The sequence below is a fragment of the Cyanobium sp. Alchichica 3B3-8F6 genome (genome assembly GCF_024346435.1).
Classification (GTDB): domain Bacteria; phylum Cyanobacteriota; class Cyanobacteriia; order PCC-6307; family Cyanobiaceae; genus Cyanobium_A.
In genome coordinates, this window is the sequence record NZ_JAGQCZ010000005.1 from 55,076 (window position 1) to 108,860 (window position 53,785).

A 53,785-nucleotide genomic window follows, 5' to 3' on the forward strand; every position below is an offset into this window, starting at 1 on the left:
GCTGGGCAGTAATTGGCTCAGCACCGCATCGGCATCGGCGGGATCGCGGCCGATGAAGGTGCCCACGCCGATGCTGTAGCCCCCCTGGCGGGGGAAGGACCAGCAGAAGCCATGGCGCACCAAACCGAATTCAAAGCGGGCGGTGCTGGGCTCGCTCACGGCACATTCCACCTCCACCGACACCGTGTCGGCAAAGCGCGGCCGGGCTGGCCCCAGGCCATGGCGGGCCGCCAACTGCGATCCCGAGCCGTCGGCGATCACCACCGCCCGCGCCTGGAGCGATAGGGCTGCGCCGGTTGGCCCGATCGCCTGCAGCTGCCAGTGATCCCCTGATCGCTGCAGGCTCTGCACCGCCACGCCCGGCTGGAAGTCCACCCCAGCTGCCGTGGCCTGCTCCACCAGGTAGGAATCGAGCACGGAACGCCGCACGATCCAGAAGGGGGCATCGCCGGGCAACACGGCCGTCACGGGGTCGCCCAGGCACCAGGTGAAACGCACCTGGTCGATCACCGCATCCACGGCCGGGCCCAGGTCAAAGGGGAACAGCGCCTGCATCGAGGCCGCCATGCCGCCCCCACAGGGCTTGGGGCGTGGGAAGGCGGCGCGATCCAAGAGGACCACCTTCTGACCCTGCTGCGCCAGGTGGAAGGCCGCTGCGCCACCAGCAGCGCCGGCCCCCACCACCACCACGTCAGCTGGCGTGGCGTTCACACCTTGAGGATGTCGGCTTCCTTCTCGGCCAGGTGCTTCTCGAGCTCGGCGATGAACTTATCGGTGAGCTTCTGCACCTTGTCCTGATCATCGCGGCTCTGATCTTCTGAGAGCTCGCCGTCCTTCTCCTGCTTTTTCACCTTGTCGATGGCATCGCGGCGCACGTTGCGCAGGGCCACCTTGCCCTCTTCGGCATACTTCGCGGCCAGCTTGCAGAGCTCCTTGCGGCGATCTTCGGTGAGGGGCGGGATGTTGATCCGGATTACCTTGCCGTCGTTGTTGCAGGTCAGGCCCAGATCACTCATGGAGATGGCCTTCTCAATCAGTCCCATCGAGCCGGTATCGAACGGCTGGATCTGAATCGTTTGGGAATCGGGGGTGGACAGGGTGGCCAGAGACTTCAGCGGCGTCTCAGCGCCGTAGTACTCCACACTGATTTTGTCGAGCAGGGAGGGGTTGGCCCGGCCCGTGCGGATGGTGTTGAAGGTGCGCTGGGTCGCTTCGAGCGACTTGCGCATGCTGGCTTCCAAATCCATGGCGGGGGTCAGGGGTGAATGCGGGTGCCGATCGGCTCGCCGGCCACGGCGCGGCCGATGTTGCCGGCGCCGAACAGATCAAACACCACAATGGGAATGGCGTTGTCCTTGCAGAGGGAAATGGCCGTGCCGTCCATCACCTCGAGCTCGGAGCTGAGCACCTCCAGGAACGAGAGGCTCTCGTAGCGCACAGCATCGGTGTGCTTGTTGGGGTCTTTGTTGTAGACGCCATCCACCTTGGTGGCCTTGAACACCACATCGGCGCCGATCTCAGCGGCCCGCAGGGCTGCGGTGGTATCGGTGGTGAAGAAGGGGTTGCCGGTGCCGGCGGCAAAGATCACCACCCTGCCCTTTTCCATGTGGCGGATCGCCTTGCGGCGGATGTAGGGCTCGGCTACCTCCTGCATCGAGATGGCGCTCTGCACCCGGGTGGGCACGCCAGCCCGCTCGAGGCCGTCCTGCAGGGTGATGGCGTTCATCACGGTGGCGAGCATGCCGACGTAGTCGGCGGTGGCCCGGTCCATACCGGCGGCCGATCCTTTCAGGCCGCGGAAGATGTTGCCACCACCCACCACGATCGCCAGTTGGGTGCCACCGGCCACGCAGGCGGCCACATCGGAGGCAATGGACTGCACGATCGCCGGATCGATGCCATAGCCCTGCTCCCCCATCAGCGCTTCGCCGCTGAGTTTGAGCAGCACGCGCTTGTAACCCATCGACCCCACTGATTTGCCGCACCGTAGCAACGCCCTTGCGTCCTGCCCGCCCAACCGCTTCAGTGCCACAAAGCGTGAGCGCCATGGGCCACCTTCCCCTCGGCCAGCCCCAGCCTTACCGCCAGCCGCGATCCTGTGGCGTGATGGCGCGCCTCACCCTTTCGGCCCTGGATCGGGCCAGCGCCGACCCGGCGATCTGGCGCGAACCCGATGTGCACCGGGCCGTGTTGATCAGCGGCCTCACCGTGCTGGTGAGTGCCCTGGCCCAGCTCCAGGACGACCTGGGCTGAGCCGTGCCTAAAACTCAATCCCTCGCTGAGCTTTCACGCCCTGCTCCCGGAAGGGATGGCGCAGCAATTTCATTTCCGTCACCAGATCGGCCCGCTCCACCAGGGCCGGGGGGGCACCGCGGCCGGTGAGGGCCACGTGGGTGAGCTCGGGGCGCAGGGTCAGGCCCTCCAGCACCTGTTCCACCGCCAGGTAGCCCAGCTTGAGGGCGACATTCACCTCATCGAGCACCACCAGCTTGCGGTTGGCGTCGGCGAGGTAGCTGAGCGATCTCTCCCAGGCGGCCTGGACCAACACACGATCCCGCTCCCGGTCCTGGGTTTCCCAGGTGAAGCCCTCGCCCAGGGCGTGCCAGGCCAGCGCGTCGCCAAACAACTCCAGGGCCTTGGCTTCGCCGGGCTGCCAGCCGCCCTTGATGAACTGCACCACCGCCACCGCGTCGCCGTGGCCCAGGGTGCGCAGCACCAGCCCTAGGGCTGCGGTGGTCTTGCCTTTGCCATCGCCGGTGAACACCAGCACCAGCCCCTTCTCCAGGTTGCGCTCACCCACTCGCTGCTGCTGCACCTCCTTGCGCCGTGCCATGCGGCGGCGGTAGCCATCGGCATCCGCTTCTGGCGCCAGAGCGCCGCCGGGGCCTAGTTCCGCTGCCACCGCATCGAGGGCCGACCCTGGCGCAGTGGCGTCGGGCTGGAATGCGGTGGGATCGGGTTGGCTCACGGCAGGGCAACGGCAAGGCAGCCACTCTGGCGGGCTTAGGCCACCGACTGCCGGCGCGCCAGGGCCGCATCCACCGCCTGCTGCTGGTCGCGGCGGGTGATCCAGTGGTGATAGGTGCGGGTGTGAATGGCCACGGAGTGACCCATCATCCGGGCTGCCACGGTGTCGGGCAGGCCGATGTGGATGGTGCGCACCGCCCAGGCATGGCGCAGGTCGTAGGGGGTGATCGGCAGGTCGTAGCGGCGAAATTGTTCCGCCACCCGCCGGCCCACCTGCTGCAGGGTGGTGCGGCGTAGGTCGGTGGCCACTGGGGGCAAAGGTGGGGCGGTGCTCCCCAGTTGCTCCAGGCCGAAGTGTTCCACCCACTCCGGCTGGAACGGCCACACCTGGTGCTCCCCGGTTTTGGAGGTGGGCAGCACCCGGATCACCCGGTCGCCGCCGGGGGCCAGGGCCGAGAGGTCGCAGAAAAAAATCTCGTGGTTGCGTAGGCCATAGGTGGCCATCAACGCGTAGGCCAGCCGCCAGCTGGGGTTGGGGATCTGTTCGGCCAGGGCGAGGATCTGCGGATCGCCGGGCAGCCTGCGGAACTGGGCCGCATGCAGGCCGTAGCCCGCCGCCCGTTCGGCCCAGTCCTCGGGCAAGGGCTGGCCCAGGTGGCGGGCCAGGGCCGCCAGGGCGGTGCCGCACTGCTGGCGACTGCGGCTGGTTGGGGCATAGCTCTCCAGAACCGTCTCCAGCAACGGCAGGCCCAGGGGCCAGTTCCGTTCCGCCGCCACCGCCGCCAGGCGCCGCAGGTAGGGACGGTAGGCGCTGGTCCAGGTGGTGCGGCAGCCGGCGGGGTTGCGGCGGCGGCGGGGGTCGGCGAAGAAGGCCGCCTCGAAGCTCTCCAGCCCGAGGGGATCGCCGCAGCCCTTCACCACCGGCCTCGTCACCCGCTCGGTCACAGGGCTTCCTGGGGTCGGTTCCGGCAGCGCCCGGGCCCACACCGACCAGTCGAAACGCCCCTGCTGGAGCTGACGCAGCGCCTCCTTGAGGCGCTCCCTGGCCTGATCCAACCCCGCTGCGTCGGCGGGCAGCCCCAGGCTGATGCGCTGCACGGGGTGCCGACCCGTCCCATGGCGGCAGGGCAGCGGCCCCCGCAGCCCCAGCCGTTGGCCGCGCAGCTCCAGACGTAGCGAAAGCCCCGCCCGCGCCAGGGCGCTGTTCTCCTGCGCCAGCTGGGCCTGCAGGCTCGCCAGATCGGGCACCGCAGCTCCGCTTGCCATGGCCCTTGCACAGGTCTCGACGTTATCGATCCGACGCCGAAGCCGCTAGGGGTGTAGCGGCAGCGTTACGCTCGGCCTTCCTGAGCCGCACGGAACGAGGGCATGGCCAAGGTTGGCGTGCTGCTGCTGAACCTCGGCGGGCCCGAGCGTATTCAGGACGTCGGTCCGTTTCTCTACAACCTGTTTTCCGATCCGGAGATCATCCGGCTGCCGAATCCTGCTCTCCAGAAGCCACTGGCCTGGTTGATCAGCAGTCTGCGGGCCGGCAAATCCCAGGAGGCCTACCGCTCGATCGGCGGTGGCTCGCCCCTGCGGCGCATCACCGAACATCAGGCCCGGGAGCTCCAGAGTGAATTGCGCTCCAGGGGCATCGAGGCCACCAGCTACGTGGCCATGCGCTATTGGCATCCCTTCACCGAATCGGCGGTGGGCGACATCAAGGCCGACGGAGTGGATGAGGTGGTGGTGCTGCCCCTCTATCCCCACTTTTCGATCAGCACCAGCGGCTCGAGTTTCCGGGAGCTGCAGCGGCTGCGTCAGGCCGATACAGGCTTTTCGCGCCTGCCGATCCGCTGCATCCGCAGTTACTACGACGACCCCGGCTACATCGGAGCTATGGCCGGCCTGATTGCCCGCGAGATCCAGGCCTGCCCCGAGCCGGCCCAGGCCCATGTGTTCTTCAGTGCCCATGGGGTGCCCAAGAGCTACGTGGAGGAGGCTGGCGACCCCTACCAGCAAGAGATCGAAGCCTGCGCGCGCCTGATCATGGAGCGGCTCGAGCGCGATCTGGGCCACGCCAATCCGTTCACCCTGGCCTACCAGAGCCGGGTGGGTCCGGTGGAGTGGCTCAAGCCCTACACCGACGACGCCCTGCAGGAGCTGGGGGCCGCCGGTGTGACCGATCTGGTGGTGGTGCCGATCAGTTTCGTCAGTGAGCACATCGAAACGCTCGAAGAAATCGACATCGAATACCGGGAAATCGCCACCGAGGCGGGCATCATCAATTTCAGGCGCGTCCCGGCCTTGGACACGACCCCAGCTTTCATTCACGGCCTGGCCGATCTCGTGCAGCACGCCCTGGAGGGCCCCGAGGTCAACCTGGATCAGGCCGCCGAGTTGCCCACCAAGGTGAAGCTCTATCCCCAGGACAAGTGGGCCTGGGGCTGGAACAACAGCTCCGAAGTGTGGAACGGTCGCTTGGCGATGGTGGGCTTTTCCGCTTTCCTGCTGGAACTGATCAGCGGACGGGGCCCCCTGCATGCGCTCGGCCTGCTTTAAACACCGCCCCCTGACGAAACGTTTCAAAGGCCCTTTCAGACGTTGTTTGACACGCTGCTCAACAGGGTTTTGCAGGGGTGAAAGAACCGCTGCCTGGCCCGGTCTGATCTGTGCGGCTGTGGCTGTCACGGTTCAGCTGGCTTGCGGTACGGCCCTCGCGCAAGCCCATTGGCAGATGGGGGTGTTTCCGGTAGCCAACTTCCTGGCCTACACCAGCCACTTCGGCACCCGCACGGGGCCCTGGGGCCGGGTGGAGCCCCACTACGGCCTCGATATCGCCGCCCCGATGGGCTCGCCGATCCGCAACTGGTGGGCCGGGGTGGTGCAGGACGTGATCCACGACGGAGCCTGTGGCATCGGTCTGGTGATCCGCTCGGGGGACTACGAGCACATTTATTGCCATCTCGCCGGCCACGTGGCCGGCGGCACCTATCGCAGCGGCCCCGTCGCCCTGTGCCAGGGGCAACGGCTGCGCACCGGTCAGTTGATCGGCCATGTGGGCATGAGTGGTCGCACCACCGGCCCCCATCTGCACTGGGGCATGCGTCACGGCGGGCGCTGGCTCGATCCCGCCCAGATTCTGCGGGCCATGGCGGCAGGCCGCGTCAAAAGCCGCGCCGGCACCTAGGGTTGCCGTAGTTCGAGAACCAGCCTCAGTGGTTGGCCTGCTGCAGCCGTGACGCTGACGCCCCTCACTCCTGCGGCCCAGTCCGCCCCTGCTGTTTCCAATGGCGACAGCTCCACCGTTACGGCCAACCCTCCGCAACGCGTTAGTGGCGGCTACGCCCTGATGGATGCGCTGCATCGCCATGGGGTGGAGCACATCTTCGGCTACCCCGGCGGCGCGATCCTGCCGATTTACGACGAGCTGCACAAGGCCGAGGCCCGCGGCTGGCTCAAGCACATCCTGGTGCGCCATGAGCAGGGCGGCACCCATGCCGCCGACGCCTATGCCCGCGCCACCGGCAAGGTGGGTGTGTGCTTCGGCACCTCTGGGCCCGGCGCCACCAACCTGGTTACCGGCATCGCCACCGCCCAGATGGACTCGGTGCCGATGGTGGTGATCACCGGGCAGGTGCCCCGGGCATCCATCGGCACGGATGCCTTCCAGGAAACTGACATCTTCGGCATCACCCTGCCGATCGTGAAGCACTCCTGGGTGGTGCGCGACCCGGCTGATATCGGCCGAATCGTGGCCGAGGCCTTCCTGATCGCCGCCAGCGGCCGCCCCGGCCCGGTGCTGATCGATGTGCCTAAGGACGTGGGCCTTGAGGAATTCGACTACACCCCGGTGGCCCCTGGTACGGCCATCCCCGCCGGTTTCAAGCTGCCCCCCAGCCCCGATCCGGCGGCGATCGCCGCGGCCCTGACGCTGATTCGTCAGGCTCGCCGTCCCCTGCTGTATGTGGGAGGTGGCGCTGTCAGCAGCGGTGCCCATGGTGCCGTCAAGCAACTGGCTGAGCGCTTCCGGTTGCCCGTCACCACCACCTTGATGGGCAAGGGGGCCTTCGATGAGAAGCATCCCCTGGCGGTGGGCATGCTGGGCATGCATGGCACCGCCTACGCCAATTTCGCGGTCACCGAGTGCGATCTTTTGATCGCCACCGGCGCTCGCTTCGACGATCGGGTCACCGGCCGGCTCGATGGCTTCGCGCCCCGGGCCCAGGTGATTCACATCGACATCGATGCGGCTGAAATGGGCAAGACCCGCCTGCCGGATGTGGCGCTGGTTGCCGATGTGCAGGCCGCGCTGGAGGCTCTACTGGCGGCGTCTGCCGGGGAGAGCAGCGAAGGCCGCACCGAAGCTTGGTTGCAGCGGATCGACAGCTGGAAGCAGCACTACCCCCTGGTGGTGCCCGCTCCCGAGGGCGACATCGCCCCCCAGGAGGTGGTGGTGGCCCTGCGCGAGCTGGCGCCCGATGCCTTCTACACCACGGATGTGGGTCAGCATCAAATGTGGGCGGCCCAGTTTCTCCACAACGGTCCCCGCCGCTGGATCAGCTCGGCGGGCCTAGGCACCATGGGCTTCGGCATGCCTGCCGCCATGGGTGTGCAAACGGCCTTCCCCCACGAGCAGGTGATCTGCGTGGCTGGCGACGCCAGCATCCTGATGAACATCCAGGAGTTGGGCACCCTCAGCCAGTACAACCTGCCGGTGAAGGTGGTGGTGCTCAACAACGGCTGGCAGGGCATGGTGCGTCAGTGGCAGGAAAGCTTCTACGGCGAGCGCTATTCCGCCTCCGAGATGACCGGTGGCATGCCCAACTTCGCGGCCCTGGCGGAATCCTTCGGGGTGCGGGGCGTGCTGATCGACGATCGGGCCAGCCTGCGCCAGCAGCTCCAGGCGGCCCTCGACCATCCGGGCCCGGTGTTCATTGACGTCAAGGTGCGCCGCAACGAAAACTGCTACCCGATGGTGCCCCCCGGCGCCAGCAACGCCCAGATGGTGGGCTTGCCCAGCCATCCCGAGCTGGCCATCGACACCACCCGCCACTGCCATGCCTGTGGCAGCACCACCGAAAGCGCCCATCTGTTCTGCCCCAACTGCGGCGCCAAGCTTTGAGGTGGCTTGCGGCACTGATCGCGGCCCTCGTCCTGTTGTTCTGGCCTGGTGCGGCGCTGGCGGCTGAGATGCTGCAGGTACGGGGCGCCACCCTGTTGCAACTGGGTGATCAGAACCGCAGCTACACCGTCCAGTTGGCTTGCATCGTGGTGCCCGAGGCCCAGCAGAGCGAGGCGGTGGATTGGCTGCGTCAGGCCGCCCCCCGCCGCACTCGGGTCAATCTGCGGCCCATGGGCCAGAACCAGGGGGTTCTGCTGGCCCGGGTGCAGACCCTCTCGGCTCCCCAATACCGATCAGGCAGCGCTTCCGGCAGCACGGATCTGGCCAGCGGTTTGGTTGCCGCCGGCCTGGCTCAGGTTGCCGCTGACGCCGATCCCAGTGGGGATTGTGCCAATCTCGGCGCCTGATCCTGTTGCTTGGGCTGATTCCGTGAGTTTGAACCGCACTGCGAAAGGCATTGTGCTGGTGCCTTCCCTGCTGCTGGGCGGAGCCTTCCTGGCGGCCGGCGTATGGAGCGACGGACCCGCAGCCAGCAACAAGATGTTGGCCCTGAGCCTCGGGGGGGTGTTGATGGCCGCCGGCTTGCTGGCCCAATTGTTGCCCGACAGCCAGCCGGAAGAGTCAGATCCCGATTGAAGAGGCCCCCCACCGGTTAGCCCCCCAGCCGCGGCCTTCCTACTTCTTTTGCTGCTGCTTGGCCTGGGCCGAGAACTGGGCGATCACGTCATCGACGAATTTCTTGTCGGCGGTGGTGATCTTCGGGTAGCAGCCTTGCTTCACGCGGCCCACGATCTGCACGATGGTGCCGTTGATGATCTGGGAGGCCTCCAGCTTGCCTGCACCGGCGATCTGGCCGCCGTGGGTGGCGGTGACCACGTAGGTGATCGCCTTGGCGTTGGAGATCACGGCGTTCTGCACGGGCACCTTCTGCTCGACTGCCAGTTCGCAGACGTTGACGGCGGCGGCCAGAGCCATGTCGTTCATCGTCTCCAGGCTGGCGGGCTTGGCGGCCGCCGCGGCAGGGGCTGACGACTGGGCCAGGCCGGGCGCTCCGAGCAACGCCGTTGCTCCCGCTACAGCCGTGACGCCAGCGAAAGCCGTGGCGCTAAGGGCGGAAGCAGTGAACCGGGCCAGGGAAAAACGAGACACAGAAACCGTCGGACGGGTAAACAGCATCCTTCCACTGTGGCATCCGTGTCGGGCCCGTGATAGGGGAGCTGCGCTTGGGTGGCCGCCTTCACAGTTGGCCCCAGGCCCGTCCAGTGGCGCCAGAGTTGGTTTGGCTGCCCTTGTCGGATGCGCACCGTCAATCCCCTGCCTGCCGAAACCCTGGCTGCTCCCCTGGTGGTGCCATTCGCGGCGGTGGGTCTTGGGGCGATTGCCCAGGTGGGGGGCAAAAACGCCTCCCTGGGCGAGATGATCCGCGAGCTCGCCGGCGCGGGGGTGCGGGTGCCGGGAGGCTTCGCTACCACCGCCGCTGCCTATCGCCACCTGTTGCGCAGCAATGGCCTCATGGCACCGCTGGCGGAGCTGCTCACGGGGCTGGATGCTGACGACCTCGGCGCCTTGCAGAGCGCTGGCAAGGCCGCCCGTAGCCTGCTGCTGGATGCCGAGCTGCCCGCCGATTTGGCCGAGGCGATCCTGGCGGCCTATCGGGAGCTGGCAACACCAGATGGCGGTTTCCCAGCCGTTGCGGTGCGCTCCAGTGCCACCGCCGAAGACCTTCCCAACGCCAGCTTTGCCGGGCAGCAGGAGACCTACTTGAACATCGAGGGTGAGGCGGCCCTGCTCGATGCCTGCCGGCGTTGCTACGCGTCGCTGTTCACCGATCGGGCGATCTCCTACCGCCAGCTCAACGGCTTCGATCACCTCGAGGTGGCCCTCTCGATCGGGGTGCAGCGGATGGTGCGCTCCGACCGCGCCTGTGCCGGGGTGATGTTCAGCATCGACACCGAAACCGGCTTCCGCGATGCGGTGCTGCTCACGGCCGCCTACGGCCTGGGCGAAAACGTGGTGCAGGGGGCTGTCAACCCCGACGAGGTGCTGATCTTCAAGCCCACGCTGGAGCAGGGTTTCGCGCCGATCCTGAGCAAGCGGCTGGGCAGCAAGGCGATCCGGATGGTGGTTGGCCAGGCGGGGAGTGGCGAGGGTGGCGCGCCCGTGCACAACGAGCCGGTGCCCCAGGCCGAGCGCGATCGCTTCGCCCTCAGCGACAACGAGTGCCTCACCCTGGCCCGCTGGGCCTGCCGGATTGAGCGCCATTACAGCGCCCAGAGCGGGTCCCCCACCCCGATGGACATCGAGTGGGCCAAAGACGGCCTGACGGGGGAGCTATTCATCCTCCAGGCCCGCCCCGAAACCGTGCAGTCGCAGCAGCAACAGGCGGTGCTCCGCAGCTGGCACCTGGAGCCTCACCAGGCCGAAACCCTGGTGAGCGGCCGTGCCATCGGCGCCTCCGTCAGCAGCGGCGTGGCACGGGTGATCCGCCACCCCTCCGAGATTGAGCGCTTCGAGAGCGGCGATCTGCTGATCACCGAGCGCACCGATCCCGACTGGGAGCCGATCCTCAAGCGGGCTAGCGGGGTGGTGACCGACCAGGGCGGCCGCACCTGCCATGCGGCGATCATTGCCCGGGAGATGGGCATCACCGCCATCGTTGGCACCGGGGACGCCACCCGCCGCATCCACGACGGTGACCCCATCACGATCAGCTGCTGCGAAGGCGATGTGGGCCGGGTGTACCGCGGCACCCTGCCGTTCTCGGTGACGGAGCAGCCCATCGGCGATCTGCCCGCCACCCGCACCCAGATCCTGATGAACGTGGGCAACCCGGAGGAGGCCCTCAACCTGGCGGCCATCCCCTGCGATGGGGTGGGGCTGGCCCGGCTTGAGTTCATCATTGCCAATCACATCAAGGTGCACCCGATGGCCCTACTCCAGCCGGACCGGGTTGCCGATCCAGCGGAACGCATGGCGATCGCCCAGCTGACGGCCGGCTACGCCAGCCCGGCCGAGTACTACGTGGATCTGCTGGCCCAGGGCATGGCCCGCATCGCGGCGGCCTTCTATCCCCGGCCAGTGATCCTGCGCTTGTCCGATTTCAAAAGCAACGAGTACGCCAAGTTGCTGGGGGGCGCCGCTTTCGAGCCCAGCGAGGAGAACCCGATGCTCGGCTGGCGGGGCGCCTCCCGTTATTACGCTCCCGCCTTCCGTGACGCCTTTGCCCTGGAATGCCAGGCCCTCAAGCGGGTGCGCGAGGGCATGGGCCTGACCAACGTGATCCCGATGGTGCCCTTCTGCCGCACCCCCGAGGAGGGCGACAAGGTGCTGGCTGAGATGGCCCGCTCCGGCCTGGTGCGGGGCGAGAACGGGCTGGAGGTGTATGTGATGTGCGAGCTACCCAGCAATGTGATCGGGGCCGAAGCGTTTGCGGAGCGTTTTGACGGCTTTTCGATCGGCTCCAACGACCTCACCCAGCTCACCCTGGGCCTGGATCGCGATTCGGCGCTGGTGGCGGAGCTGTTTGATGAGCGCCACGCCACCGTGAAGGCCATGATCCGGCTTGCGATCCAAACGGCCCGGCGCTGCGGCCGCAAGATCGGCATCTGCGGCCAGGCCCCCAGCGATTACCCCGATTTTGCCCGCTTCCTGGTGGAGGAGGGCATCAATTCGATCAGCCTCAACCCCGACGCCCTGATCGCCACCCGGCTGGAGGTGGCCCGTATCGAGGCGAGCCTGGGCTGAGCGCCCGACCAGATTCGCCTCTCCAATCCGTTTAGCCGATCCGCCGCAGTACCGGCCCCTGGCTGGGGCGGATCTGGGCCGGCAGCTGCTGGCTGGCGATCGGCTGCAGGGTGCGCATGTTGTAGGTGGTGTAAACGGTGCGGCCCGTCGTGCTGCCCTCTCCGGTGCCCTCGCCCCGGGGCCAGAAGGCATCGATCAAGGTGAGCGTCTGCACCGGTGGCGAGGGATCCTGCAGCCGACGGCGCGGCCCACTGCCCAGGGCGCCGAGGTTGAGCAGATCCAGCTGGCCCACCCTGCCGGGGAAGTAGGCGTGGTGGTGGCCACTGATGTAGGCGTGGGCACCGGTGCGCTCCAGCAGTTGGCGCAGGGCGTCGCTCTGTTGCAGCACGTTGCCGGGGGTGTCCCTGCCCTGCCCCACCGCATAGAGGGGCAGATGGCCCAGCACCAGGCGCAGCCGGGCCGACTGCGCCGCCGGGCTGCTCAGCTGGCGCTCGGCCCAGGCCACCTGCTCGGCCGGCACGGTGGCGGAGGAGGCATCCCACACCAACAGGAACAGGTCGTGCTGGCGCACGCTGTAGGCGAAGGGGAACCGGCTGGCATCCACGAAGGACAGCCCCAGCCCGTCTTCCTGCCCGCGCCAGTAGCGCTCCGCCTCCTGCCGGTCGAGCTCAAACGCGTAGCGCCCGCCGGAGCGGGCGGAGGAGGCATCGTGATTGCCCATGGTGATCGCCACCGGCAGCCCCGCCCGCCGCAGCGGCGCCAGCAGCTGGCGGTGGAAGGAGGCCCACATGGCACTCAGGTGCACGCGGCTGAGCCCCTGCTTCTGGCCGGCCACCATGTCGCCGCCGCAGAGCACCAGGTCGGGTTTCCAGCTGGGAATCAGCTCGACAGCCCGCAGCACCTCCGGCAGGTAGCTCGTGGAGCCATAGCTGCTGTTGAGGTCGCTGATGGCCACCAGCCGCAGGTCGCCCCGCGGTGGCAGTGCGGATGCCCCGACCCTGTTGGAGCTGGCTGCAGCAGGCCTTGAGGGCAGGCTGGTAGTCGCCCAGGCCCCCAAGGCCAGCCCCGCCAGACCCAAAACATCCCGCCGCCGCAGGGAGGAGCCTGGCCACTGGTGCATGGGGCGCTCATCCATGGGATGGTCTGCAGGCAAAGGACTGCCCCCTGCTTAGCGCCCGGGGCAAGGGAAGGGGGATCAATTAAGCCGCTAGGCGCCACAACAGGGTGCCGTGGGCCATGGCTCGCACCACGCACAGCACCGCAAGGGCCATGCAGAGGGGGCAGTGGGTGATCCCCATGGGGCTGGCACCGTATGGGTTCTCACCCTGGCAGGCCGAGGCGTTGTCCTGACGGCGGACCTCGAAACTGCTGAAATAACGCCATACATCGGCCGCCATCTCCGGTTGGGCCCCCCAGGAGACGGTTGTGCTGCGCCTGAGTGAGCTGAAACTTCCCCTCGACCACAGCGACGCCGAGCTGGAGGCGGCGGCGTGCCGGCGGTTGCGGATTGCTCCCGATCAGCTGCGAGCGGTGCGGTTGGTGAAGCGCAGCGTCGATGCCCGCAAGCCCCAGGCCATCGCCCTGGTGTACAGCCTCGATCTGGACTTGGCCCTCGATCCGCGGGCGGAGGCCCGCCTGCTGCAGCGCTTCGCGGGGGATCCCCATCTGCGGCCCAGCCCCGATACGACGTACCACCCGGTGGCCCAGGCCCCCGGCGCTGGGACCAATCCAGGGGTGGCCGTACCGCGTCCGGTGGTGGTGGGGGCTGGCCCCTGTGGCTACTTCGCGGCCCTGCTGCTCGCCCAGATGGGCTTCCGCCCCCTGCTGCTGGAGCGCGGCAAAGCCGTCAAGGAGCGCACGGCCGACACCTTTGGCTTCTGGAAAGGCAACCGCCCCTTCAACCCCGACTCCAATGCTCAGTTTGGGGAGGGGGGAGCAGGCACCTTTTCCGACGGCAAGCTTTACAGCCAGGTGAGCGAGGCGAAGCCCTACGTGCGCAAGGTGCTGGAAGCGCTGGTGGCCGCCGGTGCCAACCCAGACATCCTCACCTTGCATCACCCCCACATCGGCACGTTCAAGTTGGCCACGGTGGTGCGAGGCCTGCGCCAGCGGATTGAGGCCCTGGGGGGTGAGGTGCGCTTTCAGGCTCGGGTGGACGGCCTGGAGTTGGCGGATGGGGATCGCTCCGTGCAGGCCCTACGGCTCCAGAGCGGCGAGCGGATTGCGGCCAGCCATGTGGTGCTGGCCCTCGGCCACAGCGCCCGCGACAGCTTCGCGATGCTGAAGGACGCCGGTGTCGCAATGCAGCCCAAGCCCTTCGCGGTGGGCCTGCGCATCGAACATCCCCAGAGCCTGATCGACCGCGCCCGTTGGGGTGAGGCCACCGGCCATCCGCGCCTGGGCGCCGCCGAGTACAAGCTTGTGCATCACTGCAGCGGCGAAGCCAGCCAGGGCCGCAGCGTCTACAGCTTCTGCATGTGTCCGGGCGGCTTGGTGGTGGGTGCCACCTCAGAAGCGGGCCGGGTGGTGACCAATGGCATGAGCCAGCACTCCCGCAATGAGCGCAACGCCAACAGCGGCATTGTTGTGACGGTCGACCTCGACGATCTGGCCCCCTACGGCGATGGACCCAACGATCCCCTGGCCGGGGTGGCCTTCCAGCGGCACTGGGAGGGTCGTGCCTTCATCGCCGGTGGGTCCAGCTACCAGGCCCCCACCCAGCGGGTGGGGGATTTCCTGGCCGGTCGCCCCAGCAGCGGCGGCGCCAGGGCTGTGCACCCGTCGTACCAGCCTGGGGTGCGCTTTGGCACGCTTGAGGGTTGCCTGCCAGCGTTTGTGCTGGAGGCCATTAGGGAGGCCCTACCGGTGTTTGAACGTCGCATCCCCGGTTTCGCGATGGACGATGCCCTGCTGACGGGAGTGGAAACGCGCACCTCCTCGCCACTGCGGCTGCCCCGAGACAAAACAGCCCTGGAGTGTTGCAACACCCCAGGGCTCTATCCGGCGGGAGAGGGGGCCGGTTATGCGGGCGGGATCCTCTCTGCGGCCATCGATGGCATCAAGGTGGCCGAGCAGGTCGCCTTGGCGATCACTCGTCCTCGTCTTCAGCGCCCAGGGGAACCAGTCGGATCTGCTTGCGACCCAGTTTGATCTCAAATTCGTCGCCGGGTTTGAGATCGAGCATGCCGGTGTAGGCCTTGCCCACCATCAGGTTGCCGTTGAACTGAACCTTGGTGTTGAAGCTGAGCTTGCGGCCGCCTTTGCCGGTTTTGGCGGTGCTACCGAAATCAACACCTTTGGCGTTGAGCAGGGCCTCGTAAAAGGCCGTGAAATTCAGCCGCTCAGAGCCATCTTTCTTGTGGGAGACATAGCCGCAAGCTCGGACGAGATCGGACTTGCTCACATCTCCATGTTCCTTGACCTTTGCGAGGAGGTCAGCGCCAGTGAGCATGGATGAGATTTATGCAACATCTGCATTATTGCGCAGGATCTGTCCCGACTGCAAGCGAAGGGGTGGGAATCCGGCGTAAATCCGGATCGGTGCTGCGCCAAGACGCATGGACTTCGTCACATCCAGTCGCATGGGCGGCGAAAAAAAATTTGGTTTCGAACATCAGGTCTGGGAAACAATCCCGCTCCACTGCACCGCTTTCACTTGATCACGGCGCCAGGAGTGAAATAGCAGTGGCTCAGTGGCTGTGCAAAGGGGGCAGATTGCAATGCGTTCAGTCGCAACGCCGAGGTTCTCGAGTTGGCGGCGGGCAGCGGCGCGAATGTCCAGCCGATCGCGCTGGGGATCGGGGTCATCTTGCAGGGCGCCGCAGCAGCGCAAGGCCTCCAACAGGTCCGGCAGGTGTTCCGGCTCGTTGGGCGCCAGGGCCGCCGCCACCTGCTCGCTCACCGCCCGCTCCACCTGGTAGCAAGACCCACTGATCGCCGGACCCAGGGCCACCAGCAGCTCGGCGGCGCGGCTGCCGCTGGCTTGCAGTTGTTGCACGGCCGCGGCCAGGATGCCGCCGGCCACACCCCGCCAACCCGCATGGCAGGTGGCCACCCGGCCCGAAACCGGATCGGCGATCAGCACCGGCGTGCAATCGGCGCCGCAGGCCCAGAGACACTGGCCGCCGCCATCGCTCACCAGGCCATCGGCCTCGGGCCAGGGCTCGGCCGTGGCCTGGCTGGCCGGCAGCACCACGGCACTGTGCACCTGGCGCAGACGGTGCACGCTCACCCCGGCACTCACGTAGCCGGCCAGCACCTCAGGCCCCCGACCCTGCCACTGGCGGGTGAAAAAGGCGTGCTCAAAGCTGCCGAGCAGGTCGCACTGGAGGTAGTGGCCGCCATAGGTGCCCACCCAGGTCCAGCCCGGCAGGCTGTTGAAGTCCCGGTCGGGACGGTCAAAAGGGGGATCGAGCGCTTCGGCCATGGTCGGTGCCGGGTGCCAGTGGTGTCAGGCGTCGGGGAGGTCGCGCAGCAGCCAGAAGCCCTCGAAGCGCTGGTCGTCTTCGCGGGCCTGGACGGCGAGAAATTGCAGCCCTCCGGCCTGCTGGCGGGCCGCGGCGAAGGCCGTTACCGCCGCCTTCGCCTCATCGGCCGGAAGATCGCTCAGTAGCCAGCGGTCTTCCAATCCGGCCTCAAGCACCAGCTGTTGCCCGCTGATGTCCAGGCGCACCGGCTCCAACCCCGCCAGCCAACCGGCCAGGGCCAGGGCCCGGGAGGCACTGAACAGGCGAATCCCTGGCACCGGCACCTCTGGGGAGAGGTCTTCCGGCAGAGGCACCAGGCCGGCAAATCCCAGCTCCCAGTCGGCCGCGCTGGCGAGGGCGCCCACGGGCAGGGTGGCCCAGCCCCAGCTCTCGCCCCGAGCCGCTTCTGGCAGGGGTACGGCGATCGGGCGGATCGGCTGGGGTGGCGGTGCCAGGGGGCCGGCCATGTAGCCGCTCTCCTGGGGGTAAACGTCGCGCTCCCGCTCCTGCAGCCAGGTCACCAGCGCATAGGTGCGCCGGCTGGGCACCAGTTCCAGGCCCAGACCCTCGGCGGCCCGTTGCACCATGGTGCGCATCGAGGCCCGCCAGCAGCGCAGCCGCCGTGGGGGCCCGAAGCCCTTGGCGGCAGCAGCGGCCAGGGCTTGCTCGAGGGCGTCCTTCAGCCAGATCGAGTTGACGCTGGAGGCGGGGCAGGCCTGCACCCAGCGAAAGATTGCAGCGGAGGGCTGTTCTGCGGTCTGCACCTGGGGCGTGGAGCAGATCAGCAGCTCCCAGCGCTTCTTGCCGTCGGGCTCGAGGATGGGCCGTGAGTAGTAGTCGAGCTCCCAGTCGGGGGAGAGGGCGGTTGTCACTGGGGCCTCCACTGGCTCCGCTGGAACAGGGGCCTTGCTCATCCGGCCTGTTGCTCCTGCTGGCGGAGCACCGAGCGGGCGCGGTTGGCACGGTCAGTGGCTTCGTCCATCACCTTGTCTTTGTCGATCAGCAGTTCGCCCGGCTGGCCTTCCAGCAGGGCGGTGTTGAGGGCGATGCGACCGCGGCCTGGATCGAGCTCGGTGATCAGGGCCTTGAGCCGATCGCCTTGGCCGAACACCTCGCGCAGCTCGCGCAATTGACCGCCGGTGATCGCCGACTGGTGCAGCAGGCCGCTCACGCCCCCCAGGTCCACAAACAGGCCGTAGGGCTTGATCGACACCACCTGCCCTTCCACCAATTGACCCACCTCCAGGTTCTGGAACAGGGCGGCGGTAGCGGCTCTCTTCTCCGACAGCACCAACTTGCGGGTTTCGGGGTTGACCTCCAGGAACGCCGCCCCGAGGGTTTTGCCCACCAGGGCTTCATGGTTTTCACCCTCCTGCAGCTGGGAGCGGGGAATGAAGCCGCGCAGTCCCTCCAGATCGCAGGTGACGCCGCCGCGATTGAAGCCGTTCACCTTCACCTGCACCACCTTGCCCTCCTTTTCCAGGGCGCGCACCTTCTCCCAGCTCTGGCGCAGGGCGAGGGCCCGGGCGCTGATGGTCACCATCCCGTCGGCATTCTGCTCGCGGGTCACCAGCACCTCGAGCTCGAGCCCCTTGGGAAAGCGCTCCTTGAGATCGGTGATCACACCAAGGCCGCATTCCGCTTTCGGCATGAACCCCGGGGCCTTGCCACCGATGTCCACGTACACCCCATCACTCTCCAGGCCTATCACCGTGCCGCGCACCACTTCCCCGGTGGTGCCGTGGGGTTCGTGCTCGTCGAGGGCGGCCAGGAACGCCTCCTCGTCAAAATCGAAATCGTCGACGCTGCGGGCCGGTGCGCTGCCAGCCTGATCGGCGCTCGAGGTGCGGCGCGACTGCCGTTGCTGATTGGAGTCTGGCCCCAGCAGGTCGGCCATGGTGAGGCCTTCCATGCCCCCCAGGTCGAAGAGGTCGTCGTCGTTGCGGGCTGGGGTCCGCACCGGGCTGGGGGGTGGAGCGGCGGCGGCCGGGGGTTCCGGAGTTCGGACGGATTCCGGCTTGGGCGGCGCCACGACGGGCTCGGGCGCTGCCACGACGGGCTGATCCTTGCGGATCATCAACACCTGGGGCGGCTTGCGCAGCGGGGCCACGGGCTGCGGCTGGGCGGCTCCAGGGGGCACCGGGCGCGATGAACCCGGTGCTGGCGCGGGAGATGACGCAGACGAGGGCGGTTGGCTGCCGGTACCGGCCATCTCCACTGGGGGCTGAGAGCCTCACACTGTAGAGATCCGTTCTGATGCAATGGAGTCTCGGCGCCACGTGCAACAACTGGCCTGGCCCCAGGTCGAGCAGATTGCAGCCCGGTGGGGAAGCACGGTGGTATGGCCCTGGGGTGCGGTGGAGCAACACGGGCCCCATCTCCCCTTGGGCACTGATGGCCTATTTGCCGAACGGGTGCTGGATGCGGCGCTCGCCGCCCTGGATGCGGACCTGCCGATCCTGCGGCTGCCGCTGCAGGCCATCGGCTTTTCACCCGAGCATCGCGGCTTCTGCGGCACCCTCAGCCTCCCGCCCGGTCTGGTGATCGACCAGGTGGTGGCCGTTGGCCGTGAACTGGCTGCCACCGGGTTTCGGCGGTTGGTGCTGTTCAACGCCCATGGGGGCCAGATCGCCCTGTTGCAAACGGCCGCGCGCCAACTCCGGGCGGAGTGCCCCGAGCTCGTGGTGTTGCCTTGCTTTTTGTGGAGTGGTCCGGAGGGAATCGCCGAGCTGATCCCGGAGCCGGAGCGCTCCGTCGGATTGCATGCCGGCCTGGTGGAAACCAGCCTGATGCTGCATCTGGCTCCTGAGCTGGTGGGCGAGGAGCGCCCCTGCGATGGACGCAAGGCTGGCCCCAGCCCGGCGGGATGGAGTTTGGAGGGGGCTGCCCCGCTGGCCTGGCTTACCCAAGACCTGAGCGATTCCGGTGTGATCGGCGATGCTCGGGGTGCTTCGGCGGCGCTGGGGGCCCAGTTGTTTGAGCGTCTGGTGGAGGGATGGCTGCAACGCTTCGACGCTCTGCTACGCAGCCCGTGGCCAACGACGGAGACCCCTCCACCCAGCCGGACAGGTGCCCGGTAAGGGTAGCTACAGTTGGGGGATCTGTTCCAAGTGCACGGCCGCCATGGCAACCCTCGCCTCCCCTGCAGTTTCCGAGGCGACTTCCGCCCAGCAACTGCCCGATCAACTGCCCGACTTCAGCACCGACGCCTACAAAGACGCCTACAGCCGCATCAACGCCATCGTGATCGAGGGTGAGCAGGAAGCGCACGATAACTACATCGCCATCGGCACGCTGATCCCCGACCAGGCTGAGGAGCTTGCCCGGCTGGCCCGCATGGAGCTCAAGCACATGAAAGGGTTCACGGCCTGCGCCAACAACCTGGGCGTCACCGCCGACATGCCTTTTGCCAAGGAGTTCTTCGCACCGCTTCACGGCAATTTCCAGAAGGCCCTAGCCGAGGGCAAGGTGACCACCTGCCTGCTGATCCAGGCGATTTTGATTGAGGCCTTCGCCATTTCGGCCTACCACATCTATATCCCTGTCGCTGATCCCTTCGCCCGCAAGATCACCGAGGGAGTTGTCAAAGATGAATACACCCACCTCAACTATGGACAGGAGTGGTTGAAGGCCAACCTCGAGACCTGCCGTGAAGAGCTTGAGCAGGCCAACCGCGACAACCTGCCTCTGGTGCGCAAGATGCTCGAGCAGGTGGCTGGTGATGCGTCCGTTCTTCACATGGACCAGGAAGATCTGATGGCGGATTTCCTCACGTCGTACCAGGAAGCACTCATGGATGTGGGCCTCACCTCCCGTGAGATCGCCAAGATGGCAGCGGCGGCCTTGATCGGCTAACCCGCGTTGGCTAACCATCCCGCCAGGCCGATCCTGGCGGGATGTAGCGTCGGCGACATCCCCTGGGGATTGCCCATGTTCGGCCTCATCGGTCACTCCACAAGCTTTGAGGAGGCCCGTGCCAAAGCCCGCAGCCTCGGCTTTGAGGAGTTCGCTGAGGGCGACTTGGATGTGTGGTGCAGTGCCCCTCCCCAATTGGTGGAGCGGCTCGAGGTGACGAGTGCCACCGGGAAAACGATCGAAGGGGCCTACATCGACTCCTGTTTCGTTCCTGAAATGTTGAGCCGGTTCAAAACCGCTCGGCGCAAGGTGCTCAGTGCCATGGAGCTGGCCCAGAAAAATGGCCTTGACATCACGGCCCTGGGCGGCTTCACCTCGATCATTTTCGAGAATTTCAATCTGCTCAAAGAGCAGCAGATCCGCTCCACAACCCTGGAGTGGGAACGCTTCACCACCGGCAACACCCACACCGCCTGGGTGATCTGCCGCCAGGTGGAAACCAATGCCCCGTTGCTGGGAATTGATCTACGCCAGGCCCGGGTGGCCGTGGTGGGCGCCACCGGTGACATTGGCAGCGCGGTGTGTCGCTGGCTCAGCCAGCGCACCGGTGTCAAGGAGCTGCTGCTGGTGGCCCGTCAGCCGCAACCTCTGCTTGATCTACAGCAGGAGCTGGGCGGCGGGCGGATTCTCAGCCTCGAGGAAGCCCTGCCGGAAGCGGATGTGGTGGTGTGGGTGGCCAGCCTGCCCCAGACCCTCAGCATCGATGCGGCCAACCTCAAGTCGCCCTGCCTGATGATCGACGGGGGCTATCCAAAAAATCTCGACACCAAGGCCAGCGGTGCTGGCATCCATGTGCTGAAAGGGGGCATCGTTGAATTTTTCAGCGACATCACCTGGCAGATGATGGAAATGGCTGAAATGGACAATCCCAAGCGTCAGATGTTTGCTTGTTTCGCTGAAGCGATTCTGTTGGAGTTTGAAGGGATTCACACCAATTTCAGTTGGGGGCGCAACAACATCACCCTCGACAAAATGGATCTGATTGGAGCCGCCTCCGAGCGCCACGGTTTTCGGGCCCTGGGTCTGGCCCTGCAGTCCGATCCCAGCCCAGCGCTAACCACGGCCTAGTTCATCCCTCCTCCTCTTCCCTCCCAACATCCTTGCCATGGCTCGCCGCGCCCTGCTGGAGTTCGAAAAACCGCTGGTTGAGCTCGAGGAACAGATCGAGCAGATCCGCCAACTGGCCCGTGATTCGGAAGTGGACGTGAGCCAGCAGCTGCTGCAGCTCGAAACCCTCGCGACCCGGCGCCGCAAGGACATCTTCGATGCCCTGACGCCCTCTCAGAAAATCCAGGTGGCTCGCCACCCCCAGCGCCCCAGCACACTGGACTACATCCAGGTGATCACCGATGAGTGGCTGGAGCTGCACGGCGATCGCCGTGGCAGCGACGACCAGGCGCTGGTGGGTGGCGTGGGCCGTATCGGTGACCAGGGCGTGGTGCTGCTGGGCCACCAGAAGGGGCGCGACACCAAGGAAAATGTGGCCCGCAACTTCGGGATGGCCTCACCCGGGGGCTACCGCAAGGCGATGCGGCTGATGGAGCATGCCGACCGCTTCCGTCTGCCGATCCTGAGCTTCATCGACACCCCAGGCGCCTATGCGGGGGTGCTGGCGGAGGAGCAAGGTCAGGGCGAAGCCATTGCGGTGAACCTGCGCGAGATGTTCCGGCTGCGGGTGCCCATCCTTGCCACGGTGATTGGAGAAGGAGGCTCCGGTGGAGCTCTTGGCATCGGTGTGGCCGATCGGCTGCTGATGTTCGAGCACAGCGTTTACACCGTGGCCAGCCCGGAAGCCTGTGCCTCGATCCTCTGGCGGGATGCAGGCAAGGCGTCAACTGCCGCTGAAGCCTTGAAGATCACCGGCCCCGATCTGCTCCAACTTGGGATTGTGGATCTGGTGCTGCCGGAGCCCTCCGGCGGCAACCACTGGGCCCCCTTGCAAGCCGCCGAAACCCTCAAGACCGCCCTGCTGGAGCAACTCGCCGAGCTGCAAACCCTCAGCGAGACCCAATTGATTGAGCAGCGCTACGCCAAGTTCCGGCGTATGGGGCGCGTCCTGGAGAGTGAGACCCCAGATCCCTCCCGCAGCTCTTAAGGTTTCCTTCGGTTCCATCGACGTCCTGGCGTTTGCCCTTGTCTGATCCAACTCCTAAGGCGCCTGTGGCCCTGATCTCCGGAGCCTCCCGGGGAATCGGGGCCACGGCGGCACGGCTGTTCGCCGCCGCCGGCTACGACCTGCTGTTGCTGGCCCGCCCGTCGCAGGAGTTCGATGCCCTGACGAGCGAGCTGGGCCAGAGCGGTCACCGCGTTGAGACCATCGGCCTTGATTTGGGCGATTCCACAGCCGTGGGCCCCGGTCTCGAAGACCTCTGCAGCCGTGGTCTCATCCCTTCCGTGGTGATCAACAACGCCGGCATGGCCTATACCGGCTCCCTGGCGGAGATGCCGCTGGCGCAGTGGCAGCAGGTGATGCAGCTCAACCTCACGGCCGTGTTTCAGCTGTGTCAGGCGCTGGTGCCGCGCCTGCGGGCGGCTAGTGGTGGTCACATCATCAATGTCAGCAGCCATGCTGCCCACAACGCCTTTCCCGACTGGGGTGCCTACTGCATCAGCAAGGCCGCCTTGGTCTCCTTGAGCCGCTGCCTGGCGGCTGAAGAACGCTCCCACGGGATACGGGTCAGCACCCTCACCCTGGGTGCGGTGAATACGCCCCTCTGGGAGAGTGAAACCGTCCACAGCTCCTTTGATCGCCGTGCCATGCTTGAGGTTGAGCGGGCGGCCGAAGCCCTGCTGTATCTGGCCCAACAGCCCGCCACTCTGGTGGTGGAAGACCTCACCCTCATGCCGGCCGCCGGCGCGTTTTGAGCCCCTCCATGACCTCGACCCTGCCTTCAAGTCTTCCCTCCCGCGCAAGTGCCCCGGACGCGGGTCCGTTGCCAGTGAGTCTGCGGATCCGTGAGCGCTTGGATGCGGCAGGTGTGGCGTATCTCGCCAACGACAACATCGCCGAGCATCTCAAGGAGGGCGAGCTCGATCAGCTGGAAATTGAAGTGGCTGGCAAGGTGCGCGAGCTGCTGCGCAGCTTGGTGATCGATATCGACAATGATCACAACACCGAGGAGACGGCCGAGCGGGTTGCCCGGATGTACCTCCACGAAGTGTTCAAGGGCCGTTATCACCACCAGCCCAAGATCGCCAGCTTCCCCAACGTCAAGAAGCTCGACGAGATCTACACCGTTGGCCCCATTTCGGTGCGCTCGGCCTGTTCCCACCACTTGGTGCCGATTCTCGGCAATTGCTGGATCGGCATCAAGCCTGGCGATCGGGTCATCGGGCTGTCGAAATTCTCACGGGTGGCTGATTGGGTGTTTTCTCGCCCCCACATCCAAGAAGAAGCGGTGATGATTTTGGCCGATGAGATTGAGCGTCTCTGTGAGCCCCAGGGCCTGGCGATCCTGGTGAAAGCCCAGCACTACTGCATGAAGTGGCGGGGCGTGAAAGAACCCCAAACCAGCATGGTCAATTCCGTGATGAGGGGCGATTTCCGGTTGGATCCCAGCCTCAAGGCTGAGTTCTTCGAGTTAGTCAAGCAGCAGGAAGCGTTGCTGTCCACCTGAGTCTCTGGGCTCTCGCCGTTAAGGAGTCGGCCGCACCGGGCCAAAAGGGGTTGAGGCCTGGCGGTTGGCGCCTCCCTCTGGTGTGGACACCGTCACGACCACCATCACTTCGCTCGAAACGTCCTGGGGCTGGAGCACATAAGTGGGGCCGCTGGCCCCGCTGATCAGCAGCCACTGGCTGGCACCAGGAGTGCGGCGGTACCAGTGGAAGGCCTGCGGCGGCAAGGCGGCCAAGAGGTCGGCAACGGCGGTGGCCTGGAGCACCTGGCCCTGCACCGCCTCTCCCTGCAGCACCAGTTGTTGCAAGCCATCGATCTGCTGCTGCACCGCGCTTTCCTGGGCCAGGTCGGCGCTGATCTGCTGGCGCAGCGCGCTGATCTGGGCCTGGGGATCGGCGCTTACCCCCGGCACGCAGGAGAGCTGACCGTCCACCAGCTGGCAGCCCACCAGGTCCTGGGCCTGCAGGGGCAGCATCAGGGCGGGCGTCGCTGCACCGGCCAGAGCGAGCAGCAGGGGCAGGGGAGCGAAACCAGAGAGGCAGCCCATCATCGCGTCGTGAACACAGCCTGATCTTGGCCGCAAAGGCCGACCTCAGCCAAGTTCTCCCCGAACGGCAGCCACCAGCGCCTGCACCAACGCCAGATCCTTGTCGCCAGGAGCCCGCTCCACACCGCTGGACGCATCCAGCCCCGTGGGCGTCAGCTGGGCCAGCAGCGGCGCCACCCGATCGGCCCGGATGCCCCCCGCCAGCCACCAGGGCAGGGGCGGAGTGAAACCCGCCAGCCACTCGCTGGGAATGCGGTGGCCCGTCCCCCCCAGCTGGTCGGGCACCCAGGCATCCAGGAGCAGGGCATCCACGGCGTGGGCGTAGTCCCACGCCTGTTTCAGGTCGTGGGGGCTGCGGATCCGCAGGGCCTTCCAAACCGTGCAGCCCAGGCTCGCCCGCAGCTGGTGGCAGCGCTCCGGCGTTTCCGAGCCGTGTAGCTGCACCACCCCATGGCCTTGGCCGCCGGCCAGCTCCGCCAGCTGCCGGTCGTCGGGATCGGCCACCACCAACACCCTCTGGCAGAGGGGGGCGGCCGCCTGAACGGCGGCAAACAGGGGTGGCCGTTGGCCTGGCTCCAGGTAGCGCGGTGATCCGGGCACGCCGATCACGCCGATCGCATCGACCCCCAGGCAGGCCACCGCCGCCGCCTGCTCGGGATCCCGCAGGCCGCAAATCTTCAGCAGGGGAAACGTCATGGCTTGAGCGCGTGCCGTTGGGCCTTTCTAGGATTCATGCTCTGACGCTTCGGGCCTGGCCTGGGCAGACACTCGGGTGGAAGGGCCGTGGGAGAGGGCTGGCAGCTGTTCAAGATCAGGGGAATTCCCCTGCGCATTCATCCCAGCTGGTTTGTGATCCTGGCGTTGGCCACTGCCGCCTTCCAGCAGCACTACAGCCTCAGCCTTAAGGATCCGGTTGGCGCGGCAGCGCTCTGGGGCCTGGGCCTGGCGACGGCGGTGCTGTTGTTTGTGTCCGTGCTGCTGCACGAGCTGGGCCATTCCCTGGTGGCCCTGGCCCAGGGGGTGCAGGTGCGCAGCATCACGCTCTTTTTGCTGGGCGGTGTCGCCAGCGTCGAGCGGGAATGCAGCACGGCCATGGGTGCCCTGCTGGTGGCCGCGGCAGGGCCCGCGGTGAGCTTGCTGCTGGGCGGGGCTCTGTTGGCTGGCACCCACACGGCGGACCACGTCTCGCCCTTGCTGGGGGCGATGGTGGCTCAGCTGGGCTCCCTCAACCTGGTGCTGGGCCTGTTCAACCTGCTGCCGGGTCTGCCTCTCGATGGCGGGCTGATCGTCAAGGCTCTGGTGTGGCAGGCCAGCGGCAGCCAGCGGCGGGGTGTGGAGGTTGCCAACAGCTGCGGTCGCCTGCTGTCGCTGCTTGCGATCGGTTTGGGCACGGTGGTGCTGTTGCGGGGCGGCGGCCTCAGTGGCGCCTGGTTGATGCTGCTGGGCTGGTTCGGTTTAGGGGCGTCCCGCAACCAGCGGCAGATGCTGGCCCTGCAGCAAACCCTCAATGCCTTGAAAGTGCGGGATGCGGCGGGGCGACGGTTTCGGGTGCTGGAGGCGGCTGGTCGGCTGCGGGAGCTCAGCCAGATTCGACTCTCCCAGGCCACCGAGGCCGACCAGGACGACTGGCTGCTGGTGTGCGACCGCGGCCGTTGGCAGGGGGTCATCGACGACACGCCACTGCAGCAGCTGCCGGTGCAGCGCTGGGACAGCGACCGCATTGGTGATCACATGCAGCCCCTTTCCAGCCTGCCGGCCATCCGCGAGTCAGCGCCCCTGTGGCAGGCGGTGCAGCAGCTTGAAGACAGCGGTGCCAACCGATTGCTCGTGCTCAGCCCAGCCGGATTGCCCTGCGGCACGATCGAGCGCCCTGAGCTGGGCGAAGCCGTGCTCGCCAAACTGGGCCTGCGCCTACCGGCACCGCTGCTGGCCACGGCTCGGCGCCACGGCACCTATCCCCTGGGCCTGGCTCTGCCTCAGGTGGTGCGCTCGATGCTGGCCTCCGGCGAGGCCAAGGGCGGCGTCGACCCGTTGACCCAATAGGGGGCACGGCCCGCGGCGATGCGGGCCCATTCCGCGGCGCTCAGCGGCAGGGGCACAACCCCAGCGGTGGCCGTGGGCAGAGCTGCCGCCGCGCATTGCTGCAGCAGTGCCTCCAGCTCCCTGGGGTCCAGCGGCAGGTCGGGCAAGGCGGGCGGGTTGGCGCCGAACACCAGCTGCCAGAGCTCGGCGGGTGGCTCCACCAGGATCGAGCCATGCTGCAGCAGGCACCCCTGGCGCCACAGCTGGGCGCTGCCGATTCGCTTGGCTCCTCCGGCATGCACCAGATCGGCGGCGGTGCTGCTGGCGAAGCAGTTGCTGCGTTGCAGGCTGGCGGCCTGACGACCCGGCTCCAGGGGTAGCCCCAGGCTGGCAAAGGCGTCGAGGAGCCAGCCGCAGGCCAGGGCGTAGGCCCGCTGGCGTTGCCGGGGCGCATCGGGCCAGACCAGTGCATAGGTGATCTCCCCGGCATGAAGCACCGCCCGGCCCCCACTCGGTCGGCGCACCAGCTCGATCAGCCCGCCAGCCGCCAGCTCGCCCCAGTGGGGCTCGAGGTGGTGCTGGTGAAATCCAAGCGACAGCGTTGGCCGCTGCCAGCGGTAGAGCCGAAACGCCGGTGCCCGTTGCTCCAGCAGCCACCCATCGATGGCCATCTGCCAGTCGCCCGCCAGGCAGCTGCTGGGCAGGGTGCGCAGGCGGGGTATGGGGGATGCTGAGGAAACCGCCATCGCCCCAGATTGCCCGGATGCTGTGGAGTTTGTTGCCCTATCTGCCCTTGGGCCTGCTGGCGGGGCTGCTCTCGGGGTTGCTGGGCATCGGTGGCGGGTTGGTGTTTGCGCCCCTGTTGTTGCTGGCGGGACTCGATCCGCACCAGGCCCTCGCCACCAGCACCCTGGCGATCGTGCCCACCACCCTGGGCGGCACCTGGACCCACCTCCGCAGCCGCAGTCTCCCGGTCCGGGGCAGCCTGGCGATCGGGCTGGGGGCCTGCCTCGGAGCCGGCCTGTTCAGCCAGATGGGCCTCGGCCTGCAGGGCTGGCACCTGCTCGCCCTGCAGGCCCTGATGTACGGCGTGCTTGCGTTCACGATCCGCCCCCAGTCCGCTCTGGCGGCCTTGGAGACGCCAAACCTCAATCAGCTCGGACTCACCACGGTGGGCTGGGTGGCGGGCTTGGCCACCGGTCTGCTGGGGCTGGGCGGTGGGCTGGTGATGGTGCCCCTGATGGTTCAGGTGCTGCGGGTGCCGATCCACCTGGCGATCCGCTTCAGCACCTTGGCGGTGCTGGTTTCGGCTGCGGTGGCCTCCAGCACGTTTCTGTTCGATGGCCGAGGGGTTCTACCGGTGGGCCTGGCCCTGGGTGCCACCGCCGCCATCGCAGCCCGCTGGTCGGCAGCGCGGCTCGATCGCGTCAGCGATGCCCAGCTGGTGTGGTTGCTGCGGGGTCTCACCCTGCTGCTGGCTGTGGATAGCGGCCGTCGCGCCCTGTTGCTGCTGTTGGGGTCGCCCAGCTGATGTCAGCTCGGGGGCAGCGGCGCCCAAAACTCGGCATCCAGCTCAAAGCCGAGCACGGCAGCCATTTGACCCAATCCCTGGCGGCACTGCAGCCCATGGCTGCGGGCCCAGGCATCCAGGCCGAACAGGCGGTGGGTAATCCACAGCTCCAGGGCTTCGGGGGCAAAGCGAATGCCCTCGGTGCGGCTGAAGTGATGGGGCACCAGCATCGCGACATGGCGGGTGAGTTGACCGCTGCTGCGCTCCAGCACCAGCGGCAGCCAGGGAAGTTCGGCATCGGCCCGCAGCGACCAGAGGCGCAGCTCGGGAATCTCCGAGAGCTCCCGGGGGTCATCGTCGGCCCGCGGCCAGTCGACGTTCAGCGTGAGGCTGCCGGCCTGCTGCACCAGGACGGCAGGGTTGAGTCGGGCCCAGGGCTGCAGGCCGCCCAGATCCAGATTGCGGATTTGCGACGCGGTGATCTCCACGGAATCCATCAAGACAGCAGCCATCAAGAGCTGTGACAGCAGGGCGGGTGAGGCTGGACCGTAGCCACCGCAGGGCAAAGAATGGGGCGCACCCTGTTGCGTTCACAGCCCGATGGTTTCTGCACTCAGCCAGGCCGAAATTCTGATTGCCCTGGTGGTGGCCGCCCATGCGGGCGTGCTGGCCGTTCGTCTGTGCTTCAGTCTTTACAAGGCTTGAGGCATCGCATCCATCCCCTTGGCAAGCGGGGGCTGGGCCGCTAGAAGCGTGCAAGACCTGCCGGGCCCTGCCCCATCGGTGCCAGCATGCCCTCTCCGCCCCCCTCTGCATTCAGGCCGGCTGCATCCAGACCAACTGCGGTCAAGCACGCTGCAGACATGTCCGCTCGGGGAGCTGTTTCACGTGATTCCGCACGAGCAAGCTCCGTGCCACGTGTCTCCAAATCGACGGGATTGGATCGCTCGGCCCCCCCTTTCGCTTCGGGGGGCGAAACGGCTGCATTGCAAGCCCTCTCCACCGAGCGCCAGGAGCTGCTCTGCAGCTTGATTGGCCTTGCCGTGAAGGTGGGATTGGTGGTGGTGGCGGGCGTGAGCCTGGCCCGCCTGGCTTCGGCTTACCAGGAGCGCATGGAGCGGCAGGGTGAGCTCTCCGCCGTGCTCGATCTGGAGCAGGCCAAGTTGTCCAAGGCCCGTGACCGGTTTGATCATTTGTTCATGGTGGAGGGGGAGCAGCGTCTGATCCGCGAGCAAAACCAGTGGATCGCTCCCAACCGCCTGCGGGTGGTGTGGCAAACCCCTGAAGCCAGCCAGCCCACCCCGTAAGTTAGGGCCCGCTGTTTAGACGGGTTTGATGGCGGACGCTGCTGGCGCCGGAACGGTTCTGATCACCGGCACCACCTCAGGGGTTGGGCTGAATGCGGCCAAAGCCCTGGCGGATCGGGGCTGGTTTGTGGTGACGGCCAACCGTGATCCGGTGCGGGCCGCTGCCGCCGTCGAATCCCTGGGCATTCCTTCGTCGCAGCTCAGCCACCTGCGCATCGACCTCGGCGACCTCGACAGTGTGCGCGTGGGGGTGGAAACCCTGGTGGCCTCCCTGGGACGTCCGCTCGATGCCCTGGTGATCAATGCCGCTGTCTACAAGCCTCGGCTCAAGGAACCTGAGCGGTCTCCCCAGGGCTACGAGATTTCGATGGCCACCAACCACCTGGGTCATTTCCTGCTGATTCAGCTGCTGCTGCCGGATCTGCAGCGCTCCAGCCACCCCTCGCGTCGGCTGGTGGTGCTCGGCACCGTCACCGCCAACTCCAAGGAACTGGGCGGCAAGATCCCGATCCCCGCCCCGGCGGACCTCGGCGATCTGGCGGGCTTCAAGGCCGGCTTCAAGGCGCCGATCGCCATGGCCAATGGCAAGCCCTTCAAGCCCGGCAAGGCCTACAAGGACAGCAAGCTCTGCAACATGATCACCACCCAGGAGCTGCACCGCCGGCTGCACGCCTCCACCGGCCTTGTGTTCAGCTCCCTCTATCCGGGCTGCGTGGCCGACACCCCCCTGTTCCGCAATGCTCCCAAGGCCTTCCAGAAGATCTTCCCCTGGTTCCAGAAGAACATCACCGGCGGTTACGTGAGCCAAGCCCTGGCGGGTGAGCGGGTGGCCCAGGTGGTGGCCGACCCCGCCTTCGCCGCGTCTGGGGTGCACTGGAGCTGGGGCAACCGCCAGAAGCAGGGCGGCAAGCAGTTCAGCCAGGAGCTTTCCGACAAGGCCAGCAACCCCGACACCGCCCAGGGGGTGTGGGCCGAATCGATGAAGTTGGTGGGGCTGGCCTGATCCAGCCCCTGACCGGCTCGACTTAGAAGCGGCGACGGAACGCGTCGTCGCTGCGGTTGTCCGTGTCGTCGAGCCGGCTCAGCTTCCACACATTGCGGCTCAGCCGCCGGGCCTTGAGACCACCGCGCTCCACGGCCTCACTGGTGGGCCTGACTCCCAGCAACTGGCTCACGTCCGCCGTTGTCAGGGGGGCGCCGGTTTGCAGGGCCAGCTGGGTGAGCTCGAGGCGCTGCCGCAGGGCGGCCAGATCAGCTTGGCCGCCGTCTTCGGCCTCCGACCAGATCCAGGGCAAGTCCTGCCCCGAGCCGGCCATCTTCTGCATCAGCCCCAAACCAATGAACGCCAGGGCCTGTTCAGGCTTCACCCCCTGGGCGGCCGCCTGGGCCATCCACTCGGGGATCGCGGCGTCGCCAGTGGTGTCGGCGGGGGGCATGGGTTCGGCCTGGGCGGCTTTGGCCCGGCTGCTGGGGCTTGAGTCAGGGGAGTTGGAGGTGGTGCGTCTGGTGGCCATGAACCCGTCCCATCAACGTTGGCTGGACGGTACCGGCTCCATCCCGATGGGCAAGGGGCGGGGGCATCAGGGTTAAGATCCTGCCGCAGCTGAGCCGATGAACGGGCAGTTGCCTGAAGGACACTCCCTTGCCAGCCCGCCAGCCATCGCGTGAAGACCTGGCGACCCGTCGGAGACGGGAGAGTTTGTCGGGCCCTTCAACCGGCATGGGATCAGCGAGGCCGGCTGGTGGATCCCCGCGATCAGGATCCTTGATCACCGGCACCCAGGTCGACTCCGACAGCGATGGGGCCAGCTGCGTGATCACCACCGACAGCGAAGGCTCCCGTCTGGCACGCCAGACCAGCCAGGTGCAGTCGATTGAACTGCGCACCTACGTCTTTCTCGACTCCCTGCAGCCCCAGCTGGCGACCTACATGGGCACGGTGAGCCAGGGCTTCCTGCCGATCCCTGGCGATGCCTGCCTGTGGCTGGAGGTGTCCCCAGGTATGGCCGTGCACCGGGTCACCGATATCGCCCTCAAGGCCAGCACGGTGCGGCTCGGCCAGATGATTGTGGAGCGGGCTTTCGGCTCGCTGGCGCTCTACCACCGCGACCAGAGCAATGTGCTCCACTCCGGCGATGTGGTGCTGGAAGCCATCGGCAACCGCAAGGAGGACCGCAGCCGCGCCGAGGTGAGCTGGACGGAGATCATCCGGGCGATCACCCCCGACCATGCCGTGCTGATCAACCGCCAGAACCGTCGCGGCTCGATGATTCAGGCGGGTATGAGCATGTTCATTCTCGAAACGGAGCCCGCCGGCTACGTGTTGATTGCTGCCAACGAGGCGGAAAAGGCCTCCAACATCACTGTGGTGGATGTCAAGGCCGTCGGAGCCTTCGGACGTCTCACTCTGGCTGGGAAGGAAGGGGATGTGGAGGAGGCCGCCGCTGCTGCGATGCGGGCTATCTCACACATCAACAGCAGCGCTCGCTGATCCTGCCCTCAGCCGGGAAGCTCCAGCCAGCGGCGCAACTGGGGGGCCAGCTGGCGGGCTGCTTTGCCGCGACTACCAAGCTTGGCCTTGAGGTGGGGCCCCATCTGGGCATAGGAGCTGCCCGCCTCCCGCACATAGAAGATGCTGTCGTAGCCAGGCCCATGCCCCTGGGCTGCGCGCAGGATCTGGCCTCGGCAGATGCCCTCAGCCTCGGCCCGGGTGATGCCGGAGGGGTCGGCCAGCACCATCGCCGAGCGGAAGCTGGCGCCCCGGTAGAGCGAATCGTCCAGTTCCTTCAGCAGCCGGTGGATGCGTTCATGGTCGGTGGGGGCGTAGCGGGCGGAGTAAATGCCAGGGGCGCCGCCCAGGGCATCCACCTCGATGCCGGAATCGTCGGCCAGGCCCCAATGGCCCGTGAGCTGGGCCACGGCTTCAGCTTTGAGCCGCGCATTTTCGAGGTAGGTCGACCCGGTTTCCTCGATCTCAAGCCCCGGTGGCTGGGGCAGCACCTCCAGCTCAACCAGCTCGAGCATGGCGCTGATTTCGGCCACCTTGTGGGGATTGCCGCTGGCGATCACCAAGGTCGGCATCCACAAGGGAGCAGGGACTCCCATTGTGCTGCAAGGGGCGGCGGCGGGCAGGACGCCTACGGTTGCTCCGGGCCTCTCGGAGCCCATCAACGCGCTTGAAGACGGGAGTGTCGGCGGATGGAGTCAAGCCTGATCCTTCAGAACCTGCTCACCCCTCCGGTGCTGTTCTTTTTTCTCGGGGTTGCAGCGGTGTTGGTGGGCTCCGACCTCGAAATCCCAGCACCACTGCCAAAGCTCTTTTCGCTCTATCTCCTGCTTTCGATCGGCTTCAAAGGCGGCTTGGAGCTGCAGCACAGCGGTCTGGGCGGCCAGGTGCTCCCCACGATTGGTGCCGCCGTGGCCATGTCGCTGCTGGTGCCGATCGTCAGCTTTCTGGTGCTGCAGCTGCAGTTTGATGCTTTTAATGCCGCGGCAATTGCCGCCACCTACGGTTCAATCAGTGCGGTCACGTTCATCACCGCCGAAAGCTTTCTGGAAACCCAGAATCAACCTTTTGATGGCTTCATGGTGGCGGCCTTGGCATTGATGGAGTCCCCGGCCATCATCGTTGGCCTGATTCTGGTGAAGCTGGCGGCTCCCCAGAATCGGCCTGGCGCCCAGCCGATGCGCTGGGGTTCGGTGTTGCGCGAAGCCTTCCTGAACAGCTCGGTGTTTCTGCTGGTGGGAAGCCTGGTGATCGGCCTGCTGGTGGCGGCGTATAGCCCAGCCGGCATTGGCAAGATGGAGCCCTTCAGCGACAAGCTCTTCTATGGAGCCCTGACCTTCTTTCTGCTCGACATGGGCATCGTGGCGGCTCAGCGGATCCGGGAACTCCGCGAGGCAGGGGCTTTCCTGATCGCCTTTTCGGTGCTGATGCCCCTGTTCAATGCCCTCCTAGGGGCCTTGATCGTTTGGGGCCTGCAGCTGAGCCCCGGCAATGGCCTGCTGTTTGTGGTGTTGTGTGCCAGCGCCTCTTATATCGCTGTGCCCGCGGCGATGCGGATGACGGTGCCTGAAGCGAATCCCAGTCTCTACATCTCGGCGGCGTTGGGGATCACCTTCCCCTTCAACATCATTTTGGGGATTCCGTTGTACATGCTGCTGGTTAACACCATTCTCTCCGCTCCTGGCTGAATCGATGAAACGTGTGGATCTGATTTTCAGTGAGCGGGAACTCGACGGGGTGCTCAAAGCCATCGACGCTGCCGGGGCGGCGGGCTATTCCGTGATCAAACACGTGAGCGGTCGGGGGCCCCATGGCGCCGTGTCCGATGGGTTGGAGTTCAGCGGACTGGGGGCCAACGCCCACGTGATCGTCTTCTGTGAGGACGCCCTTCTGCCCAAACTGCGCCAAGGCTTGCAACCGCTGCTCAATTACTACGGCGGAGTGGCCTACGTGACCGCCGCCGATCCTCTCTGAGGCGCGTCCCCCAAAACCCCTGCCAGCACTGCACTGGCAAGCATTGCCTAACGTTTTGTGATGCACTGATCAGGTTGCCTTATCTGAAGGCGAGGTAACGGTGATGGGCAGACGGGCCGAAATGGCTTGACGGGAGGTTTGGCTGGCGACCATGGTTGCGAGCGAACATTCCACCCCCCTCCTCCAGGAGCAGGTAATGGCAACTGAAACCATGGGCATCGCCCTCGGCATGATCGAAACCCGGGGTCTGGTCCCCGCGATCGAAGCGGCTGACGCCATGACCAAGGCCGCCGAAGTGCGCCTCATCGGTCGTGAATTCGTCGGCGGCGGTTACGTCACCGTCATGGTGCGTGGCGAAACCGGTGCTGTGAACGCAGCTGTGCGCGCCGGCGCTGATGCATGTGAGCGCGTGGGCGACGGCCTCGTGGCTGCCCACATCATTGCTCGCCCCCACCGCGAAGTTGAGCCTGCTCTGGGCAACGGCAACTACGCCGGTCAAAAGGACTGAGCCGATCGGCGTCTGACGCCCTGATCGATCTCACCCCCTTACCCGCCCCAACCGGAGAAACTCCATGAGCAAGAAGTACGACGCCGGGGTCAAGGAGTACCGCGACACCTATTGGACTCCTGATTACGTTCCCCTCGACACCGACCTGCTGGCCTGCTTCAAATGCACCGGCCAGGAAGGTGTTCCCAAAGAAGAAGTGGCCGCTGCTGTGGCTGCTGAATCCTCCACCGGCACCTGGTCCACCGTGTGGTCCGAGCTCCTCACCGATCTCGACTTCTACAAAGGCCGCTGCTACCGCATCGAAGACGTTCCTGGCGACAAGGACGCCTTCTACGCCTTCATCGCCTATCCCCTCGACCTGTTCGAGGAAGGCTCGATCACCAACGTGCTGACCTCCCTGGTCGGCAACGTGTTCGGCTTTAAGGCCCTGCGCAACCTGCGTCTGGAAGATATCCGCTTCCCGATGGCGTTCATCAAGACCTGCATGGGTCCCCCGAACGGCATCGTGGTCGAGCGCGACCGGATGAACAAGTACGGCCGTCCGCTGCTGGGTTGCACCATCAAGCCGAAGCTCGGCCTGAGCGGTAAGAACTACGGCCGGGTTGTGTACGAGTGCCTCCGCGGTGGTCTTGACTTCACCAAGGACGACGAGAACATCAACTCGCAGCCCTTCCAGCGCTGGCAGAACCGTTTCGAGTTCGTTGCTGAAGCCACCAACCTGGCCCAGCAGGAAACCGGCGAAAAGAAAGGGCACTACCTCAACTGCACCGCCGCAACTCCTGAGGAGATGTATGAGCGCGCTGAGTTCGCCAAGGAACTGGGCCAGCCCATCATCATGCACGACTACATCACCGGGGGCTTCACCGCGAATACCGGTCTGGCCAAGTGGTGCCGTAAGAACGGCATGCTGCTGCACATTCACCGCGCCATGCACGCGGTGATCGACCGTCACCCCAAGCACGGCATCCACTTCCGTGTGCTGGCCAAGTGCCTGCGCCTCTCGGGTGGTGACCAGCTGCACACCGGCACCGTGGTCGGCAAGCTCGAAGGCGACCGTCAGTCGACCCTCGGCTATATCGACCAGCTGCGTGAATCCTTCGTTCCCGAAGATCGCAGCCGCGGCAACTTCTTCGACCAAGACTGGGGTTCCATGGGCGGCGTGTTCGCCGTGGCCTCCGGTGGTATCCACGTCTGGCACATGCCTGCCCTCGTGGCCATCTTTGGCGACGACTCGGTGCTGCAGTTCGGTGGTGGTACCCACGGCCACCCCTGGGGCTCCGCTGCTGGTGCTGCTGCCAACCGTGTGGCTCTTGAGGCCTGCGTCAAGGCCCGTAACGCCGGTCGTGAGATCGAGCGCGAAGGTCGCGACATCCTTCTGGAAGCTGCGAAGCACAGTCCTGAGCTGGCCATCGCCCTGGAGACCTGGAAGGAAATCAAGTTCGAGTTCGACACCGTCGACAAGCTCGACGTCAACTGAAGTCCATCGGTGCAGAAAGGAGGCGTGGTGATTGCCACTCCCCCTTTCTCTCCCGGAACGCTTCAGTGAACGCGATCCGAGCCCTTGCCTTCAGGGTTCAACCATTCCATCCACAACAGGATCCCCATGCCTTTCAAGAGCACCGTGGGTGACTACCAAACAGTCGCCACCCTGGAGACCTTCGGCTTCCTCCCGCCGATGACCCAGGACGAGATCTACGACCAAATTGCTTACATCATTGCCCAGGGTTGGAGCCCGCTCGTTGAGCACGTCCATCCCAGCAACTCCATGGCGACCTACTGGTCGTTCTGGAAGCTGCCCTTCTTCGGCGAGAAGGATCTGGGTGTGATCGTGAGCGAGCTGGAGGCTTGCCACCGCGCCTATCCCGACCACCACGTGCGTCTGGTGGGTTACGACGCCTACACCCAAAGTCAGGGTGCTTGCTTCGTGGTGTTTGAAGGCCGCTGATCATCAGCCCTTCAGGGGTTCTCGCTGAAGGCGGAACCCCAACTCCTTTTCTTGGCTGATCTGTCCGCGTTGCGGGTGGATCAGCACTTTTTCAGATATTCCATTCGACGGGCGGACATGGCCAGCACATCCAGCCGGGAAGCAGCTCTGGAGCGCCGCAGGGCCCTCACCAACGGCGGCAAGAAGGCCGCCAGCCGGTTCACCTCCGGGCCGAGCCGTGTGCGCTCGCTCGAAGATGCCCGGCCCACCCGCACGGCAGCTGCTGCGGCGGAATCCGCGCCTGCGATCTCTTCTGCACCGGCAGCCGTGAACCGGGCTCCTGCCCCCACCCCAAGCCGAACCCTTTCGGCTCCTTCGGGCGCTGGCCATCGCAGCCAGGCCCGCCCGATCGCCAATCCCAGCCGCGATCTCGTGCTGGCCCGGCGCGAAGCTCTCTCGAAGCGTGGCAAGAGGGCCGACAATTCCAGCGATCGCACCCGCACCGATCTGGCCAAGGCCACACCCAAGGCTCAGGTTGCCGCCCCTGCCCAGTCCCCAGCGCCAAAGCCTGAGATCGTTGCCACTCCTGCTCCGGCTCTGTCGAGCCTCAGAAGCCGAGGCGCTCAGGGCGCCGAGCGGCGTTCCACCCCCAAGCGTTCTGCTCAACGCGATCCCAGCCGTGCTTTGGTGCTGGCCCGCCGCGAAGTGCTCTCCAAGCGCGGCAAGGCGGCCAATGCACCCAAGAGCACCACGGCGGCTTCAGTGTCCCGTCAGGGCAACCCCGATATGAGTGCGCGCGAGCTCTCTCAGAAAGTGCGTGAGCTGCGAGCCAAGGTTGGTAGTGCTGGCTCCAGCCGCAGCGGCGGCACTCGCCCCTCCGGCCCCAACCGCCACGGCGCCAAGCAGGCCGCTGCCACTGTTGATGCCCATTGGAAGGTGGGTGTGAGTGAAACCAGCACCGGCCAGGTGGTCACCGGCACCCAGGCCAACCGCTCCCCCAAGACCACCGGCAATGAAGCTGCCACCTGCCGCGCCATCACCGGCACCGAATATCTCGGTGCCGAAGTGTTCCAGACCTTCTGCCAGAGCGGCCCGGTGGCCACCCAGCCCGCCAAGGTGCGCGTGAGCGCCACCAGCCACGGCAACCGTGTCACCGGCAATGAGGTGGGGCGGTCTGAAAAGGTGACCGGCGATGAGCCCGGCACCTGCAAGAACGTCACCGGCACGGAATATGTGTCGGCTAATCAGTCCGCCGCCTATTGCGGTGGCAGCAAGCCCAGCCCCCGCAAGGTGGGCCGCAGTCAGACCCAGGGCGGCCAGCCCGTTTCCGGTGTGATGGTGGGTCGCTCTGACAAGGTGACCGGTGATGAGCCCGGTTCCGGCAAGCAGCTCACCGGCACCCAATACGTGGCCGACCAGAGCCAGGTGACCGGTCGAGCCCCCACCAAGGTGGCCAGCCTGCACACCCTGCGGGGCACCGGGATCACCGGCACCCATGTGGGCCGCAGTGAGCACGTCACCGGTGACGAACCCGGTAGCTGCCGCCTGGTGACCGGCGATGAATACGTTGGCTCCCAGCAATATGCTGATTTCTGCGGTAGCAAGCCCGCTCCTGAGGCTCCCAAGGTGGGCTTCAGCGTTACCAACAAGGCCCAAGTGGTGAGCGGTACCCGCACCGGCCGCTCCTCCAACGTGACCGGCGATGAGCCCGGCACTTGCAAGGTCGTGACCGGCACCCCCTACGCCGGGCTCGAGCAGGCCGGCGATTTCTGCACCGGTAAGGCCGTTGCCGACATCCGCCAGCGCACACCCATGCGCGGTGCCAACCGCATGAGCGGCATCCAGCCGGGTATTGGAGGTGTGATGACCGGGGCCGAGCGCGGCGCCTGTGAGGCCGTGACGGGCACCCCTTACATCGGCAACGACCAGCTGGTTGAAGCCTGCGGTTCTGCCGCAGGTCACGATCCTGATTTCCCCCAACCCCTGGCTGGTAGCCAGCCCTGGCAGCAGTTCAGCATCCAATCCCCGGCTCGCGTCGCCCAGGTGGGTCGGGAGCGTACGGGGGCCGTCACTGGCACCAGCTACGAACAAGGCAGCAGGATTACCGGCCCTTTTGACTTGGCCGGTGACAAAGTCACCGGCACCGAGCAATTCCGCTTTGACCGCCGCGGTACCCAGCTGTCTCGCGGTCCGATTGAGCGTGCTCCGATTCACCCCAGCCCGATCGCTGCTCCCGTGAGCGTCGATGAGGATGCACGTCCTACATCTCGGGTTACCGGTGAAGGCATCTCGGCCGGTTTGAAGATCACCGGCGACGACTGGGACCGCGGCGAACGTGTCACCGGCACGGAGGGCGTTTCGGCTCGCCGCCGCAATCCGACCCGTCCGGGTGCGATGGCTGCCATGCCCGTTTTCCAGTCCAAGCGCAACGAGGAGCGCCCCGAACCCGTGAGCCGTGTCACGGGCTCCAGTGGCAACACCACGGCCGGCTCCCTGATCACCGTTTCCGGCGGGGCCCGCGGCTGAATCCCTGATGCCCCGACGCCCGCTCGCTACTCCCTATCGCCCTCTGGCTCCGACGGCTCCTCGCCGCCGGCCCGGTGTGGCTACCTCGAGCGAGACTCCATTCACCCCGAACGCTGGCTCGGCGGGAGGTCGCAGATTCGCTGGCGGCTCTCGCTCCGCCGCATCGGTGGGCCTACACCCCCTCAGCGATCGCCAGGGCAATGCGGCGCTGCAGGCCTACGACGAGCAGGTGAAGGGCGCCTTTGATCGGATCGTGCCGGTGCTCAAGCGCCTGTCGGCCCTGCAACACGAGGCCGACTTTATCGAGCAGGCTCAACGCCTGGCCAAGGCTGAGCTCGGTTTTGAGCTGCCCTTGCCGATTCTGGAGACGGCATGGGTGAGCCAACTCGACATGCGCACCCTGTTTGCCTGGTGCGTGTTCGAGACCTACGAGCAGACCAGCGACGGCTTCTTTCAGCACGATCCGCTGGAGGGCCAACCCGGCAGTCGTTCCGCTGAAGCCTTCAACGATTTTGTGCTCTCCTGCGGCTTCCACCTGCTCGACATCACCCCCTGCGCCGACGGACGCTTGGCCCACGCGGTGGCCTATGCCTTGCGCGTGCCCTTCAGTTCGGTGCGGCGTCGCCCCCACGCCGGCGCCCTGTTTGATGTGGAAAACACGGTGAATCGCTGGGTCAAAACGGAGCACCGCCGCTACCGCGAAGGGCTGCCCAATCCCGCCCATGCCGACACGCGCTACCTCAAGGTGGTGCTGTATCACTTCAGTTCTCAGGATCCTCAGCACGAAGGCTGCGCGGCTCACGGCAGCGACGATGGCTTGGCTGCCAGCTGCGGCCTCTCGCGCCTCAAGGACTTTCAGCAGGCGGTGGAGAACAGCTTCTGCTGCGGGGCCTCGGTGGATTTGCTGTTGATGGGCATCGACACCGACACCGATGCCATCCGCGTGCATGTGCCTGGCCTCGATGGCAGCACCAACCTCGAACGTTGGTTGGATGCCCAGGCGGTTTATGACGCGACCCGTCACCTCAACCCCGAGGAGGGCCGCGCCCGCATCCAGGCGATGGTGGAGCAATCAGCTGCCAGCAGCCCTGATCCCGGCATGGTGCGCCTGGTGAGTCGCTTCTTAGAGCACAACTTGTCCCAGATCGACTACGTGCGTCAGGTGCACGGCGGCCACTATGCCGACGCTGGCCATGCGGAGCGGTTCATCGGTGTGGGCATCGGCTTCAAGGAGATCCACTTGCGCAACCTCACCTACTTCGCCTACATGGACACAGTGGAGGAGGGGGCTCCCGATCTCGACGTGGGTGTCAAGATCTTCAAGGGTCTGAATGTGTCGCGCGGTCTACCGGTGCCTGTGGTGGTCCGCTTCGACTACAACGGCCAGGTGCCCGGCGCGCGGGAACGGGCGATCCGCCACTGCCAGCGGGTCCAGGCCGCCATGGAAAACCGCTACCCCGACCTGTTCCAGCAGGGCCTGCTCCATGCTCTCCTGACCGTTCGGGACCAGGATCGGTACATCCCTGCCGAAGCGGTAGGTTCCACCATCACATTCGCGAGCGGAGGAGGCCACTGACATGTTGATCTGCAAAGTGGTCAAGCCACTGGTCTCCACCAACCGAATCCCTGACTTCGAGCACAAGCACCTGCAGGTGGTGCTCGATGGCAGCACCCAGAAAGTGGCGGTCGATGCCGTCGGCTGCATCCCCGGTGACTGGGTGATCTGCGTCGGCAGCTCGGCAGCTCGCGAAGCCGCTGGCAGCAAGTCCTATCCGAGCGACCTGACCATCGTCGGCATCATTGACCACTGGGATCCTGATGCCGGCAAAGCCCCAGCCCCAGCGGGAGGGCCCAAGTAATGGAGATCATGCAGGTCACGGGCTCTTTGGTGTGCACCCAGCGTGTGCCTGGTCTCGACCACTCCAACCTGCGCGTGTTGCGTACGACCAAGGGCAAGCTCAGCGTGGCTGTTGATCCGGTGGGTGCCTCCCCGGGCAATTGGGTGTTCACCGCTAGCGGTTCAGCAGCCCGTTTCGCCTGCGGTAACCCTGAGGTGCAGACCGATCTGACGATCGGCGGAATCATCGACTTCTGGGAGCCCGACGGTTAGGGCGGCTCGGATCGTTCGCGATCCACCCGTTCTGTCCTCTCACCAGCTCCTACACCCCTGAGCCATGGCCACCCCCACTCCCCGACCCACCCCCAGCACAGCGTCCGCTGCCAAACCCGCCCCTCCGGCGGCAACGGCAGTCAGCGCCCCGCCGGCGACGGGAGCGGCGGCCGGCTCAGCCGTACCAGCAGTTGCTCCCAAGGCGCTGCCGGCGGCAGCGGCCAAGCCCGTCGCGGCGAAAGCCGTGGCCAAGCCGGCCGCCAAGGCGACGCCCCGTGCCTCCAGCACCACCCGCCGCTCCACTGCCACCTCCGCTAGCTCCCGTTCTGGGAGCGGCGGCCGCGGTGCCGGCACCAAACCCCCCACCACCCCTTCGCGCAGCAACGCCATGGCTCCTTCCATTCAGGGCATCGCCCTCGGCATGATCGAAACCCGTGGCCTGGTGCCGGCGATTGAAGCCGCCGACGCCATGACCAAGGCAGCTGAGGTGACCCTGATCGCCCGCGAATTCGTTGGTGGTGGCTACGTCACCGTGATGGTGCGCGGTGAAACCGGTGCTGTGAACGCGGCCGTGCGCGCTGGTGCCGATGCCTGTGAGCGCGTGGGTGATGGCCTGGTTGCCGCCCACATCATTGCCCGCCCCCACAGCGAAGTGGAGCCTGCCCTGATCGCCACCGCCACCACCCGCCGTCTCTGATCGCCATGGGCGCCGTTCATCCGCGCGTCCTGGGATACCTCGGTCGCGCTCTGAGTCTTGAACTCTCTGCGGTTCAGCAGTACATGACCCAGGCCTCCCTTGTGGAGCTCTGGGGTGATGGCGATGCCGCTGAACGGTTCCGCCGCGAAACCGTGGAGGAACTGCAACACGCCGAGCGGATCATTCAGCGCATGTTGGCCCTTGGGGTGGCACCGGCCGCATCTCAATTGCGGCCCGTCTCCCATGCCGCGGACTTGGTCGGCTTGTTGCGGCTCAACCTTTCTCTGGAAACGGACCTCATCAACCACTACGCCGAGGCCGTGCGCTTCTGTGTGCTGGTCGGTGACGGCGACAACGAGGCCTTCTTCCGTGGCCTCTGGTCGGACGAACAACACCACGGTGAGGATCTGGGCGACTGGTTGCGCAGCCTTGGCCCCAACCACGATCCGTCGATGGAGCGGGCCACCTTCTAGTTCCAGGATTCCGCGGCTGATGCCTAGAGTCCGGCGGCCGATCTGTTCATCTCGAACACTGCCGATCGACACCCTCTCCCCTTGTTCGCCCCCTCCTTGCCACTCCCGATCCAGCTGGCCTGGATGCTCCCCTTGTATGGGTTCAGCGGCATGGTCTTGTCTTTGCCGTGGGCAGCGGGCTGGTTCAAGCGCAACGGTCCGCGGCCGGCGGCCTACCTCAATCTGCTGGTCACCCTGCTGGCCGTGGGGCACAGCTCAGTCATCCTGAAGCAAGTTTGGACCTTCGGTCCCCAGCACTTCGAGTTTCCCTGGTTCCAGGCGGCCGATCTCAACCTCCGCATCGGTTTCGATCTCTCCCTGACCAACCTGGCGGCGTTGGAGCTGGTGACCACCATGAGCCTGGTCTGCCAGGTGTTCGCCCTGGGCTACATGGACAAGGAGTGGTCTCTCGCCCGTTTCTATGCCCTGGTTGGTTTCTTCGAAGGGGCGATGAGCGGGGTTGTGCTGAGCAGCAACCTGTTCATGAGCTATTTCCTGCTGGAGATGCTCACCCTCTCCACCTATCTGCTGGTGGGGTTCTGGTATGCCCAGCCCCTGGTGGTCACCGCTGCCCGCGATGCCTTTCTCACCAAACGGGTGGGGGATGTGCTGCTGCTGATGGGGGTGGTGGCGCTGTCGGCCTGGGCGGGCTCGATGGAATTCAACGACCTCTATGCCTGGGCCGGCAACGCCCGTGAGCAGCACCTGATCACCCCCCTGGCCGGCACCCTGCTGGGGCTGGGGCTGATCGCAGGGCCGATGGGCAAGTGCGCTCAGTTCCCCATGCACCTCTGGCTGGATGAGGCGATGGAGGGTCCGAACCCCGCCTCGATTCTGCGCAACTCAGTGGTGGTGACCTGCGGTGCCATCGTGCTGATGAAGCTGATGCCGATCGTGGCCCTTTCTCCCCTGGCCACGGATGTGTTGCTGGCGGTTGGCACGATCAGCGCCGTGGGTGGTGCCCTGGTGGCGCTGGCCCAAGTGGACATCAAGCGCGCGTTCAGTTACTCCACCACCTCCTCTCTGGGCCTGGTGTTCATCGCCATCGCCCTGCAACTCCCCGGCATCGCCCTGCTGCTGCTGTTTGCCCATGGTCTGGCCAGGGCACTGCAGTTCATGGGCGTGGGCAGCATCATCGCCACCAGCAACTGCCAGGACCTGACCGAGCTGGGAGGGCTGGGCACCCGCATGCCCGCCACCACCATGGCCTTCCTGCTGGGCAGTGCCGGCCTGTTGGGGCTGGTGCCCCTGGGCAGCTTCTGGTGCATGGGGCTGATGGTGGAAAATCTGCGCTCCGATGAGCCGCTGTTTGCCCTGGTTTTCCTGCTCACCAATCTGCTGGCTACCGCCAATGTCACCCGGGTGTTCCGCTCGGTGTTTCTTGGACCCGTGCTGCCCAAAACCAAGCGGGCACCTGAGGCCAACTGGTTGATGGCCCTGCCCATGGTGAGCCTTTCGGTGCTGGTGGTGCTGCTGCCCTGGATCATGCAGCGCATCGATACGGTGCCCGGCATTGCCGCCTTCCCGCTGCCCGTGGGTCTGGCGGTGGCTGGCAGCGGCCTGGTGGGCCTGCTGATCGGCTCTGTGGTGCACCTTGATGAGTTCTGGTCGCGCTCCACCAAGTCCAGCCTGCGCGTGCTGCAGGACCTGCTCGCCTACGACTTCTATACCCCTGAGATCTACCAGCGCACCGTTGTCTTGTTGGTGGCTTCCCTGGCCCGCCTCACCCGCTGGTTTGACGTCACCGTGATCAAGGGGTTGGCGGATGGGGTCGGCCGGTTGTCGCTGACCACGGCGGAAGGGCTCAAGCTCAGCATCAGTGGTCAACTGCAGAGCTACGTGCTCACGGTGATCGTGGCGATCGTGCTGCTGCTGGGTTCGCTCCAGCTGTTGCCAGGAGCGGGCTGATCATGCTGCTCACCAGCCTTCTGCTGATTCCCTTCGCCGGGACCCTGGCTTTGTTGCTCTGGCCGGGCGGCCCCAGCCCCTCGCGGCTCCGGCTGATCACCATCGCCATCCTGGTGCTGCAACTGGGGATGAGCGTGGCGGTGGCCCTGGCCTTTGATACGGCCCAGGCCGGCATGCAGCTGCAGGAGCGGCACGCCTGGCTGCCGGGGATCGGCCTCGACTATGCCCTGGGCGTGGATGGGCTGTCGCTGCCGTTGGTGCTGATCAACGGCGCCCTCACCCTGGTGTCAGCGGTGATCACCCGCGACATCGAGAAGCGACCGCGCATCTACTTCGCCATGCTGCTGCTGATCAGCGGCGCGGTGAACGGGGCCTTTCTGTCGGAAAACCTGCTGCTGTTCTTCCTCTTCTACGAGCTGGAGCTGATTCCGCTCTGGTTGCTGGTTTCGGTGTGGGGTGGGGTGAACCGGGCCTATGCGGCCACCAAATTTCTGATCTTCACCGCTGCCTCGGGCATGTTGATCCTGGGGGCCTTCCTGGGGCTGGCCCTGCTCACCGGCAGTGTGGATTTCAGCCTCACGCCGGTGCTCAGCGACCGACTGGCCATGGGCGGCCAGCTGTGGCTGCTGGGGGCCTTGCTGATCGGGTTCGGCATCAAGATTCCGCTGGTGCCGCTGCACAACTGGTTGCCCGACACCCACACCCAGGCCTCCACGCCGGTGTCGGTGCTGCTGGCGGGCGTCTTGCTCAAGCTGGGCACCTACGGCATGTTGCGCTTCGGCCTGCAACTGTTCCCCGAGGCCTGGGCGAAGCTGGCGCCGGTGCTGGCGATCTGGGCCGCGATTTCGGTGCTGTACGGCTCCCTGGCCGCCATCGCCCAGACCGACATGAAACGAATGGTGGCCTACAGCTCCGTGGGCCACATGGGCTATGTGCTGCTGGCAGCTGCATCTGACACGCCCGTGAGCCTGCTGGGCGCGGTGTTCCAGATGGTGAGCCACGGCCTGATCTCGGCTCTGCTGTTCCTGCTGGTGGGGATTGTGTATCGCAAGACGGGCACCCGTGATCTGGCGGCGTTGCGCGGCCTGCTCAATCTTGAGAGGGGTCTGCCGTTCACCGGCTCGCTGATGATCGTGGCGGTGATGGCCAGTGCCGGTTTGCCTGGCATGGCCGGCTTCATTTCGGAATTTCTGGTGTTCCGCGGCAGCATTGCCGAATACCCGGTAGCCACCTTGCTTTCGATGGTCGGCTCCGGTCTCACGGCGGTGTATTTCCTGCTGCTGGTGAACCGGGCCTTCTTCGGTCGCTTGGCGATCACGCCCCCCAGTGCGGATGCGGTTGCTGATGCGCGCCTGGATGTGCAGCTGGCGCCAGTCGCGCCGCGGGAAACCGTCCCCGCCGTGGCCCTGGCGGCCGCAGTGGTGGTGCTGGGTCTGGTGCCCAGTACTCTCGGCCGGCTGAGCGAGGTGGCCACCACCGCGCTGGCCAGCATCACAGCGATACCGGGAGGGCTGGGCTGAGATGCCGATCGTTCCCGCCGAGCTGGTGCATGCCAACCTCTCGATCGACCGAGAGGAGGTGCAGCGCCGCCTGCTGGCCGGTGAAACCCTTCTGGGTGAGAGCGCCGATCACCTGGTGGAGGTGGTGGATGTGCTCAAGAGCTATGGCGAGGTGCTGGATGCCTACAGCATCAACCTGATCTACCAGGCCGAGCATCAATTTCTCAACCCTTTTCCGATCTTCAAATACCTCGATGGGGATCTGAACCCTGCCAAGATCTGGCGCCATCTCAACCACGACCGCATCAACTTCGAATATGCGGAGTATTGCCAGAAGGCGATGTTCTGGCATGCCACCGGTGGCATGGATGCCTACTTTGATTCCGAGGCTTTTGCAACCAATTGCCGCCGCATCATTGCGGCCAAGAGCCGGCGTGATCCGCTGCTGGCCGTCCTCAACCCGCTGTTCCCCGGCTTCCTGCCCGAATTGATCCGTTCGGCCGCCACCACCCATGCCCTGGGCCAGTTCTGGCGGGTGATGAGCGATCTGTTCCTGGATCTGGCCGCAGCTGAAGCCGACGGACGGGTGTGCACCATTGCCGATGTCGTGGAGTTCATCAAGAACGGCCTGGTGGCCGCAGCCGCCAACCCGATTCACTACGGAGTGGAGGTCGGCGGCCAGAGCTACTGGGTGCTTCCGCCGGAAGCGGAACTCACCTTCCTGGTGGATGTGGCGGTGCCCTATGTGGAAGCGGTGTTTCTGCGAGGCATGCCCTTCCTGGGCACGGTGAGCTTCAACGCCCAGGCTCAGCAGATCTCGCCCGACCAGGCTCAGTTCACCTATGGGGCGCTCTACGCCGATCCGCTGCCGAGCATGGGCTCCGGCATTCCGCCCAGCCTGCTAATGCAGGACATGTACCGCCACCTGCCGGAGCGGTTGCACCAGTGGTACCTGGAGCGCACGCGCGGCGAAGGCGACGTGCGCGTGAAGATCTGCATGAGCTTTCAGAAATCGATGTTCTGTGTCACCAACGCGGCCATCAATGGCACCATGCCCCATCCGCTCGACAGCAGCGATCCAGAGGCCCGGGCGGCCAATCAGGCCTATGCAGGCGCCTGGGCCCAGCGCCTGGGTATTGCCCGCACGGATTGCTTGGAGGCGTAGCGTCGAAGGCATGGATCAAGCCTGGATTGCACGTCCCAAGTCCGAGCAGCCTGAGCGGCTGGAGCGGCGCCTGGAATTCGAGGATTACGCCAGCACCAGGGATTTTCTGGAGCGGCTCAATGCCCTCTGCGAGGCGCAGCAACGCTTCCCGGATATCAGCTTCGGGCGCACCTACGTCAATCTCACAGTGCGGGCGGAGGCCGAAGGCAGCCTGATCGGAGCGCCCGAGTGGTCCTTCAGCGCCGCCATCGATGCCCTGATCGCCTGAACCCCTTATGGGATCTGATCCCGACAGCCCGATTGCCGCTCCGACAGTCTCGGACGACACCGCCATCGACCTGCAGTTGGCCTACGAGAGTGCCGGGATTCAGGAGATGCTCGATCAGCTCGATCGGGAATTGATCGGTCTGCGGCCCGTCAAGGCCCGCATCCGCGAGATCGCCGCCCTGCTGGTGGTGGATCGGGCCCGCCACCAGGTGGGGCTGGAGACCACCCCGCCCAGCCTGCACATGTCGTTCACGGGACGGCCGGGCACGGGCAAAACCACCGTGGCCGCGCGGATGAGCAAGATCCTGCATGGGCTGGGCTACGTGCGCAAAGGCCACGTGGTGACCGCCACCCGCGACGACCTGGTGGGTCAGTACATCGGCCACACCGCTCCCAAGACTCGTGAGATGCTCAAAAAGGCGATGGGTGGGGTGCTGTTCATTGATGAGGCTTACTATCTCTATCGCCCTGAAAATGAGCGTGACTATGGCGCCGAGGCGATCGAAATCCTGCTGCAGGTGATGGAGAGCAATCGCGACGATCTGGTCGTGATCTTTGCAGGCTACAAGGAGCGGATGGATGTGTTCTACCAATCCAATCCTGGCCTTTCCTCGCGGGTGGCCAACCACATCGATTTTCCCGACTACAGCGCCGCTGAACTGTTGGCCATCGCCCAGTTGATTCTTGCCGCTGAAAATTATCGGTTCAGTGAGGAGGCGGCAGCTGCCTTTGCTGACTACATCCAGCGGCGCATGCAGTTGCCGTTTTTTGCCAACGCCCGCTCCATTCGTAATGCCATCGACCGGGCTCGGATGCGCCAGGCCAATCGGCTGTTCAGCCGCATGGGCACGCCGCTCACCAAGCTCGATCTGATGACGATTGAGGCCGAAGACATCACCGCCAGCCGCGTGTTTGCCGGTGAAGTGGAAGGGCTTGATCCTGCCCGGCCGCTCACCTAAGGCCCGACTAACGCCGCTTGCGGGAATCAATTTGCAGCAGGTCGCGCACCTGCTGCACTTGGCGGGAAAGGGCTGGGTCGCTGTTGAGTTTGCGGTCGATCTGCTCCACGGCGTACATCACTGTGGAGTGATCCTTGCCGCCGAAGGCTTCGCCGATGCGCGGCAAGCTGAGGTTGGTGCTCTGACGCATCAGGTACATCCCCACCTGACGGGCCTGGCTCACGGCCCGCTTGCGGCTGGCACTGCGCATCTCCTCGACGCCCACGCCAAACACCTCGGCCACCTTCTCCATCACCTGGCTCGGTTTTACTTCCACATCGCCGCCGGCAGGATCGAGCATCGGCGCCACCGATTCCACCGTCATTGGCAGACCGGTGATCGAGGCGAAGGCCACGGCGCGGGTGAGAGCGCCTTCGAGTTCGCGGATGTTGGAGGTGAAGCGGCCGGCGATGAACTGGATCAGGTCGCGGGGCAGAACCATCTGCTCCTGCTCGGCCTTCTTGTGCAGGATCGCCATGCGGGTTTCCAGGTCCGGGGCCTGGATGTCGGCGATCAGCCCCATCGAGAAGCGGGAGATTAGCCGCTCCTGCAGCCGGGGGATCTGGGACGGGGGCCGGTCGGAGGCGATCACGATCTGGCGCCCCGCCTCGTGCAGGGCGTTGAAGGTGTGGAAGAACTCCTCCTGGGTGTATTCCTTGCCTTCGATGAACTGGATGTCGTCGACCAGGATCAGATCGGCGGCCCGGTAGCGGTCGCGGAAGGCCTGCATGCCGTCCTTGCGGATTGCCTGGATCAGATCGTTGGTGAAGGTTTCGGTGCTCACGTAGAACACTCGCGCCTCGGGATTGATCTCCAGGCGGTAGTGGCCGATCGCCTGCATCAGGTGGGTCTTGCCCAGCCCTACCCCACCGCAAAGAAACAGGGGGTTGAACTCCCGGCCGGGGGCCTCGGCTACCGCCAGGGCGGCGGCGTGGGACATGCGGCTGTTGGGTCCCACCACGAAGCGGTTGAACACATAGCGAGGGTTGAGGCCTGGTGCCAGCTTGCGGGGCGTTTCGCCGGTGGCGCGGGGCGTGGCGGATGGCCCGGCGGGGATCACGGGGGCGGTGGACCCACGGGTTCCATTGCCGCCAGCGGCGATGACGTCATCGCCGCTGGCGGCGCTGACCAGCACCTGCACCGGCCGGCCGGCGATTTCACTGGCGACGGCCTCGATCGTGCCGAGATAGTTCTTGCGCAGCCAGCCGCAGGCAAAGCTGTTGGGCGCTTCGAGCTGGAGCTGGTTGGCACTGAAGCCCTCGCAGCGGGCCGGGCGGATCCAGGTCTCGAAGGTGGGTTTGCTGAGGTTGGCCTGGAGCGCCTGCTGAACCTGGTGCCACAGCTCGTCTCCCTGCTGCACCGACCGCGCCGTTTCGTGGGTGCTGAATCTACGCGTGGTGTGGCGGCCGAGCCGTCTTTAATGAAACGGATTCCGACCTGGCCCCACGCCGCCCCCATGCCGCGCCTTTCCCCCCCGTGCCGAGCTGCGCTGATTGCCCCCGTTGCGCTGCTGCTGGTGGGTTGCAGCCAGGGTCTGCCTGGTCTGCCGGGCCGCCCTGGTGCCCAGACGCCGATCAGTGATGCGGCTCCCACGCCGCCGCTGCAGCAGGGCAACACCTTGATCGTGGATGCGGTGGCCAAGGTGGGGCCGGCGGTGGTGCGGATCGACACCGTCAAGCGCCTGGTGAACCCCCTGGGTGGGCTGTTCGGCCGCGGGCCCACCATCCAGCAGCAGCAGGGTCAGGGCTCGGGCTTCATCACCCGCTCCGACGGGGTGCTGCTCACCAATGCCCACGTGGTGGAGGGGGCCAGTGAGGTGACGGTGACCCTGCCCGATGGCCGCAGCTTCAATGGCAAGGTGCTGGGCACTGATCCCCTCACCGATGTGGCCGTGGTGAAGGTGGTGGCCTCCAAGCTGCCGGTGGCTCCCCTGGGCGATTCCGCCAAGGTGCGGCCTGGCGAGTGGGCCATCGCCATCGGCAACCCCCTCGGCCTCGACAACACCGTGACCGCTGGGATCATCAGTGCCATCCAGCGCACCAATGCGGTGGGTGAAGGACAGCGGGTGCCCTACATCCAGACCGACGCGGCCGTGAACCCCGGCAACAGCGGCGGACCCCTGATCAACGACCGTGGTCAGGTGATCGGCATCAACACGGCGATTCGCCAGGCACCTGGGGCGGGCCTGAGCTTCGCGATCCCGATCAATGTGGCGCGCCAGATTGCGGCACAGATCCTGGAGAAGGGCTCCGCCAGCCACCCCTACATCGGCGTGCGGCTGCAGGCCCTGACGCCCCAGCTCGCCCGGGAGATCAACGCCAGCACCGATGAGTGCCGCCTGCCGGAGGTGAATGGCGTGGTGGTGGTGGAGGTGATTCCCGGCAGCCCGGCGGCCAAAGGCGGACTCAAGCCCTGCGACCTGATCGATCAGGTGGGCGGCAAGGCAGTGAAGAACCCCTCCGAGGTGCAGCTGGCGGTGGATCAGGGCCGGGTGGGCCAGCCTTTAGCTGTGTCGCTGCGCCGTGGCGATGAGCGGCTGACCCTGCAGCTCAAGCCGGCGGAGCTGCCGCGCCAGGGGTGAGGGCGGGGATGGGCCAACCCGCTGGCAGTCAATTGATCGTGATGGCCCGTTGGCCAGCCCCGGGGCGCTGCAAGCGCCGACTGGCGGGTTCCCTCGGCGCAGCGGCGGCGGCCCGGATCCAGTCTCGGCTCACCAGCCACACCCTGGCGGTGGCCCGCGGCGGGCGCCGCCGGCTGGGCTTTGAGCTGGTGCTCGCGGTGGATGGGTTGGCGGGGCGGGCCGCTCGCCGCTGGGGTGTGGAGCTGGGAGCCGATCGCGTGCAGCTGCAGGGCCCCGGCGGGCTGGGTTTGCGGATGCAGCGCCAGGTTCAGCGGGCGTTCCGCGCCGGGGCCCGGCAGGTGGTGGTGATCGGTAGTGATCTGCCCCAGTTGGATGGCGATGACCTGGTGGCGGCGTTTGCGGCCCTGGAGAGCCGCGCGGCGGTGCTCGGCCCGGCTCATGATGGGGGCTACTGGTTGCTCGGGCTGCGCCAGCCGCAGCCCGCCTTGATGGCGGGCATCGCCTGGGGCACTCCCAGGGTGCTCACGCAGACGCTGGCGGCGATCGACCGTCTGGGGCTGGAACCGGCACTGCTGGCGCCACGGGGCGACCTCGATTGGGCGATGGATCTGCGGCCGTGGCGCTGAGCGGTTCGCCGATTGCGGTGGTGATCGCCGCGCGCAACGAGGCGCCACGGTTGCCGCTGTTGCTGGCCGACCTGGCCGCTGCTCCCCAGCTGGTGGGGGAGATCCTGGTGGTGGACGGCGCCAGCGACGACGCCACCGCCCGGGTCGCCGCGCTTGCGGGGGCGGCGGTGCAAGCCAGCTCCCCTGGCCGGGGCCGGCAGTTGGCCCTGGGTGTGGCGAGCACCGAATCCCCCTGGCTGTTGTTGCTGCATGCCGATGCCCGGCTTGAGCCGGGCTGGGATCGGGCGGTGAGGGTGGCCCTGGGCCTGCCAGACGCCGCCTGGTATTTCGATCTGGCCATCGCCGCTGCCCAGCCCGCCCTGCGACTGGTGGAGCTGGCCGTGGCCCTGCGCAGCCGCTGGCGCCAACTGCCCTATGGCGATCAGGGTCTGCTGGTGCCGCGTCGCCTGCTGGCGCGGGCCGGGGGGGTGGCGCCGATCCCGTTGATGGAGGATCTGGAGCTGGTGCTGCGCCTGCGGCACTTCAGCCAGCTGCGGCCGCTGGGGGCCCGGCTGCAGGTGGATGGGCGCCGCTGGCAGGCGCTCGGGGTGTGGCAAACGGCGCTGGCCAATGCCCAGCTGCGGCGCTCCTGGCGGCGGGGCATTCCGCCCGAAGCCTTGGCGGCCCGCTACTACGGCAGCGCAGTGCGGGAGCGGCGGCGGGGTTAGCGGGCGTACCAGAAGGCGCAGCGCCGTTGCAGCGGTTCGAGCTCCCAGCCCTGGGCGGCGTAGAAGTCCACCACGTCGGGGTCGGCGAACAGGCTGACCCGATCCACCTCCATCGTTTGCAGCTGGTCGAGCACGTAGACCATCAGCTGCTTGCCCAGCCCGGCCCCCTGGTAGAGGGGGTGCACTGCCACATCCCAGACCGTGGCTTCCACCACGCCATCGCCGGTGCAGCGGGCGAAGCCCACCAGCTTGGGAAGGCGTGGGTCGTGACGCCACAGGCCCACCCGCAGCAGGCTGTGTTGCAGCGCCTTGCGCACCCGCCGCAGGGGGCGGCGGCTCCAGCCCACCGCGTCACAGAGCTGCTCCAGCTCGATCAGGTCGATCTCGCGATCGCAGCTGAGCACCAGGCTGAGCTGGGGATTGGGCGTGGGGCAGAGCCGGTGCTGCTCCCCGTAGAGGCTGGTGAGGAGCTCGGCCGAGGCCACGACGGGCGGGTGCAACGCAATGGAACGATCCTGCCCGATGGCCGCCCAGGGGGCGCTCGCCGGGCCAGCCTGGTGCCCCCGATCGTCGATCCTCTGGAGCACGTCGATCTTCTGGAGCACGATGTCTCACGTCCGTTGCTGGTGGCCCTGCATGGCTGGTTGCTGGCCGGGCGGCTCTGGCGGCCGCTGGCCGCCGAGCTGGCGCCGAGCTGGGAGCTCTGGGCCCCCGATCTGCCCGGCTTTGGCCAACGGCCTCGGCCGCTGAGGCTGCACGCCAATCTGGCCAGCTACGGCCGCTGGCTGGCCCAGGCGGCCCGGGAGCAGGCCGGCGAGCGCCCGATCGTGTTGCTGGGCCATTCCCTGGGGGGCAGCGTCGCCTTGCACGCCGCGCCCCATCTGGGGCCGCAGCTGGTGGGCCTGGTGCAGATCGCCGCCGGGGGTGGCGTCTACCAACCGCGGCCTTTTGCCCAGGTGCGACGCGGCGGTGCCCTGTTTCTGCGCTGGCGCCCCAGCTGGCTGGCCGAGCTGCCCGGCACTGACCCCCTGCGCAGCCCGCTGCTGGCCGAGCGCCGTGCCGCCCAGGGGCTGCTGGCCTGCAGCACAAACCGCGGCGCCGTGCGTCAGATCCCCCAGCTCACCGCCCAACTGCAGGTGCCCAGCCTCTGGATTGCCGGAAGCCGCGATCAGGTGATGGCGCCGCGTTATGTGCGCCATCTGGCCGGCTATGCCAACCAGCACCAGTTTGTGGAGCTGGCCGGAGCGGGGCATCTGCCGATGCTCCAGATGCCCGAGCAGCTCGCAGGCACGATCGGCGACTGGCTGCAGGATTGGCTTGGTTGAGTTAGAGGGCCGCCAGCCCTCGCTCCTGCAGGTCGGCCAGCTGGGCATAGAGACCGCCCGCCCGCTGCAGTTCGGCGTGGGTGCCCTGCTCGATCAGGTGGCCCTTGCGCAGCACCAGGATGCGGTCGGAGGTTTCCACCGTGGCCAGGCGGTGGGCGACGACAATGGCGGTGCGCTGCTGGAGCAGTCGCGCCAGATCGCGCTGCAGGGTCGCCTCGGTGGAGGGATCCATGAAGGCGGTGGCCTCGTCCATCACCAGCACGGATGGATCCCGGATCGCCACCCTCGCCACGGAGAGCAGCTGGCGCTCGCCCGAGGAGAGGTTGCCGCCCCGTTCGCGCAACGCCGTGGCCAGGCCGTCGGGCAGGCGCCGCAGCAGGGGCTGGAGGCCCAGCTCGCCGCAGATCCGTTGCAGTTCGTCGCTGCTGATCTGGGCATCAAGGCGCAGATTGTCGGCCACGTTGCCGCTGAACAGGAAGGTGTCTTGCAACACCACACCGAGGCGCTGGCGCAGGGTGGGGATGGGCAGCTGCCGGATATCGATGCCATCGAGCAGGATGCGCCCGCGCTGGGGCTCATAAAGCCGGCAGAGCAGACGGATCACGGTGGTTTTGCCGGAGCCGGTGGGGCCCACCAGGGCCACGTGCTCCCCAGGGGCAATGCGGAACGAAAGGTCGGTGAGGATCGGGTCGTCGTCGCGGTAGGAGAACGACACGTTCTCGAAGATCACCTCGCCGGCACTGGCACGTTG

Annotated in this window: 61 protein-coding genes (2 of these 61 cut by a window edge); 40 read left to right on the forward strand and 21 right to left on the reverse strand. The window is 66.4% G+C overall.

From position 1 onward, the window contains the following. The 3 genes in view from KBY65_RS05550 to pyrH are tightly spaced (at most 8 nt apart) and all read right to left on the reverse strand, a layout consistent with a single transcriptional unit that may run on beyond the window. Nucleotides 1-711, reverse strand: the 5' portion of a protein-coding gene (locus KBY65_RS05550) for an NAD(P)/FAD-dependent oxidoreductase (RefSeq protein WP_094559903.1). Its footprint begins 447 nt before the window's first position; the window shows 711 of its 1,158 coding nt (coding positions 1-711); its start codon is at nt 709-711; its stop codon lies beyond the left edge, outside the window. Further along, the gene (gene frr, locus KBY65_RS05555; RefSeq protein ID WP_094559902.1) at nt 708-1,247 is read right to left on the reverse strand and encodes a ribosome recycling factor; all 540 of its coding nucleotides are present in this window, start codon (nt 1,245-1,247) and stop codon (nt 708-710) included. The genes KBY65_RS05550 and frr overlap by 4 nt, the downstream gene beginning before the upstream one ends. An 8-nt stretch (nt 1,248-1,255) precedes the next feature. Then, nucleotides 1,256-1,963, reverse strand: coding sequence for a UMP kinase (gene pyrH / locus KBY65_RS05560; protein ID WP_094559901.1), 708 nt, complete (start codon nt 1,961-1,963; stop codon nt 1,256-1,258). 83 nt (nt 1,964-2,046) lie between these two features. Here pyrH and KBY65_RS05565 point away from each other — a divergent pair, with 83 nt between their 5' ends. After that, nucleotides 2,047-2,253, forward strand: a complete 207-nt coding sequence (locus KBY65_RS05565) for a hypothetical protein (protein ID WP_094559900.1) — start codon at nt 2,047-2,049, stop codon at nt 2,251-2,253. Nucleotides 2,254-2,260: 7 nt separating this feature from the next. Here KBY65_RS05565 and cobO read toward each other — a convergent pair whose 3' ends face one another. Next, the gene (gene cobO / locus KBY65_RS05570) at nt 2,261-2,968 is read right to left on the reverse strand and encodes a cob(I)yrinic acid a,c-diamide adenosyltransferase (RefSeq protein ID WP_255000798.1); all 708 of its coding nucleotides are present in this window, start codon (nt 2,966-2,968) and stop codon (nt 2,261-2,263) included. Between the two features lie 35 nt (nt 2,969-3,003). Further along, on the reverse strand, nt 3,004-4,233 hold the full coding sequence (locus KBY65_RS05575; protein ID WP_254988224.1) for a site-specific integrase: 1,230 nt from the start codon (nt 4,231-4,233) through the stop codon (nt 3,004-3,006). A gap of 102 nt (nt 4,234-4,335) precedes the next feature. Between KBY65_RS05575 and hemH the strand changes: the two genes are divergently transcribed. The 5 genes from hemH (at nt 4,336) to KBY65_RS05600 (ending at nt 8,710) form a co-directional block, all read left to right on the forward strand. Beyond that, entirely contained in the window at nt 4,336-5,511 is a 1,176-nt protein-coding gene (gene hemH, locus KBY65_RS05580) for a ferrochelatase (protein ID WP_255000799.1), read from the forward strand. A gap of 118 nt (nt 5,512-5,629) precedes the next feature. Beyond that, complete coding sequence (locus KBY65_RS05585; protein ID WP_255000800.1) at nt 5,630-6,139, forward strand: M23 family metallopeptidase; 510 nt, start codon at nt 5,630-5,632, stop codon at nt 6,137-6,139. A 162-nt stretch (nt 6,140-6,301) separates the two neighbouring features. Further along, entirely contained in the window at nt 6,302-8,074 is a 1,773-nt protein-coding gene (ilvB, locus tag KBY65_RS05590) for a biosynthetic-type acetolactate synthase large subunit (protein WP_409996627.1), read from the forward strand. Between the two features lie 68 nt (nt 8,075-8,142). Further along, on the forward strand, nt 8,143-8,481 hold the full coding sequence (locus KBY65_RS05595; RefSeq protein ID WP_233128536.1) for a nuclease: 339 nt from the start codon (nt 8,143-8,145) through the stop codon (nt 8,479-8,481). Nucleotides 8,482-8,503: 22 nt separating this feature from the next. After that, entirely contained in the window at nt 8,504-8,710 is a 207-nt protein-coding gene (locus tag KBY65_RS05600; RefSeq protein ID WP_094559894.1) for a GIVxVP protein, read from the forward strand. A 39-nt stretch (nt 8,711-8,749) separates the two neighbouring features. Here KBY65_RS05600 and KBY65_RS05605 read toward each other — a convergent pair whose 3' ends face one another. Continuing rightward, a complete protein-coding gene (locus tag KBY65_RS05605) occupies nt 8,750-9,223 on the reverse strand; it encodes a hypothetical protein (RefSeq protein WP_254988221.1) in 474 nt (157 codons plus the stop codon). A gap of 147 nt (nt 9,224-9,370) precedes the next feature. On the opposite strand from KBY65_RS05605, the gene ppsA reads away from it, so the two are divergent. Then, complete coding sequence (ppsA, locus tag KBY65_RS05610) at nt 9,371-11,818, forward strand: phosphoenolpyruvate synthase (RefSeq protein WP_255000802.1); 2,448 nt, start codon at nt 9,371-9,373, stop codon at nt 11,816-11,818. A 31-nt stretch (nt 11,819-11,849) separates the two neighbouring features. Here the strand turns inward: ppsA and KBY65_RS05615 are convergent, their stop codons facing one another. Together KBY65_RS05615 and KBY65_RS05620 are read right to left on the reverse strand one after the other, a co-directional pair. Continuing rightward, nucleotides 11,850-12,953, reverse strand: coding sequence for a metallophosphoesterase family protein (locus tag KBY65_RS05615; protein WP_255000804.1), 1,104 nt, complete (start codon nt 12,951-12,953; stop codon nt 11,850-11,852). A gap of 64 nt (nt 12,954-13,017) precedes the next feature. Next, a complete protein-coding gene (locus KBY65_RS05620) occupies nt 13,018-13,215 on the reverse strand; it encodes a hypothetical protein (protein WP_255000805.1) in 198 nt (65 codons plus the stop codon). A 28-nt stretch (nt 13,216-13,243) separates the two neighbouring features. Between KBY65_RS05620 and KBY65_RS05625 the strand changes: the two genes are divergently transcribed. Continuing rightward, nucleotides 13,244-14,968 (forward strand): NAD(P)/FAD-dependent oxidoreductase, encoded by a 1,725-nt coding sequence (locus KBY65_RS05625; RefSeq protein ID WP_255000806.1) that lies wholly within the window; start codon nt 13,244-13,246, stop codon nt 14,966-14,968. Here the strand turns inward: KBY65_RS05625 and KBY65_RS05630 are convergent. The 4 genes from KBY65_RS05630 to KBY65_RS05645 all read right to left on the reverse strand — a co-directional run bounded on the left by KBY65_RS05630 (nt 14,907) and on the right by KBY65_RS05645 (nt 18,496). Further along, nucleotides 14,907-15,269: an AbrB family transcriptional regulator gene (locus KBY65_RS05630; RefSeq protein ID WP_094559890.1), complete on the reverse strand. Its 363-nt coding sequence runs from the start codon at nt 15,267-15,269 to the stop codon at nt 14,907-14,909. The genes KBY65_RS05625 and KBY65_RS05630 overlap by 62 nt on opposite strands. Before the next feature lie 162 nt (nt 15,270-15,431). Next, complete coding sequence (gene pgeF / locus KBY65_RS05635) at nt 15,432-16,244, reverse strand: peptidoglycan editing factor PgeF (RefSeq protein WP_094559889.1); 813 nt, start codon at nt 16,242-16,244, stop codon at nt 15,432-15,434. Nucleotides 16,245-16,268: 24 nt separating this feature from the next. Then, a complete protein-coding gene (locus KBY65_RS05640; RefSeq protein WP_094559888.1) occupies nt 16,269-17,198 on the reverse strand; it encodes a Tab2/Atab2 family RNA-binding protein in 930 nt (309 codons plus the stop codon). After that, on the reverse strand, nt 17,195-18,496 hold the full coding sequence (locus KBY65_RS05645) for a S1 RNA-binding domain-containing protein (protein WP_409996625.1): 1,302 nt from the start codon (nt 18,494-18,496) through the stop codon (nt 17,195-17,197). Before KBY65_RS05645 ends, KBY65_RS05640 begins: the two co-directional genes overlap by 4 nt. 49 nt (nt 18,497-18,545) lie before the next feature. Here KBY65_RS05645 and KBY65_RS05650 point away from each other — a divergent pair, with 49 nt between their 5' ends. From KBY65_RS05650 to folE, 6 genes are all read left to right on the forward strand, one after another. Beyond that, entirely contained in the window at nt 18,546-19,364 is an 819-nt protein-coding gene (locus KBY65_RS05650) for a creatininase family protein (RefSeq protein WP_094559887.1), read from the forward strand. A 43-nt stretch (nt 19,365-19,407) separates the two neighbouring features. Next, a complete protein-coding gene (locus KBY65_RS05655) occupies nt 19,408-20,139 on the forward strand; it encodes an aldehyde oxygenase (deformylating) (RefSeq protein WP_094559886.1) in 732 nt (243 codons plus the stop codon). 75 nt (nt 20,140-20,214) lie between these two features. Beyond that, a complete protein-coding gene (locus KBY65_RS05660; protein WP_255000876.1) occupies nt 20,215-21,267 on the forward strand; it encodes a long-chain acyl-[acyl-carrier-protein] reductase in 1,053 nt (350 codons plus the stop codon). A 37-nt stretch (nt 21,268-21,304) separates the two neighbouring features. Next, a complete protein-coding gene (locus tag KBY65_RS05665) occupies nt 21,305-22,294 on the forward strand; it encodes an acetyl-CoA carboxylase carboxyltransferase subunit alpha (RefSeq protein WP_094559884.1) in 990 nt (329 codons plus the stop codon). 38 nt (nt 22,295-22,332) lie between these two features. Continuing rightward, nucleotides 22,333-23,064, forward strand: a complete 732-nt coding sequence (locus KBY65_RS05670) for an SDR family oxidoreductase (RefSeq protein ID WP_255000807.1) — start codon at nt 22,333-22,335, stop codon at nt 23,062-23,064. Nucleotides 23,065-23,072: 8 nt separating this feature from the next. Beyond that, nucleotides 23,073-23,816 (forward strand): GTP cyclohydrolase I, encoded by a 744-nt coding sequence (folE, locus tag KBY65_RS05675; protein ID WP_094559883.1) that lies wholly within the window; start codon nt 23,073-23,075, stop codon nt 23,814-23,816. Between the two features lie 18 nt (nt 23,817-23,834). On the opposite strand, the gene KBY65_RS05680 is transcribed toward folE, so the two are convergent. Together KBY65_RS05680 and KBY65_RS05685 are read right to left on the reverse strand one after the other, a co-directional pair. After that, entirely contained in the window at nt 23,835-24,362 is a 528-nt protein-coding gene (locus KBY65_RS05680; protein ID WP_255000808.1) for a hypothetical protein, read from the reverse strand. A gap of 45 nt (nt 24,363-24,407) precedes the next feature. Further along, nucleotides 24,408-25,058: a phosphoribosylanthranilate isomerase gene (locus KBY65_RS05685; RefSeq protein WP_255000809.1), complete on the reverse strand. Its 651-nt coding sequence runs from the start codon at nt 25,056-25,058 to the stop codon at nt 24,408-24,410. An 87-nt stretch (nt 25,059-25,145) separates the two neighbouring features. On the opposite strand from KBY65_RS05685, the gene KBY65_RS05690 reads away from it, so the two are divergent. Next, complete coding sequence (locus KBY65_RS05690; RefSeq protein WP_094559880.1) at nt 25,146-26,405, forward strand: site-2 protease family protein; 1,260 nt, start codon at nt 25,146-25,148, stop codon at nt 26,403-26,405. On the opposite strand, the gene KBY65_RS05695 is transcribed toward KBY65_RS05690, so the two are convergent. Next, on the reverse strand, nt 26,339-27,130 hold the full coding sequence (locus KBY65_RS05695; RefSeq protein WP_094559879.1) for a lipoyl protein ligase domain-containing protein: 792 nt from the start codon (nt 27,128-27,130) through the stop codon (nt 26,339-26,341). The two genes, KBY65_RS05690 and KBY65_RS05695, sit on opposite strands and share 67 nt — an antisense overlap. Before the next feature lie 17 nt (nt 27,131-27,147). Here KBY65_RS05695 and KBY65_RS05700 point away from each other — a divergent pair, with 17 nt between their 5' ends. Continuing rightward, nucleotides 27,148-27,915, forward strand: a complete 768-nt coding sequence (locus KBY65_RS05700) for a sulfite exporter TauE/SafE family protein (protein ID WP_255000810.1) — start codon at nt 27,148-27,150, stop codon at nt 27,913-27,915. A 2-nt stretch (nt 27,916-27,917) separates the two neighbouring features. On the opposite strand, the gene KBY65_RS05705 is transcribed toward KBY65_RS05700, so the two are convergent. Continuing rightward, nucleotides 27,918-28,406, reverse strand: a complete 489-nt coding sequence (locus tag KBY65_RS05705; protein ID WP_254988209.1) for a CRR6 family NdhI maturation factor — start codon at nt 28,404-28,406, stop codon at nt 27,918-27,920. 88 nt (nt 28,407-28,494) lie between these two features. Between KBY65_RS05705 and psaM the strand changes: the two genes are divergently transcribed. From psaM to KBY65_RS05720, 3 genes are all read left to right on the forward strand, one after another. Next, nucleotides 28,495-28,599 carry a photosystem I reaction center subunit XII gene (gene psaM / locus KBY65_RS05710; RefSeq protein WP_094559878.1) on the forward strand — a complete coding sequence of 35 codons (105 nt, stop codon included), beginning with the start codon at nt 28,495-28,497 and terminating at the stop codon, nt 28,597-28,599. A gap of 233 nt (nt 28,600-28,832) precedes the next feature. Next, nucleotides 28,833-29,201: a hypothetical protein gene (locus KBY65_RS05715; protein ID WP_255000812.1), complete on the forward strand. Its 369-nt coding sequence runs from the start codon at nt 28,833-28,835 to the stop codon at nt 29,199-29,201. A gap of 28 nt (nt 29,202-29,229) precedes the next feature. Continuing rightward, the gene (locus KBY65_RS05720; RefSeq protein ID WP_255000813.1) at nt 29,230-30,204 is read left to right on the forward strand and encodes a protochlorophyllide reductase; all 975 of its coding nucleotides are present in this window, start codon (nt 29,230-29,232) and stop codon (nt 30,202-30,204) included. A gap of 22 nt (nt 30,205-30,226) precedes the next feature. Here KBY65_RS05720 and KBY65_RS05725 read toward each other — a convergent pair whose 3' ends face one another. Next, nucleotides 30,227-30,592 (reverse strand): hypothetical protein, encoded by a 366-nt coding sequence (locus tag KBY65_RS05725; protein WP_094559968.1) that lies wholly within the window; start codon nt 30,590-30,592, stop codon nt 30,227-30,229. 329 nt (nt 30,593-30,921) lie between these two features. Between KBY65_RS05725 and KBY65_RS05730 the strand changes: the two genes are divergently transcribed. Further along, nucleotides 30,922-31,692, forward strand: a complete 771-nt coding sequence (locus KBY65_RS05730; RefSeq protein WP_255000814.1) for a BMC domain-containing protein — start codon at nt 30,922-30,924, stop codon at nt 31,690-31,692. Between the two features lie 8 nt (nt 31,693-31,700). On the opposite strand, the gene rdgB is transcribed toward KBY65_RS05730, so the two are convergent. After that, nucleotides 31,701-32,282, reverse strand: a complete 582-nt coding sequence (gene rdgB / locus KBY65_RS05735; protein WP_254988260.1) for an RdgB/HAM1 family non-canonical purine NTP pyrophosphatase — start codon at nt 32,280-32,282, stop codon at nt 31,701-31,703. Between the two features lie 117 nt (nt 32,283-32,399). On the opposite strand from rdgB, the gene KBY65_RS05740 reads away from it, so the two are divergent. The 16 genes from KBY65_RS05740 (at nt 32,400) to cbbX (ending at nt 47,756) form a co-directional block, all read left to right on the forward strand. Continuing rightward, the gene (locus KBY65_RS05740; protein ID WP_094559873.1) at nt 32,400-33,395 is read left to right on the forward strand and encodes a sodium-dependent bicarbonate transport family permease; all 996 of its coding nucleotides are present in this window, start codon (nt 32,400-32,402) and stop codon (nt 33,393-33,395) included. Between the two features lie 4 nt (nt 33,396-33,399). Next, nucleotides 33,400-33,681, forward strand: coding sequence for a P-II family nitrogen regulator (locus KBY65_RS05745; protein WP_094559872.1), 282 nt, complete (start codon nt 33,400-33,402; stop codon nt 33,679-33,681). 196 nt (nt 33,682-33,877) lie between these two features. Beyond that, the gene (locus KBY65_RS05750; RefSeq protein ID WP_094559871.1) at nt 33,878-34,189 is read left to right on the forward strand and encodes a BMC domain-containing protein; all 312 of its coding nucleotides are present in this window, start codon (nt 33,878-33,880) and stop codon (nt 34,187-34,189) included. A gap of 64 nt (nt 34,190-34,253) precedes the next feature. Continuing rightward, nucleotides 34,254-35,666, forward strand: a complete 1,413-nt coding sequence (locus tag KBY65_RS05755) for a form I ribulose bisphosphate carboxylase large subunit (protein ID WP_094559870.1) — start codon at nt 34,254-34,256, stop codon at nt 35,664-35,666. Nucleotides 35,667-35,792: 126 nt separating this feature from the next. Continuing rightward, nucleotides 35,793-36,134, forward strand: coding sequence for a ribulose bisphosphate carboxylase small subunit (locus tag KBY65_RS05760; RefSeq protein WP_094559869.1), 342 nt, complete (start codon nt 35,793-35,795; stop codon nt 36,132-36,134). 117 nt (nt 36,135-36,251) lie between these two features. Then, the gene (locus KBY65_RS05765; protein WP_255000816.1) at nt 36,252-38,639 is read left to right on the forward strand and encodes a CsoS2 family carboxysome shell protein; all 2,388 of its coding nucleotides are present in this window, start codon (nt 36,252-36,254) and stop codon (nt 38,637-38,639) included. Between the two features lie 7 nt (nt 38,640-38,646). After that, a complete protein-coding gene (locus tag KBY65_RS05770; RefSeq protein ID WP_094559867.1) occupies nt 38,647-40,215 on the forward strand; it encodes a carboxysome shell carbonic anhydrase in 1,569 nt (522 codons plus the stop codon). A gap of 1 nt (nt 40,216) precedes the next feature. Continuing rightward, nucleotides 40,217-40,498 carry a carboxysome peptide A gene (locus tag KBY65_RS05775; protein WP_094559866.1) on the forward strand — a complete coding sequence of 94 codons (282 nt, stop codon included), beginning with the start codon at nt 40,217-40,219 and terminating at the stop codon, nt 40,496-40,498. Beyond that, complete coding sequence (locus tag KBY65_RS05780) at nt 40,498-40,749, forward strand: carboxysome peptide B (protein WP_094559865.1); 252 nt, start codon at nt 40,498-40,500, stop codon at nt 40,747-40,749. The genes KBY65_RS05775 and KBY65_RS05780 overlap by 1 nt, the downstream gene beginning before the upstream one ends. Before the next feature lie 64 nt (nt 40,750-40,813). Continuing rightward, entirely contained in the window at nt 40,814-41,446 is a 633-nt protein-coding gene (locus KBY65_RS13925) for a BMC domain-containing protein (RefSeq protein ID WP_094559864.1), read from the forward strand. A 5-nt stretch (nt 41,447-41,451) separates the two neighbouring features. Beyond that, nucleotides 41,452-41,919 (forward strand): ferritin-like domain-containing protein, encoded by a 468-nt coding sequence (locus tag KBY65_RS05795; RefSeq protein WP_094559863.1) that lies wholly within the window; start codon nt 41,452-41,454, stop codon nt 41,917-41,919. Nucleotides 41,920-42,000: 81 nt separating this feature from the next. Then, a complete protein-coding gene (locus tag KBY65_RS05800) occupies nt 42,001-43,866 on the forward strand; it encodes an NAD(P)H-quinone oxidoreductase subunit F (RefSeq protein ID WP_255000818.1) in 1,866 nt (621 codons plus the stop codon). 2 nt (nt 43,867-43,868) lie between these two features. Then, nucleotides 43,869-45,386 carry an NADH-quinone oxidoreductase subunit M gene (locus KBY65_RS05805; protein ID WP_255000820.1) on the forward strand — a complete coding sequence of 506 codons (1,518 nt, stop codon included), beginning with the start codon at nt 43,869-43,871 and terminating at the stop codon, nt 45,384-45,386. A 1-nt stretch (nt 45,387) separates the two neighbouring features. After that, nucleotides 45,388-46,530 carry a CO2 hydration protein gene (locus KBY65_RS05810; RefSeq protein WP_094559861.1) on the forward strand — a complete coding sequence of 381 codons (1,143 nt, stop codon included), beginning with the start codon at nt 45,388-45,390 and terminating at the stop codon, nt 46,528-46,530. Nucleotides 46,531-46,540: 10 nt separating this feature from the next. Further along, on the forward strand, nt 46,541-46,798 hold the full coding sequence (locus KBY65_RS05815) for a 4a-hydroxytetrahydrobiopterin dehydratase (protein WP_094559860.1): 258 nt from the start codon (nt 46,541-46,543) through the stop codon (nt 46,796-46,798). Between the two features lie 7 nt (nt 46,799-46,805). After that, nucleotides 46,806-47,756, forward strand: a complete 951-nt coding sequence (gene cbbX, locus KBY65_RS05820) for a CbbX protein (protein ID WP_094559859.1) — start codon at nt 46,806-46,808, stop codon at nt 47,754-47,756. Nucleotides 47,757-47,763: 7 nt separating this feature from the next. On the opposite strand, the gene dnaA is transcribed toward cbbX, so the two are convergent. After that, entirely contained in the window at nt 47,764-49,155 is a 1,392-nt protein-coding gene (gene dnaA / locus KBY65_RS05825) for a chromosomal replication initiator protein DnaA (RefSeq protein ID WP_255000821.1), read from the reverse strand. A 96-nt stretch (nt 49,156-49,251) separates the two neighbouring features. Here dnaA and KBY65_RS05830 point away from each other — a divergent pair, with 96 nt between their 5' ends. The 3 genes from KBY65_RS05830 to KBY65_RS05840 are packed head-to-tail and all read left to right on the forward strand — an operon-like array spanning nt 49,252 to nt 51,709. Continuing rightward, nucleotides 49,252-50,376, forward strand: coding sequence for a trypsin-like peptidase domain-containing protein (locus KBY65_RS05830; RefSeq protein ID WP_094559966.1), 1,125 nt, complete (start codon nt 49,252-49,254; stop codon nt 50,374-50,376). 8 nt (nt 50,377-50,384) lie between these two features. Continuing rightward, the gene (locus tag KBY65_RS05835) at nt 50,385-51,002 is read left to right on the forward strand and encodes a TIGR04282 family arsenosugar biosynthesis glycosyltransferase (RefSeq protein WP_094559857.1); all 618 of its coding nucleotides are present in this window, start codon (nt 50,385-50,387) and stop codon (nt 51,000-51,002) included. Beyond that, the gene (locus KBY65_RS05840; protein ID WP_255000822.1) at nt 50,972-51,709 is read left to right on the forward strand and encodes a TIGR04283 family arsenosugar biosynthesis glycosyltransferase; all 738 of its coding nucleotides are present in this window, start codon (nt 50,972-50,974) and stop codon (nt 51,707-51,709) included. The genes KBY65_RS05835 and KBY65_RS05840 overlap by 31 nt, the downstream gene beginning before the upstream one ends. Here the strand turns inward: KBY65_RS05840 and KBY65_RS05845 are convergent. Then, entirely contained in the window at nt 51,706-52,194 is a 489-nt protein-coding gene (locus KBY65_RS05845; protein WP_094559856.1) for a GNAT family N-acetyltransferase, read from the reverse strand. The genes KBY65_RS05840 and KBY65_RS05845 overlap by 4 nt on opposite strands. On the opposite strand from KBY65_RS05845, the gene KBY65_RS05850 reads away from it, so the two are divergent. After that, complete coding sequence (locus KBY65_RS05850) at nt 52,150-53,034, forward strand: alpha/beta fold hydrolase (protein ID WP_315860042.1); 885 nt, start codon at nt 52,150-52,152, stop codon at nt 53,032-53,034. The genes KBY65_RS05845 and KBY65_RS05850 overlap by 45 nt on opposite strands. A gap of 1 nt (nt 53,035) precedes the next feature. On the opposite strand, the gene KBY65_RS05855 is transcribed toward KBY65_RS05850, so the two are convergent. Continuing rightward, a protein-coding gene (locus tag KBY65_RS05855; RefSeq protein ID WP_255000823.1) for an ABC transporter ATP-binding protein crosses the window boundary here: on the reverse strand, nt 53,036-53,785 show its final stretch. The gene runs 1,050 nt beyond the window's last position; only the last 750 of its 1,800 coding nucleotides appear in the window; its start codon lies beyond the right edge, outside the window; it ends in the stop codon at nt 53,036-53,038.

Coding starts and splice junctions, on each gene's coding strand:
- KBY65_RS05650 (WP_094559887.1), top strand. CDS start 18,546: ATGGAGTCTCGGCGCCACGTGCAACAACTGGCCTGGCCCCAGGTCGAG.
- KBY65_RS05810 (WP_094559861.1), top strand. CDS start 45,388: ATGCCGATCGTTCCCGCCGAGCTGGTGCATGCCAACCTCTCGATCGAC.
- frr (WP_094559902.1), bottom strand. CDS start 1,247: ATGGATTTGGAAGCCAGCATGCGCAAGTCGCTCGAAGCGACCCAGCGC.
- KBY65_RS05665 (WP_094559884.1), top strand. CDS start 21,305: ATGGCTCGCCGCGCCCTGCTGGAGTTCGAAAAACCGCTGGTTGAGCTC.
- KBY65_RS05805 (WP_255000820.1), top strand. CDS start 43,869: ATGCTGCTCACCAGCCTTCTGCTGATTCCCTTCGCCGGGACCCTGGCT.
- KBY65_RS05750 (WP_094559871.1), top strand. CDS start 33,878: ATGGCAACTGAAACCATGGGCATCGCCCTCGGCATGATCGAAACCCGG.
- ilvB (WP_409996627.1), top strand. CDS start 6,302: ATGGATGCGCTGCATCGCCATGGGGTGGAGCACATCTTCGGCTACCCC.
- KBY65_RS05680 (WP_255000808.1), bottom strand. CDS start 24,362: ATGGGCTGCCTCTCTGGTTTCGCTCCCCTGCCCCTGCTGCTCGCTCTG.
- KBY65_RS05630 (WP_094559890.1), bottom strand. CDS start 15,269: ATGCTCACTGGCGCTGACCTCCTCGCAAAGGTCAAGGAACATGGAGAT.
- KBY65_RS05700 (WP_255000810.1), top strand. CDS start 27,148: ATGCTGTGGAGTTTGTTGCCCTATCTGCCCTTGGGCCTGCTGGCGGGG.
- KBY65_RS05695 (WP_094559879.1), bottom strand. CDS start 27,130: ATGGCGGTTTCCTCAGCATCCCCCATACCCCGCCTGCGCACCCTGCCC.
- cbbX (WP_094559859.1), top strand. CDS start 46,806: ATGGGATCTGATCCCGACAGCCCGATTGCCGCTCCGACAGTCTCGGAC.
- KBY65_RS05575 (WP_254988224.1), bottom strand. CDS start 4,233: ATGGCAAGCGGAGCTGCGGTGCCCGATCTGGCGAGCCTGCAGGCCCAG.
- KBY65_RS05755 (WP_094559870.1), top strand. CDS start 34,254: ATGAGCAAGAAGTACGACGCCGGGGTCAAGGAGTACCGCGACACCTAT.
- KBY65_RS05835 (WP_094559857.1), top strand. CDS start 50,385: ATGGGCCAACCCGCTGGCAGTCAATTGATCGTGATGGCCCGTTGGCCA.
- KBY65_RS05685 (WP_255000809.1), bottom strand. CDS start 25,058: ATGACGTTTCCCCTGCTGAAGATTTGCGGCCTGCGGGATCCCGAGCAG.
- psaM (WP_094559878.1), top strand. CDS start 28,495: ATGGTTTCTGCACTCAGCCAGGCCGAAATTCTGATTGCCCTGGTGGTG.
- KBY65_RS05720 (WP_255000813.1), top strand. CDS start 29,230: ATGGCGGACGCTGCTGGCGCCGGAACGGTTCTGATCACCGGCACCACC.
- KBY65_RS05830 (WP_094559966.1), top strand. CDS start 49,252: ATGCCGCGCCTTTCCCCCCCGTGCCGAGCTGCGCTGATTGCCCCCGTT.
- KBY65_RS05760 (WP_094559869.1), top strand. CDS start 35,793: ATGCCTTTCAAGAGCACCGTGGGTGACTACCAAACAGTCGCCACCCTG.
- KBY65_RS05615 (WP_255000804.1), bottom strand. CDS start 12,953: ATGGATGAGCGCCCCATGCACCAGTGGCCAGGCTCCTCCCTGCGGCGG.
- ppsA (WP_255000802.1), top strand. CDS start 9,371: ATGCGCACCGTCAATCCCCTGCCTGCCGAAACCCTGGCTGCTCCCCTG.
- KBY65_RS05655 (WP_094559886.1), top strand. CDS start 19,408: ATGGCAACCCTCGCCTCCCCTGCAGTTTCCGAGGCGACTTCCGCCCAG.
- KBY65_RS05730 (WP_255000814.1), top strand. CDS start 30,922: ATGGGATCAGCGAGGCCGGCTGGTGGATCCCCGCGATCAGGATCCTTG.
- KBY65_RS05640 (WP_094559888.1), bottom strand. CDS start 17,198: ATGAGCAAGGCCCCTGTTCCAGCGGAGCCAGTGGAGGCCCCAGTGACA.
- KBY65_RS05780 (WP_094559865.1), top strand. CDS start 40,498: ATGGAGATCATGCAGGTCACGGGCTCTTTGGTGTGCACCCAGCGTGTG.
- KBY65_RS05795 (WP_094559863.1), top strand. CDS start 41,452: ATGGGCGCCGTTCATCCGCGCGTCCTGGGATACCTCGGTCGCGCTCTG.
- KBY65_RS13925 (WP_094559864.1), top strand. CDS start 40,814: ATGGCCACCCCCACTCCCCGACCCACCCCCAGCACAGCGTCCGCTGCC.
- rdgB (WP_254988260.1), bottom strand. CDS start 32,282: ATGCCGACCTTGGTGATCGCCAGCGGCAATCCCCACAAGGTGGCCGAA.
- KBY65_RS05645 (WP_409996625.1), bottom strand. CDS start 18,496: ATGGCCGGTACCGGCAGCCAACCGCCCTCGTCTGCGTCATCTCCCGCG.
- KBY65_RS05815 (WP_094559860.1), top strand. CDS start 46,541: ATGGATCAAGCCTGGATTGCACGTCCCAAGTCCGAGCAGCCTGAGCGG.
- KBY65_RS05565 (WP_094559900.1), top strand. CDS start 2,047: ATGGGCCACCTTCCCCTCGGCCAGCCCCAGCCTTACCGCCAGCCGCGA.
- folE (WP_094559883.1), top strand. CDS start 23,073: ATGACCTCGACCCTGCCTTCAAGTCTTCCCTCCCGCGCAAGTGCCCCG.
- KBY65_RS05745 (WP_094559872.1), top strand. CDS start 33,400: ATGAAACGTGTGGATCTGATTTTCAGTGAGCGGGAACTCGACGGGGTG.
- KBY65_RS05770 (WP_094559867.1), top strand. CDS start 38,647: ATGCCCCGACGCCCGCTCGCTACTCCCTATCGCCCTCTGGCTCCGACG.
- KBY65_RS05705 (WP_254988209.1), bottom strand. CDS start 28,406: ATGGCTGCTGTCTTGATGGATTCCGTGGAGATCACCGCGTCGCAAATC.
- KBY65_RS05660 (WP_255000876.1), top strand. CDS start 20,215: ATGTTCGGCCTCATCGGTCACTCCACAAGCTTTGAGGAGGCCCGTGCC.
- KBY65_RS05740 (WP_094559873.1), top strand. CDS start 32,400: ATGGAGTCAAGCCTGATCCTTCAGAACCTGCTCACCCCTCCGGTGCTG.
- hemH (WP_255000799.1), top strand. CDS start 4,336: ATGGCCAAGGTTGGCGTGCTGCTGCTGAACCTCGGCGGGCCCGAGCGT.
- pgeF (WP_094559889.1), bottom strand. CDS start 16,244: ATGGCCGAAGCGCTCGATCCCCCTTTTGACCGTCCCGACCGGGACTTC.
- pyrH (WP_094559901.1), bottom strand. CDS start 1,963: ATGGGTTACAAGCGCGTGCTGCTCAAACTCAGCGGCGAAGCGCTGATG.
- KBY65_RS05620 (WP_255000805.1), bottom strand. CDS start 13,215: ATGGCGGCCGATGTATGGCGTTATTTCAGCAGTTTCGAGGTCCGCCGT.
- KBY65_RS05595 (WP_233128536.1), top strand. CDS start 8,143: ATGCTGCAGGTACGGGGCGCCACCCTGTTGCAACTGGGTGATCAGAAC.
- KBY65_RS05775 (WP_094559866.1), top strand. CDS start 40,217: ATGTTGATCTGCAAAGTGGTCAAGCCACTGGTCTCCACCAACCGAATC.
- KBY65_RS05725 (WP_094559968.1), bottom strand. CDS start 30,592: ATGGCCCAGGCGGCCGCCCAGGGGGTGAAGCCTGAACAGGCCCTGGCG.
- KBY65_RS05765 (WP_255000816.1), top strand. CDS start 36,252: ATGGCCAGCACATCCAGCCGGGAAGCAGCTCTGGAGCGCCGCAGGGCC.